Source organism: Isoptericola sp. S6320L, assembly GCF_023015685.1.
Taxonomy (GTDB): domain Bacteria; phylum Actinomycetota; class Actinomycetes; order Actinomycetales; family Cellulomonadaceae; genus Isoptericola; species Isoptericola halotolerans_A.
In genome coordinates this window covers 57,248-113,610 of the sequence record NZ_JALKAT010000005.1, presented here as the reverse complement: position 1 = coordinate 113,610, position 56,363 = coordinate 57,248, and the positions used below count along the sequence as shown (strand labels likewise).

Annotated in this window: 53 protein-coding genes and 1 tRNA gene (2 of these 54 running past the window's edge); 31 read left to right on the top strand and 23 right to left on the bottom strand. The window is 72.7% G+C overall.

Translation table 11 applies throughout. From position 1 onward, the window contains the following. Window positions 1–385: the end of an L-aspartate oxidase gene (locus MWU57_RS04890; protein WP_246907619.1), read on the top strand. 1,292 nt of this gene lie to the left of the window's left edge; the window shows 385 of its 1,677 coding nt (coding positions 1,293–1,677); its start codon lies beyond the left edge, outside the window; it ends in the stop codon at window positions 383–385. A gap of 63 nt (window positions 386–448) precedes the next feature. On the opposite strand, the gene nadC is transcribed toward MWU57_RS04890, so the two are convergent. Next, complete coding sequence (gene nadC / locus MWU57_RS04885) at window positions 449–1,384, bottom strand: carboxylating nicotinate-nucleotide diphosphorylase (RefSeq protein ID WP_246907617.1); 936 nt, start codon at window positions 1,382–1,384, stop codon at window positions 449–451. 140 nt (window positions 1,385–1,524) lie between these two features. Between nadC and lysS the strand changes: the two genes are divergently transcribed. From lysS to MWU57_RS04845, 8 genes are all read left to right on the top strand, one after another. After that, a complete protein-coding gene (gene lysS / locus MWU57_RS04880; protein WP_106266126.1) occupies window positions 1,525–3,051 on the top strand; it encodes a lysine--tRNA ligase in 1,527 nt (508 codons plus the stop codon). 11 nt (window positions 3,052–3,062) lie between these two features. Further along, a complete protein-coding gene (locus MWU57_RS04875; RefSeq protein ID WP_165799953.1) occupies window positions 3,063–3,233 on the top strand; it encodes a hypothetical protein in 171 nt (56 codons plus the stop codon). A 112-nt stretch (window positions 3,234–3,345) separates the two neighbouring features. Continuing rightward, window positions 3,346–3,681, top strand: coding sequence for an Lsr2 family protein (locus MWU57_RS04870; RefSeq protein WP_106266125.1), 336 nt, complete (start codon window positions 3,346–3,348; stop codon window positions 3,679–3,681). 131 nt (window positions 3,682–3,812) lie between these two features. Then, window positions 3,813–4,880 carry a beta-propeller fold lactonase family protein gene (locus MWU57_RS04865; protein WP_246907615.1) on the top strand — a complete coding sequence of 356 codons (1,068 nt, stop codon included), beginning with the start codon at window positions 3,813–3,815 and terminating at the stop codon, window positions 4,878–4,880. Next, window positions 4,877–6,181 carry a D-inositol-3-phosphate glycosyltransferase gene (gene mshA / locus MWU57_RS04860; protein ID WP_246907613.1) on the top strand — a complete coding sequence of 435 codons (1,305 nt, stop codon included), beginning with the start codon at window positions 4,877–4,879 and terminating at the stop codon, window positions 6,179–6,181. The genes MWU57_RS04865 and mshA overlap by 4 nt, the downstream gene beginning before the upstream one ends. A 163-nt stretch (window positions 6,182–6,344) precedes the next feature. Further along, entirely contained in the window at window positions 6,345–6,737 is a 393-nt protein-coding gene (locus tag MWU57_RS04855; RefSeq protein WP_246907612.1) for a hypothetical protein, read from the top strand. Window positions 6,738–6,790: 53 nt separating this feature from the next. Further along, complete coding sequence (locus tag MWU57_RS04850; RefSeq protein WP_246907610.1) at window positions 6,791–7,231, top strand: nitroreductase family deazaflavin-dependent oxidoreductase; 441 nt, start codon at window positions 6,791–6,793, stop codon at window positions 7,229–7,231. A 94-nt stretch (window positions 7,232–7,325) separates the two neighbouring features. After that, window positions 7,326–8,066, top strand: coding sequence for a phosphoglyceromutase (locus tag MWU57_RS04845; protein ID WP_106266122.1), 741 nt, complete (start codon window positions 7,326–7,328; stop codon window positions 8,064–8,066). Window positions 8,067–8,259: 193 nt separating this feature from the next. Here MWU57_RS04845 and phoU read toward each other — a convergent pair whose 3' ends face one another. Continuing rightward, window positions 8,260–8,928, bottom strand: a complete 669-nt coding sequence (gene phoU, locus MWU57_RS04840; protein ID WP_106266120.1) for a phosphate signaling complex protein PhoU — start codon at window positions 8,926–8,928, stop codon at window positions 8,260–8,262. A gap of 156 nt (window positions 8,929–9,084) precedes the next feature. Here phoU and MWU57_RS04835 point away from each other — a divergent pair, with 156 nt between their 5' ends. The 6 genes from MWU57_RS04835 to pstB all read left to right on the top strand — a co-directional run bounded on the left by MWU57_RS04835 (window position 9,085) and on the right by pstB (window position 15,265). Continuing rightward, on the top strand, window positions 9,085–10,368 hold the full coding sequence (locus tag MWU57_RS04835) for a cell wall metabolism sensor histidine kinase WalK (protein ID WP_246907608.1): 1,284 nt from the start codon (window positions 9,085–9,087) through the stop codon (window positions 10,366–10,368). After that, the gene (locus MWU57_RS04830; RefSeq protein ID WP_246907606.1) at window positions 10,365–11,081 is read left to right on the top strand and encodes a response regulator transcription factor; all 717 of its coding nucleotides are present in this window, start codon (window positions 10,365–10,367) and stop codon (window positions 11,079–11,081) included. Before MWU57_RS04835 ends, MWU57_RS04830 begins: the two co-directional genes overlap by 4 nt. A gap of 141 nt (window positions 11,082–11,222) precedes the next feature. After that, complete coding sequence (gene pstS, locus MWU57_RS04825; protein ID WP_207767678.1) at window positions 11,223–12,356, top strand: phosphate ABC transporter substrate-binding protein PstS; 1,134 nt, start codon at window positions 11,223–11,225, stop codon at window positions 12,354–12,356. A 142-nt stretch (window positions 12,357–12,498) separates the two neighbouring features. Continuing rightward, window positions 12,499–13,476 carry a phosphate ABC transporter permease subunit PstC gene (pstC, locus tag MWU57_RS04820; RefSeq protein ID WP_106266114.1) on the top strand — a complete coding sequence of 326 codons (978 nt, stop codon included), beginning with the start codon at window positions 12,499–12,501 and terminating at the stop codon, window positions 13,474–13,476. After that, window positions 13,476–14,438, top strand: coding sequence for a phosphate ABC transporter permease PstA (gene pstA, locus MWU57_RS04815; protein ID WP_106266112.1), 963 nt, complete (start codon window positions 13,476–13,478; stop codon window positions 14,436–14,438). The genes pstC and pstA overlap by 1 nt, the downstream gene beginning before the upstream one ends. A gap of 47 nt (window positions 14,439–14,485) precedes the next feature. Then, window positions 14,486–15,265 (top strand): phosphate ABC transporter ATP-binding protein PstB, encoded by a 780-nt coding sequence (gene pstB / locus MWU57_RS04810; protein WP_106266111.1) that lies wholly within the window; start codon window positions 14,486–14,488, stop codon window positions 15,263–15,265. Window positions 15,266–15,600: 335 nt separating this feature from the next. On the opposite strand, the gene MWU57_RS04805 is transcribed toward pstB, so the two are convergent. Further along, complete coding sequence (locus MWU57_RS04805; protein ID WP_106266109.1) at window positions 15,601–16,068, bottom strand: hypothetical protein; 468 nt, start codon at window positions 16,066–16,068, stop codon at window positions 15,601–15,603. Window positions 16,069–16,317: 249 nt separating this feature from the next. Between MWU57_RS04805 and MWU57_RS04800 the strand changes: the two genes are divergently transcribed. The 3 genes from MWU57_RS04800 to ispF are packed head-to-tail and all read left to right on the top strand — an operon-like array spanning window position 16,318 to window position 18,022. Continuing rightward, a complete protein-coding gene (locus MWU57_RS04800) occupies window positions 16,318–16,800 on the top strand; it encodes a CarD family transcriptional regulator (RefSeq protein WP_098464588.1) in 483 nt (160 codons plus the stop codon). After that, window positions 16,797–17,534, top strand: coding sequence for a 2-C-methyl-D-erythritol 4-phosphate cytidylyltransferase (gene ispD, locus MWU57_RS04795; RefSeq protein ID WP_246907695.1), 738 nt, complete (start codon window positions 16,797–16,799; stop codon window positions 17,532–17,534). Before MWU57_RS04800 ends, ispD begins: the two co-directional genes overlap by 4 nt. Continuing rightward, entirely contained in the window at window positions 17,531–18,022 is a 492-nt protein-coding gene (gene ispF / locus MWU57_RS04790) for a 2-C-methyl-D-erythritol 2,4-cyclodiphosphate synthase (protein WP_106266106.1), read from the top strand. Before ispD ends, ispF begins: the two co-directional genes overlap by 4 nt. A 37-nt stretch (window positions 18,023–18,059) precedes the next feature. Here ispF and MWU57_RS04785 read toward each other — a convergent pair whose 3' ends face one another. Further along, the gene (locus tag MWU57_RS04785; RefSeq protein ID WP_246907604.1) at window positions 18,060–19,424 is read right to left on the bottom strand and encodes a D-arabinono-1,4-lactone oxidase; all 1,365 of its coding nucleotides are present in this window, start codon (window positions 19,422–19,424) and stop codon (window positions 18,060–18,062) included. A gap of 44 nt (window positions 19,425–19,468) precedes the next feature. Here MWU57_RS04785 and MWU57_RS04780 point away from each other — a divergent pair, with 44 nt between their 5' ends. The 4 genes from MWU57_RS04780 to rlmB are packed head-to-tail and all read left to right on the top strand — an operon-like array spanning window position 19,469 to window position 24,417. Then, entirely contained in the window at window positions 19,469–20,662 is a 1,194-nt protein-coding gene (locus tag MWU57_RS04780; protein WP_246907603.1) for an alanine racemase, read from the top strand. A gap of 19 nt (window positions 20,663–20,681) precedes the next feature. Continuing rightward, window positions 20,682–21,995 (top strand): low temperature requirement protein A, encoded by a 1,314-nt coding sequence (locus MWU57_RS04775; RefSeq protein ID WP_246907602.1) that lies wholly within the window; start codon window positions 20,682–20,684, stop codon window positions 21,993–21,995. Further along, entirely contained in the window at window positions 21,992–23,425 is a 1,434-nt protein-coding gene (gene cysS, locus MWU57_RS04770) for a cysteine--tRNA ligase (RefSeq protein ID WP_246907600.1), read from the top strand. The genes MWU57_RS04775 and cysS overlap by 4 nt, the downstream gene beginning before the upstream one ends. Continuing rightward, window positions 23,425–24,417: a 23S rRNA (guanosine(2251)-2'-O)-methyltransferase RlmB gene (gene rlmB / locus MWU57_RS04765; protein WP_246907598.1), complete on the top strand. Its 993-nt coding sequence runs from the start codon at window positions 23,425–23,427 to the stop codon at window positions 24,415–24,417. The genes cysS and rlmB overlap by 1 nt, the downstream gene beginning before the upstream one ends. A 324-nt stretch (window positions 24,418–24,741) precedes the next feature. On the opposite strand, the gene MWU57_RS04760 is transcribed toward rlmB, so the two are convergent. The 4 genes from MWU57_RS04760 to MWU57_RS04745 all read right to left on the bottom strand — a co-directional run bounded on the left by MWU57_RS04760 (window position 24,742) and on the right by MWU57_RS04745 (window position 29,709). Beyond that, entirely contained in the window at window positions 24,742–26,019 is a 1,278-nt protein-coding gene (locus MWU57_RS04760; RefSeq protein ID WP_106266097.1) for a DUF4032 domain-containing protein, read from the bottom strand. 72 nt (window positions 26,020–26,091) lie between these two features. Further along, the gene (locus tag MWU57_RS04755; RefSeq protein ID WP_246907597.1) at window positions 26,092–27,207 is read right to left on the bottom strand and encodes an ABC transporter ATP-binding protein; all 1,116 of its coding nucleotides are present in this window, start codon (window positions 27,205–27,207) and stop codon (window positions 26,092–26,094) included. A 206-nt stretch (window positions 27,208–27,413) separates the two neighbouring features. Then, window positions 27,414–28,259, bottom strand: coding sequence for a trehalose-phosphatase (gene otsB / locus MWU57_RS04750; RefSeq protein WP_246907595.1), 846 nt, complete (start codon window positions 28,257–28,259; stop codon window positions 27,414–27,416). Continuing rightward, on the bottom strand, window positions 28,252–29,709 hold the full coding sequence (locus MWU57_RS04745) for a trehalose-6-phosphate synthase (RefSeq protein WP_106266092.1): 1,458 nt from the start codon (window positions 29,707–29,709) through the stop codon (window positions 28,252–28,254). The genes otsB and MWU57_RS04745 overlap by 8 nt, the downstream gene beginning before the upstream one ends. 174 nt (window positions 29,710–29,883) lie before the next feature. Between MWU57_RS04745 and MWU57_RS04740 the strand changes: the two genes are divergently transcribed. From MWU57_RS04740 to MWU57_RS04730, 3 genes are all read left to right on the top strand, one after another. Beyond that, complete coding sequence (locus MWU57_RS04740) at window positions 29,884–31,830, top strand: serine/threonine-protein kinase (protein WP_246907593.1); 1,947 nt, start codon at window positions 29,884–29,886, stop codon at window positions 31,828–31,830. Window positions 31,831–31,950: 120 nt separating this feature from the next. Then, window positions 31,951–32,820 (top strand): thioredoxin domain-containing protein, encoded by an 870-nt coding sequence (locus MWU57_RS04735; protein WP_246907591.1) that lies wholly within the window; start codon window positions 31,951–31,953, stop codon window positions 32,818–32,820. Between the two features lie 51 nt (window positions 32,821–32,871). Next, a tRNA-Thr gene (locus tag MWU57_RS04730) sits at window positions 32,872–32,947 on the top strand. Window positions 32,948–33,069: 122 nt separating this feature from the next. Here MWU57_RS04730 and MWU57_RS04725 read toward each other — a convergent pair. Beyond that, complete coding sequence (locus tag MWU57_RS04725; RefSeq protein WP_246907589.1) at window positions 33,070–33,906, bottom strand: SGNH/GDSL hydrolase family protein; 837 nt, start codon at window positions 33,904–33,906, stop codon at window positions 33,070–33,072. 22 nt (window positions 33,907–33,928) lie between these two features. Continuing rightward, on the bottom strand, window positions 33,929–34,579 hold the full coding sequence (locus MWU57_RS04720; protein WP_246907692.1) for a uracil-DNA glycosylase: 651 nt from the start codon (window positions 34,577–34,579) through the stop codon (window positions 33,929–33,931). Window positions 34,580–34,708: 129 nt separating this feature from the next. Here MWU57_RS04720 and MWU57_RS04715 point away from each other — a divergent pair, with 129 nt between their 5' ends. The 4 genes from MWU57_RS04715 to groL all read left to right on the top strand — a co-directional run bounded on the left by MWU57_RS04715 (window position 34,709) and on the right by groL (window position 38,126). Further along, window positions 34,709–35,020 (top strand): DUF3263 domain-containing protein, encoded by a 312-nt coding sequence (locus MWU57_RS04715; RefSeq protein ID WP_374108524.1) that lies wholly within the window; start codon window positions 34,709–34,711, stop codon window positions 35,018–35,020. A 67-nt stretch (window positions 35,021–35,087) separates the two neighbouring features. Continuing rightward, window positions 35,088–35,810 carry a LytR C-terminal domain-containing protein gene (locus tag MWU57_RS18330; RefSeq protein WP_246907587.1) on the top strand — a complete coding sequence of 241 codons (723 nt, stop codon included), beginning with the start codon at window positions 35,088–35,090 and terminating at the stop codon, window positions 35,808–35,810. A gap of 127 nt (window positions 35,811–35,937) precedes the next feature. Next, on the top strand, window positions 35,938–36,141 hold the full coding sequence (locus MWU57_RS04705; protein WP_106266085.1) for a cold-shock protein: 204 nt from the start codon (window positions 35,938–35,940) through the stop codon (window positions 36,139–36,141). Between the two features lie 350 nt (window positions 36,142–36,491). Then, window positions 36,492–38,126, top strand: a complete 1,635-nt coding sequence (gene groL / locus MWU57_RS04700; RefSeq protein ID WP_106266083.1) for a chaperonin GroEL — start codon at window positions 36,492–36,494, stop codon at window positions 38,124–38,126. Window positions 38,127–38,311: 185 nt separating this feature from the next. Here the strand turns inward: groL and MWU57_RS04695 are convergent, their stop codons facing one another. From MWU57_RS04695 to MWU57_RS04680, 4 genes are all read right to left on the bottom strand, one after another. Further along, window positions 38,312–38,599, bottom strand: a complete 288-nt coding sequence (locus MWU57_RS04695) for a WXG100 family type VII secretion target (protein ID WP_106266452.1) — start codon at window positions 38,597–38,599, stop codon at window positions 38,312–38,314. Window positions 38,600–38,842: 243 nt separating this feature from the next. Next, window positions 38,843–39,571, bottom strand: a complete 729-nt coding sequence (locus MWU57_RS04690; RefSeq protein ID WP_246907585.1) for a hypothetical protein — start codon at window positions 39,569–39,571, stop codon at window positions 38,843–38,845. Between the two features lie 104 nt (window positions 39,572–39,675). Then, entirely contained in the window at window positions 39,676–41,283 is a 1,608-nt protein-coding gene (locus MWU57_RS04685; RefSeq protein WP_246907582.1) for a cell wall metabolism sensor histidine kinase WalK, read from the bottom strand. Then, a complete protein-coding gene (locus tag MWU57_RS04680) occupies window positions 41,280–42,023 on the bottom strand; it encodes a response regulator transcription factor (protein ID WP_246907580.1) in 744 nt (247 codons plus the stop codon). Before MWU57_RS04680 ends, MWU57_RS04685 begins: the two co-directional genes overlap by 4 nt. A gap of 89 nt (window positions 42,024–42,112) precedes the next feature. On the opposite strand from MWU57_RS04680, the gene MWU57_RS04675 reads away from it, so the two are divergent. Next, window positions 42,113–43,489, top strand: a complete 1,377-nt coding sequence (locus MWU57_RS04675; protein WP_246907577.1) for a hypothetical protein — start codon at window positions 42,113–42,115, stop codon at window positions 43,487–43,489. Window positions 43,490–43,492: 3 nt separating this feature from the next. On the opposite strand, the gene MWU57_RS04670 is transcribed toward MWU57_RS04675, so the two are convergent. Next, window positions 43,493–44,122, bottom strand: a complete 630-nt coding sequence (locus tag MWU57_RS04670) for an NYN domain-containing protein (protein WP_106266074.1) — start codon at window positions 44,120–44,122, stop codon at window positions 43,493–43,495. 80 nt (window positions 44,123–44,202) lie between these two features. Between MWU57_RS04670 and MWU57_RS04665 the strand changes: the two genes are divergently transcribed. After that, entirely contained in the window at window positions 44,203–44,994 is a 792-nt protein-coding gene (locus MWU57_RS04665; protein ID WP_246907574.1) for a type 1 glutamine amidotransferase, read from the top strand. Between the two features lie 174 nt (window positions 44,995–45,168). Here MWU57_RS04665 and MWU57_RS04660 read toward each other — a convergent pair whose 3' ends face one another. The 8 genes from MWU57_RS04660 to MWU57_RS04625 all read right to left on the bottom strand — a co-directional run. Continuing rightward, complete coding sequence (locus tag MWU57_RS04660; protein ID WP_246907571.1) at window positions 45,169–45,906, bottom strand: PspA/IM30 family protein; 738 nt, start codon at window positions 45,904–45,906, stop codon at window positions 45,169–45,171. An 88-nt stretch (window positions 45,907–45,994) separates the two neighbouring features. Further along, complete coding sequence (locus MWU57_RS04655) at window positions 45,995–48,145, bottom strand: YgcG family protein (RefSeq protein WP_374108523.1); 2,151 nt, start codon at window positions 48,143–48,145, stop codon at window positions 45,995–45,997. A gap of 71 nt (window positions 48,146–48,216) precedes the next feature. Next, window positions 48,217–49,458: an AI-2E family transporter gene (locus tag MWU57_RS04650; protein WP_246907564.1), complete on the bottom strand. Its 1,242-nt coding sequence runs from the start codon at window positions 49,456–49,458 to the stop codon at window positions 48,217–48,219. Window positions 49,459–49,540: 82 nt separating this feature from the next. Further along, a complete protein-coding gene (locus tag MWU57_RS04645) occupies window positions 49,541–50,533 on the bottom strand; it encodes a TIGR03557 family F420-dependent LLM class oxidoreductase (protein WP_246907563.1) in 993 nt (330 codons plus the stop codon). 75 nt (window positions 50,534–50,608) lie between these two features. Further along, window positions 50,609–52,021: a glutamate decarboxylase gene (locus MWU57_RS04640; protein ID WP_106266063.1), complete on the bottom strand. Its 1,413-nt coding sequence runs from the start codon at window positions 52,019–52,021 to the stop codon at window positions 50,609–50,611. Between the two features lie 19 nt (window positions 52,022–52,040). Next, window positions 52,041–52,847 carry a DUF4239 domain-containing protein gene (locus tag MWU57_RS04635; protein ID WP_246907561.1) on the bottom strand — a complete coding sequence of 269 codons (807 nt, stop codon included), beginning with the start codon at window positions 52,845–52,847 and terminating at the stop codon, window positions 52,041–52,043. Between the two features lie 255 nt (window positions 52,848–53,102). Continuing rightward, window positions 53,103–54,782, bottom strand: coding sequence for a DNA repair helicase XPB (locus tag MWU57_RS04630; RefSeq protein WP_106266060.1), 1,680 nt, complete (start codon window positions 54,780–54,782; stop codon window positions 53,103–53,105). 75 nt (window positions 54,783–54,857) lie between these two features. Then, window positions 54,858–56,363, bottom strand: partial view of a helicase-associated domain-containing protein gene (locus MWU57_RS04625; protein WP_246907560.1) — the 3' portion only. It continues 834 nt past the right edge of the window; 1,506 of the gene's 2,340 nt are visible here — the last part of the coding sequence; its start codon lies off the right edge, out of view — the gene reads right to left on this strand; the stop codon is at window positions 54,858–54,860.

Sequence of the window (56,363 nt, the reverse complement as noted above, 5' to 3'; positions counted from 1 at the left end):
TGAGCTGCGCGACGCGCCGGAGGTGGTCGACCGCCCGGGTGACGCGGCGCTCGTCGCGGCGGCGGCCCGCTCGCGGGTGCAGCGGGCGGCGTCCGACGGCGCGGGCCCGGTCCGTTCTGCCGCGTCGCTGGAACGCGCGGACGCCGCCCTGGCCGGTGTGACGACGTCGGCCCACCGGGAGGCGGACGTGGTGGCGGCGCCGCAGACCGCGGAGTGGGAGACCACGAACGTCCACCAGGTCGCGCGGGCGCTGGTGCGCGCGGCGTGGCTGCGGGCCGAGAGCCGTGGCGGGCACTTCCGCACGGACTTCCCGGACCGCGACCCGGCGTGGGAGCGTCGGGTCACGGTCTCGCTCGGAGCCGACGGCACCCTCCTCGCGAGGTAGTGCCCCGCGCGCCGAGGTAGTGCCCCGCCCGCCGAGGTAGTACGGCTCGCGCCGAGGTAGTGGCTAGGCCCGCAGGTCGAGCGCGAGGTCGAGGATCGGCGCGGAGTGCGTGAGCGCCCCGACCGACAGGTAGTCCACTCCCGTCGACGCCACCTCCCGCGCCCGGTCGAGGGTGAGGTTGCCCGTCGCCTCCAGCTCGACGTGCTCCGCCACGCCGTCGCGCCCCTGGCGCTCGCGGACGGCGGCGACGGTCGCGGCGAGCACCGGCATGGGCATGTTGTCCAGGAGCAGGAAGTCGGCGCCCGCGTCGAGAGCCTCCATGGCCTGGGCGGTCGTGTCGGCCTCCACCTGGACGAGAACGTCGGGGAACGTGGAGCGCACGGCCCGGATCGCGGCGCCCACCCCGCCGGCGGCGACCACGTGGTTGTCCTTGACCATCGCGACGTCGTACAGACCCATGCGCTTGTTGGTCCCGCCGCCCGCGCGCACCGCGTACTTGTCCAGCGCGCGCAGCCCCGGCGTGGTCTTGCGGGTGTCGAGCACCTGGGCGCCGGTGCCGGCGAGCTCGCGGCTGAACGCGGCGGCCGCGCTGGCCACGCCGGAGGCCCGGGAGGCCAGGTTGAGCAGGGTGCGCTCCGCGACGAGCAGCACCTGTGTGCTGCCGGTCAGGGTGGCCAGCACCTGCCCGGGCACGACGGCGGAGCCGTCCTGGGCGTGGAAGGTCACCTCGGGTTCGGGCAGGCCGAGCCGGCGGGCCGTCTGGCGGAGCGTCTCGGTCACCGTCACCAGCCCGGCGACGGTGCCTTCCTCGCGGGCGACCAGATCGGCGGTCCCGGTGGCCGACGGCGGCACGGTGGCCTGGGTGGTGACGTCCCGGCCGGGCGCGGGGCCGAGGTCCTCGTCGAGCGCCGTCTCGACCGTGCGCGCGATCCATCCGGCGTCGAGGCCGGGCGTGACGGCGGCGGGGGCGTGGTCCGGGGTGCTGTCGGGCGTGGTCACACCCGAACGGTACCGCCGCCGTCGCCCCGCCCCCCACCCCGCTGTGGGTGCACGACACGCCGCTCGACTGATCCTGCCGACGGCGTGTCGTGCACCCGCAACGTGGGGGGAGAGGTTCCGCCGGGCCGTAGAATCGAACGGTGACGACCCCCGCGAATCCCGGCTCACCTGTGCCCGACGACCTGCCCGACGACCTCCCCGAGCAGCTGCGAGTGCGCCTCGAGAAGCGCGACCGCATCATCGCCGAGGGCGGCGAGGCGTATCCCGTCAGCCTGCCGATCACCACCACGATCGCCGCGGTCCGCGACGGGTACGGCCACCTCGAGCCCGGTGTCGAGACGGACGACCTCGTCGGGGTCGCGGGTCGCGTCGTGTTCCTGCGCAACACGGGCAAGCTCTGCTTCGTGTCGCTGCAGGACGGCGAGGGGAACCGGCTCCAGGCGATGCTCAGCCAGAAGGTCGTCGGCGAGGAGTCGCTGGCGGCGTTCAAGGCCGACGTCGACCTCGGTGACCACCTGTTCGTCCACGGGCGTGTCGGGGCGTCCCGCCGGGGCGAGCTGAGCATCTTCGCGGACGAGTGGAAGATGGCGGCGAAGGCGCTGCGCCCGCTGCCGGTGCTGCACAAGGAGCTGTCGGAGGAGGCGCGCGTCCGCCAGCGGTACGTGGACCTCATCGCGCGCCCCGCGGCGCGTGACATGGTGCGCGTCCGGGCGGGCGTCGTGCGCTCGCTGCGCGAGAACTTCCACCGGCGCGACTTCCTCGAGGTCGAGACGCCGATGCTGCAGACGGTCGCCTCGGGCGCCACCGCGCGGCCGTTCGAGACGCACATGAACGCCTACGACATGGAGCTGTTCCTGCGGATCGCGCCGGAGCTGTTCCTCAAGAAGGCCGTGGTCGGCGGCGTCGAGCGCGTCTTCGAGATCAATCGCAACTTCCGCAACGAGGGTGCGGACTCCTCGCACTCGCCCGAGTTCGCGATGGTCGAGGCGTACGAGTCCTACGGTGACTACGACACCATGGCCGCGCTCACCAAGAATCTCGTGCAACAGGCTGCCGAGGACGTCCTCGGTACCACGCTGGTCACGCTGGCCGACGGCGAGGAGTACGACCTCGGTGGCGAGTGGGCGGACATCAAGATGTACGACTCCCTCTCGGCCGCCGTGGGTGAGGAGATCACGCCCGAGACGTCGGTGGAGCACCTCACGGCTCTCGCCGACAAGGTCGAGATCGCGGTCGACCCGAAGAAGGCCAATCACGGAAAGCTCGTCGAAGAGCTGTGGGAGCACCACGTCGGTGATCATCTCCACGCACCGACCTTCGTGCGGGACTTTCCTGTCGAGACGTCTCCGCTCACCCGCGACCACCGCAGCGTGCCGGGTCAGGTCGAGAAGTGGGACCTCTACGTGCGCGGGTTCGAGCTCGCCACGGCCTATTCCGAGCTCGTCGACCCGGTGATCCAGCGGCAGCGCTTCGAGGCGCAGGCGCGGCTGGCGGCGGCCGGCGACGACGAGGCCATGCGTCTCGACGACGACTTCCTGATGGCGATGGAGTTTGCGATGCCCCCGGCCGGAGGAATGGGGATGGGTATCGATCGGTTGCTCATGGCACTCACCGGTGCGGGAATCCGCGAGACCATTCTGTTCCCGCTCGTCAAGCCGACGCACTGAGAAGGCAGGTCATGGATACGTTCTGGGCGGTGCTCGCAGGACTCGTCCCCTCCGTGGGGGTGGGCCTGCTCTTCTGGTTGGTGATGCGAAAGATCGTGCGGGCCGACCGGAACGAGCGCGCGGCACTCGAGCTCCATGATGCCGAGGCGCGGGCGGCGGCGGAGAAGCAATTCCGGGAATGACTCGGCCGCGGCAATGAAGAAGTCGGGACTCGTCGTGTTGAGTTGACTTTTCATTCCCTGCTCGTGCATGCTCGAATCGCTCAATCAATTCGAGGCACCGGAGGGTGACAGCGTGGTTCAGAAGACACAGGTCGTGCTGATCGACGACATCGACGGCAGCGAGGGTGACGAGACGGTCACCTTTGCGCTGGACGGCGTGTCGTACGAGATCGACCTCTCTGCAGCGCACGCTGCCGAGCTCCGTGAGTCCCTGTCCCAGTGGATCGGGCACGGACGCAAGACGGCGGCGAAGACCGCCCCCCGCGCCGCGACGTCCTCGCGCCGCGGTCGCACCGACCGCGAGCAGCTGCAGAAGATCCGCGAGTGGGCTCGCGACAACGGCCACACGGTCAACGACCGTGGCCGCATCCCGGGTCGCGTCCTGGAGGCCTACGAGGCCGCGCACTGACCCGCACCACAACCAGCCTGCGCCCCGGTCGGATCAGCCCCGCCGGGGCGCGGTGCTGTCCGGGCCCCGCCGCCGTCGGCCGGCGTCGTCCCCGGCCCGCCGGCGCTGCCGCCGGAGCCTACGCTTGACCCATGATCTCCTCGAGCTCCCGGAACCTGTGGATCGGCACCTATCCCGCCGGCAGCACGCCGGGCACCGGCGAGGGCGTGTGGCGGATCGAGGTCGACCCGGGCACCGGAGCCTTCGGCACCCCGACGCTCGTCGCCGAGGTGGCAGCACCGTCCTTCCTCGCGCTGCACCCGCAGGTGCCGGCGCTCTACGCCGTCTCGGAGACGGCGCCCGGCCGCCTGACGGCCCTGCAGGTGTCCGACGACGACGGCCTCGCACCGCTCGGGGGTCTGGCCTCGGGCGGTGACGACCCGTGCCACGTCGTGGCGACGCCCCACACCGTGTGGGTCGCGAACTACGGCGACGGCGCCGCGGCAGCGGTCGCGGTGGCCGACGACGGCGCCCCGGCGGCGGACCACCGTGCGGTCCACGTCGGCGAGGGCACCGGCCCGGTCGCGGACCGGCAGGCGGGGCCGCACGCCCACCAGGTCACGGCCGTGGGCGACCACGTGCTGGTCACCGATCTCGGCGCCGACCTGATCCGGCGCTACCCGGTCGATGCCGACCCGGGCCGCACCCCGGCGGAGGACGACGTGGCCGCCCGACTCCCCGCCGGCACCGGTCCTCGCCACCTCGTCGTCCTGCCGAGCGGTGCGCTGGTGGTGGTCGGTGAGCTCGACGCGCGGCTCCACGTGCTGGTCCCGTCGGGTGACGGCTGGGAGCACGCGGGTGCCGTGCCGGTCCGGCCGGGCGCCGTCGCCGGCGAGGAGTTCGGCGGGCACCTGACGCTCAGCGCGGACGGGACGCGGCTGCACCTGGGGTTGCGGGGGCCTGACGTCCTCGCGGTCCACGCGGTGGCCGACGGCGCCGCACCGGAGCTCACGCACCTCGCGGACACCCCGCTCGGGGACGGCGGCTGGCCCCGGCACCACGAGGTCCTGGCCGAGGACGGCACCGAGCTGGTGGTCGTGGCGCTGCAGGGGTCCAGCGAGCTGGCGGCGGTGCGGCTGGACGCCGGCTCCGGCGCGGGCGAGGTCGTCTCCCGCGTGCCGTGGGCGACGCCGCCGGCATGCGTCGTGGTGGCACGATGACCACCCCGGCCCGGCCCGGTCCGCGCGTCGCGATGCTCTCGGTCCACACCTCGCCGCTGGACCAGCCGGGTGCGGGGGACGCGGGCGGGATGAACGTCTACGTCCTGGAGCTGTCGCGGGCGCTGGCCCGACGCGGGGCCGAGGTGGAGATCTACACCCGCGCGACGACGTCGGCCCAGCCGAAGGTGGTCGAGGTGGGGCCGGGCATCCGGGTGGTGCACGTCGCGGCGGGGCCGTACGAGGGGCTCGACAAGAACGACCTGCCCGGGCAGCTCTGCGCGTTCACGGCCGGGGTGCTGCGGGCCGAGGCGCACCGCCCGGCCGACTGGTACGACGTCGTGCACTCGCACTACTGGCTCTCGGGGCAGGTCGGGTGGCTGGCCGCCGAGCGGTGGGACGTCCCGCTGGTGCACACCATGCACACGATGGCGCACGTGAAGAATGCGGCGCTCGCGCCGGGCGACGTCCCGGAGCCGCAGGGGCGGGTCATCGGTGAGGAGCAGGTGGTCGAGGCCTCGGACGCGCTCGTCGCGTCGACGCGGGAGGAGGCCGACGACCTGGTCCGCTACTGCGGTGCGGACCCGGACCGGGTGCACGTGGTGGCCCCGGGCGTCGACCTGGAGGAGTTCGCGCCGTCGGCGCCCGCCGCGGGGACGACGGCGCAGGCCCGGCGTGCGCTGCGCGAGCGGCTCGGCCTGCCCACGGACCGGCCGGTGGTGCTCTTCGCCGGGCGGGTACAGCTGCTCAAGGGCCCGGACGTCCTGGTGCGCGCGCTCGGGGTCATGGCGGACCATGCGGACCCGGCGGGCTCACGGGACGACGGCGCGCTGCCGTGCCTCGTGGTGCTGGGCGGTGCGAGCGGGCGCCCGACGGCGGTGCGCGAGCTCGAGGCCCTGGCCCACCAGGTAGGGGTCACCGAGCACGTGGACGTGCGCCCGCCGGTGCCGCGCGACGAGCTCGCCGACTGGTACCGGGCGGCTGACGTCGTCGCGGTGCCGTCGCACAACGAGTCCTTCGGCCTGGTGGCGGCGGAGGCGCAGGCCTGCGGGACACCCGTGGTGGCCGCGGCGGTGGGCGGGCTCCAGACCGTGGTGGTCGACGACGTCTCGGGGGTGCTGGTGGGCGACCACAGCCCGTGGACGTGGGCGCGGGAGCTGACCGCGCTGCTCGCGGACGAGCCACGGCTCACCCGGCTCGCGGCCGGTGCACGCCGGGCGAGCGAGCGGTTCTCCTGGGACCGTGCCGCCGCGGCGATGCTCGACGTGTACGAGCAGGCCGGCAAGGTCCGCCGCGCGAGGTAGTGCCGCCCCCGCCGAGGTAGGGCGCGAACCGCCGAGGTAGTGCCGCCCGCGCCGAGGTAGGGCGCGAACCGCCGAGGTAGTGCCGCCCGCGCCGAGGTAGGAGGGCGATGCTCCCTGATACGCCCGCGCCACGGCCGGTACGGGTAGGGAAGGATGCGGTGTCGTGACGACCGATGCTGCTCCGGCCCGCCGTGACCGTCCCGACGTGCGACGCCACCGTCGCCGGCTCGTCGCCGTCGCGGCCGCCATCCTGCTGGCGTTCTGGCTGGGCCGGACCGGTACGGAGACCGCGAGCTGGACCGAGGGCCGGGCGGAACTTGTTCCCACCGGGAGCGAGGAGCCCCGGTTCGTGACGTTCGGCGACCTCGAGACGGGGCACTCGGTCGCGGGCTTCTCACCCGACGGGATCACGTGGATCGACGCCGGTGGGACATGGCACCACGACGGCTTGCCCGAGTGCGTCGAGCAGGGCAGCACGGTCCGGTACGCCTCGGTCCGGATCCGGTTGGAGGGCAGCTCCTGGCGTCATGCCGTCGCCGTCGACTGCCGCCCCTGACCGGAGCGACCGATTCGGGAATGCCCGACCCGCACGACGGCGTTGCCGCGGACATGCCTATCACCGGAGAGTACGTTCCCAGCCCGTCCACCTGGGCCGCCGACCAGGTCGACAAGTACGAGTCCTCGGGCGGCACCGAGGCCACCACGCTGCGGGGCAAGCCGGTCGTCATCCTGACGACGATCGGCGCCAAGAGCGGCAAGGTGCGCAAGACCCCGCTGATGCGCGTGGAGCACGACGGCGCCTACGCCGTCGTCGCCTCGCTCGGCGGTGCGCCGAAGCACCCCGTCTGGTACTTCAACATCGTGGCGAACCCGCAGGTCGAGCTGCAGGACGGCACCGAGAAGCACGACTACGTCGCCCGTGAGGTCACCGGCGAGGAGAAGTCGGCGTGGTGGGAGCGCGCGGTCGAGGCCTGGCCCGACTACGCCGAGTACCAGCAGAAGACGGACCGCGAGATCCCCGTCTTCGTCCTGGAGCGCACGGACGCCTGACGGCGGGTGGCCCGACGGCGGGACGACGGACGGTCGGCGTCCGCGATCCGGCCGGATGGTGCGTCCGGCCCGGGGGGCAGGGCAGGATGGAGGCATGACCTACACCCTCGTGCTGCTCCGCCACGGCGAGAGCGAGTGGAACGCCAAGAACCTCTTCACCGGCTGGGTCGACGTCCCGCTGTCGGACAAGGGCATCGGGGAGGCGAAGCGCGGCGGCACCCTCCTGAAGGAGGCGGGCGTCACGCCCGACGTGCTGCACACCTCCCTGCTGCGCCGCGCCATCATGACGGCGAACTACGCCCTCGACGCCGCGGACCGCCACTGGATCCCGGTCAAGCGCAGCTGGCGCCTCAACGAGCGCCACTACGGTGACCTCCAGGGCAAGGACAAGAAGCAGGTCCGCGACCAGTACGGCGAGGAGCAGTTCATGCTCTGGCGTCGCTCGTACGACGTGCCGCCGCCCGAGATCGAGCTCGGCTCGGAGTTCTCGCAGGACTCCGACGTCCGCTACGCGGGCGAGCCGATCCCGCGCAGCGAGGCGCTCAAGCAGGTGCTGGAGCGGGCCCTGCCCTACTGGGACGGCGAGATCGTCCCCGACCTGCAGGCCGGCAAGACGGTCCTGGTGGCCGCGCACGGCAACTCGCTGCGCGCGATCATCAAGCACCTCGACGGCGTCGACGACGAGACCATCGCCGGGCTCAACGTCCCGACGGGCATCCCGCTGCTCTACGAGCTCGACGAGGAGACGCTCGAGCCGACCAACCCGGGCGGCACCTACCTCGACCCGGAGGCCGCGAAGGACGCCATCGCGGCCGTGGCCAACCAGGGCAAGTAGGCCGGCACACCGGCACCACCCGGACGACCCGGACGACGGCGACGCACCCCACGGCGGGCGCGTCGCCGTCGTCGTCGGTCCTGTCCCCGATGTCGACGTCCTCACGGACCCGCAGCGCCGCGTGCGCGCCTCGAACGCACTGCGGCCCGCAGGTTCGGCGTGAACCTGCGGGCCGGCAGCGGTGCTGCGCTGCTCAGGCCTCGGTGACGGCGGGGCGCTCCGCGTCGAAGTCGCCCGTCACGAGGAACGTGATGCGCCGTGCCACGGAGACGCCGTGGTCGCCGAACCGCTCGTAGTAGCGACCCAGCAGCGTGACGTCCACGGTCTCCTGCGCGGTGCCCGTCCAGCCCGGGGACAGGGTGGCGGCGAACGTGTCCTGGTGCAGCTGGTCGAGGGCGTCGTCACCCTGCTCGATCTCCACGGCCAGCGCGATGTCGCGGGTCGCCAGGAGCTCGGTGGTGCGGCGGGCCACGAGCGTCGCGGCCTCGTTCATGCCCACGAACGTCTCTCGCGCCAGGTCCGGCACGGCGGGCGCCGGGTACCGCCCGCGGGCCACCTCGGCGACGTGCTGGGCGAGGTCGCCCATCCGCTCCAGCGTGGCGCTGATGCGCAGGGCGCTGATGACGATCCGCAGGTCCGTCGCCACGGGGGCCTGCTGCGCGAGCAGGTGGACGCAGCGTTCGTCCAGGTCCTTCTCGAGCCGGTCGATCTCGTGATCGGCGGCGATGACGTCCTGTGCGAGCTGGTGCTCGCCGTCGAGCAGCGCGGCGCCGGCCCGCGTGATCGCGGACTCGACCAGCCGGCTCATCTCGACCAGTCCCTCACCGATCTGCTGCAGCTCGGCGTCGAAGATCTCTCGCATGGGTGTCCTCTCGATTCTGGTGCTGAGCAACTCTCGCAGCCGGCCCAGACTCCCAGGTGAACGTCACGAGGTCCACAGGTGAACAGTGGACGACACGTCAGGAAGCAGACGGCGCACCGGCACGGCGAGGGCGTCGGCGCGACCTAGGCTGAGGGCGTGGAGGGAATCATCCAGGGTGCGACCGCCGTCGTCGCCGGCGTGCTCGGCGTCGTCGTCGGGCTGGTCGCTGCCCTCGCCTTCCGCTTCTCGGACCGCAACCAGCGCCGTGACGCGGACGCCGGGACGTCGGAGCTCGACGGCGGTCTGGTGCGCGTGCTGTCGGTGCTGCGCTCCGCAGCGGTCGTGATCGGGGACGACGACGAGGTCATCCGCGCGTCCCCGCCCGCCTATGCCCTGGGCATCGTGCGCAACGACGCGCTGGTGCACCCGGCGATCGTGGACATGGTGCACGGTGTGCGTCGTGACGGCGTGATCCGCGAGGAGGAGCTGGAGCTGCCGCGCGGCCCGATCGGCTCCGGCACGGTGCTGCTGCAGGTGCGCGTCGCCGCGCTGGGGCTCGACAACCTCCTCGTGCTGGCCGAGGACCGCACCGAGGCGCGGCGGGTCGAGGCCATCCGCCGCGACTTCGTCGTCAACGTCTCGCACGAGCTGAAGACGCCGGTCGGCGCGCTCGCCCTCCTCGCGGAGACCGTCCAGGACGCCGCGGACGACCCGGTGGCCGTGCGCCGGTTCACCGAACGGATGCAGTCCGAGGCGCACCGGTTGTCCGCCCTGGTGCACGAGATCATCGAGCTCTCCCGCCTCCAGGTGGCGGGCGCGCTGCAGAAGGTCCGTCCGGTCCCGGTCCGGGACGTCGTCGACGAGGCCGTCGACCGCGCCCGGACGACGGCGCAGGGCAAGAACATCACGATCACGGTGGGCGGCTCGGCGGACTGCGTCGTCTTCGGTGACCACAACCTGCTCGTCACGGCGGTGCGCAACCTGCTGGACAACGCCGTGTCCTACTCGGGGGAGAACACCCGGGTGGGCGTCGGCGTGCACGAGCGCGGCGGGCTGGTCGAGATCGACGTCGTCGACCAGGGCATCGGCATCTCCGCGGAGGTGCAGGAGCGGGTGTTCGAGCGCTTCTACCGGGTGGATCCCGCGCGATCGCGCGACACCGGCGGCACCGGCCTGGGACTGAGCATCGTCAAGCACGTCGCCGCCGACCACGGCGGGGACGTGCGGGTGTGGTCCGAGCCGGGCAAGGGCTCGACGTTCACCCTGCGGATACCTGCCGCGGACCTGCCGGCCGGCGAGCTGACGACCGGGCCGTCGGGCAGCCCCGACGACGAGACCGACGGCGTGACCCACGACTCGCACGTGTCCCCGAGGGCGGGACGCGGCGGTGACCATGAGCACGGGCCGGAAGGCCCGACGAACGAGGAGGTAGGCGCGTGACGCGCATCCTGGTGGTCGAGGACGAGGAGTCCTACCGCGACCCGCTGACGTACCAGCTGACCCGCGAGGGTTACGAGGTCGTGGCGACGTCGAACGGCAACGACGCGCTGGACAGGTACGACGACGGCGGTGCGGACCTCGTGCTGCTCGACCTCATGCTCCCGGGCCTCAGCGGCACGGAGGTGTGCCGGGAGCTGCGGCAGCGGGGGGACGTGCCCATCATCATGCTCACCGCCAAGGACTCGGAGATCGACAAGGTGGTGGGGCTGGAGCTCGGCGCCGACGACTACGTCACCAAGCCGTACTCCTTCCGCGAGCTGCTGGCGCGCATGCGTGCGGTGATGCGCCGGCGCGGCGCGGCCGGCGTCGACAGCGGCGCCAACGGGCACGACGACGACGGCGAGTCCGTGCTCGAGGTCGGTCCGGTGCGCATGGACGTGGAGCGGCACACGGTGGCCGTGGGCGGCGAGACGGTCTCGCTGCCCCTCAAGGAGTTCGACCTGCTCGAGCTGCTGCTGCGCAACGCCGGACGCGTGCTCACCCGCGGGCAGCTGATCGACCGCGTGTGGGGCGCGGACTACGTCGGTGACACCAAGACGCTGGACGTCCACGTGAAGCGCATCCGCTCCAAGATCGAGGCCGATCCCGGGTCGCCGGCCCTCCTCCTGACGGTGCGCGGACTGGGGTACAAGCTGGCCGACGACGAGTCCTGAGAGGCCGGCGCGCCAACAGGCCGTCGGTTGTTCATGCGTCGTTCACCTGCTCCTGGCTGCCGGGCCACCTGGCCTCCCTAGCGTTCCAGTCGAACGCCGGCGGCCGCCGGTGCCACCACATGCGTGAAGGATGGACGACTCGTGAACCTCAGCCGATTCACTCGTGCAGGATCTGCCGTCGCCGTCGGCGTGCTCGCTCTGAGCCTCGCCGCGTGCGGCTCGGACCCGGAGCCCGCGGACACCGCGGCGGGTGACGACACCGCGGACTCGACGGAGACCGGCTCCGCCGAGGACATGGAGTCGCTCTCCGGGCAGCTCTCCGGCGGCGGCGCCTCCTCGCAGGAGGCGGCGATGAACGCCTGGCGCGCCGGGTTCCAGCAGATGAACCCGGACGCGACCGTGAACTACGACCCCGTCGGCTCGGGTGGCGGTCGGACCGGCTTCGGCGACGGCTCGTACGCCTTCGCGGGCTCCGACGCCGCCCTGGACGAGGAGGAGCTCGCCGCGGCCGAGGCCCAGTGCGGCCCGGGTGGCGTCATCGAGTTCCCCGGCTACGTCAGCCCGGTCGCGGTGGCCTTCAACCTCGAGGGCGTCGACTCGCTGAACCTCCAGCCGGAGACCATCGCCAGCATCTTCCTCGGCGAGATCACCCAGTGGAACGACGAGGCGATCGCGGCGGACAACCCCGACGCCGAGCTCCCCGACACCGCGATCACCGTGGTGCACCGTTCCGACGAGTCGGGCACCACGGAGAACTTCGAGGAGTACCTCTACTCGGTGGCCCCCGACATCTGGACGGAGGAGCCGTCCGGCGTGTGGCCGGTCGAGGGCCAGGAGTCCGCGCAGGGCACCTCCGGCGTCGTCGGGGCCGCGCAGGCCGGTGAGGGCACCATCACGTACGCCGACGCCTCCCAGATCGCCGACCTGGGCACCGTCGCCGTCGGCGTCGGTGACGAGTTCGTGCCGTACTCGGCCGAGGCCGCCGCCGAGGTCGTGGCCCAGTCCCCGCGCACCGAGGGCACCAGCGAGTACGTCTACACGATCGACCTGGAGCGCGACATCGCGGGCACCTACCCGATCGTCCTGGTCTCCTACTCCCTCGCCTGCACGACCTACGCCGACGAGGAGACCGCCGGTCTCGTCAAGGGCTTCCTGACCTACCTCGCCAGCGAGGAGGGTCAGCAGGCTGCGGCCGACGCCGCCGGTTCCGCCCCGCTCTCCGACACGATCCGCCAGGCCGTCATGCCGGGCATCGAGTCGATCTCCGCGGGCTGACCGACTCACCCGCAGGTCGACGTCGGCCCGGTGGCCGGGTGCAGCGCCCCGAGGGGGTGCACCCGGCCACCGGGCCCGGCGTCGACCTCTTGAAGCAGAGGCGGCCGCAGTGCCCAAGCACGAACGAGGAATCGAAGTGAGCATGACCGACAGTCCGCCCCGGGCCAGAGCCCGAGCGACCCGCCGTCGCGGGTCCGACCGCGGTTTCAACCGCGTCTTCCGCTGGATCGCCGTGGGCTCGGGCGTCCTGATCCTGGCGGTCCTGGCCGCCGTCGCGCTGTTCCTCCTGTGGCAGGCGTGGCCGGCGCTCACCGCAGGGAGCGACGAGCTCGCCACCGCCGTGCCGCGCTACCCGGAGGACACGTCGTTCGTCGCGTACGTCGGCCCGCTGGTCTTCGGCACGCTGCTCGCCGCGATCCTGGCGCTGGCGATCGCCACGCCGCTCGCGATCGGCATCGCGCTGTTCATCTCGCACTACGCGCCCCGCCGGCTGTCCCAGGTGCTCGGCTACCTGGTGGACCTGCTCGCCGCGGTGCCGTCGGTGATCTACGGCCTGTGGGGCTTCTTCGTCCTCGCCCCGTTCGTCGTGCCGATCTGGTCGTGGCTCAACGAGTACCTCGGCTGGTTCCCGCTGTTCGCCGGCGAGGCCTCGCCGACGGGCCGCGTGCTCGCGACCGTCGCCATCGTGCTCGCGGTGATGATCCTGCCGATCATCACCGCCGTCTCGCGCGAGGTCTTCCTCCAGACGCCGAAGCTGCACGAGGAGGCCGCGCTCGCCCTCGGCGCCACGCGCTGGGAGCTGGTGCGGACCGCCGTGCTGCCGTTCGGTCGCTCGGGCATCATCTCCGCGGCGATGCTGGGGCTGGGCCGCGCGCTCGGCGAGACCATGGCGGTGCTGATGATCCTCTCGCCCGGGTTCCTCTACTCGTTCCACATCCTCGACAGCGCCCAGCACCAGACCATCGCCGCCTACATCGCCCTCGACTTCCCGGAAGCCAGCGGGCTGGCGGTCAACACGTTGATCGCCACCGGCCTCGTGCTGTTCGTCATCACGCTGGCCGTCAACATGGGAGCGCGCGCGATCGTGGCGCGGCGCAAGGAATTCTCGGGGGCCAACTGATGAGCGCGACCACCGCACACCCGCCGACGGCCGAGAGCACCGAACGCGTGCGCAGCATGCTGACGGCGGCCCACCCGGGCCGCAAGCGCGTCGACCGCACGATGACGGTGCTGGTCTGGGGAGCCTTCGCGCTCGCCATGGTGCCGCTGATCTCCCTGCTGTGGACCGTCACGTCCAACGGCATCGGGCGGATCAGCATGGACTTCCTGACGCTGTCGATGCGCAACATCTTCGGCGGCGACCCGACCGGTGGCATCTACCACGCCATCATGGGCACGCTCATCATCACCGGCCTGGCCACGCTGATCTCGGTGCCGATCGGCGTGCTGACCGCGATCTACCTCGTCGAGTACGGCCGCGGCGCACTGGCCCGGTCCGTGACGTTCTTCGTCGACGTCATGACGGGCATCCCCTCGATCGTGGCCGGTCTGTTCGCCGTGGCGCTGTTCACGCTCATCCTCGGGCCGGCCGCACGGTTCGGCCTGATCGGCGCGGTCGCGCTGTCGGTGCTGATGATCCCCGTGGTCGTGCGCTCCTGCGAGGAGATGCTCAAGCTGGTGCCGAACGAGCTGCGCGAGGCGGCCTACGCGCTCGGCGTCCCGAAGTGGCTGACGATCGTCAAGGTCGTGCTGCGCACCTCCGTGGCGGGCCTCACGACGGGCGTGCTGCTGGCGATCGCCCGCGTCATCGGCGAGACCGCCCCGCTGCTGGTCGCCGTGGGTGTCACGGACTCGATCAACACGAACCCGTTCGAGGGGCGCATGATGACACTGCCGGTGTTCGCCTACCGGCAGTACAGCCAGGGCCTGGCCACGTGCCCGGGCGGCGAGTCGGCGACGTGCATCCCGGACATCGCGCTCCAGAACGCGTGGGGTGCGGCGCTCGTGCTCATCGTGCTGGTGCTCTTGCTCAACATCATCGGTCGGCTGGTGAACCGCTGGTTCTCCCCGAAGCTGCGCTGACGCGCAGAACCGCTTCTGCACACGCAGCTCATACGAAGGAGACAACGATGGCTCAGCGCATCGATGTGAAGGATCTCAACATCTACTACGGCGACTTCCTCGCCGTGCAGGACATCACGATGACGATCGAGCCGAAGTCGGTGACCGCCCTCATCGGGCCGTCCGGCTGCGGCAAGTCGACGTTCCTGCGCACCTTGAACCGGATGCACGAGGTCATCCCGAACGCCCGTGTCGAGGGCACCGTCGAGATGGAGGGCGTCGACCTCTACGGCTCGGACGTCGACCCGGTCGCCGTGCGCCGCAACGTGGGCATGGTGTTCCAGCGGCCGAACCCGTTCCCGACGATGTCGATCCGTGACAACGTGCTGGCGGGCGTCAAGCTCAACAACAAGCGGATCTCCAAGGCCGACGCGGACGACATGGTCGAGTCCTCGCTGCACGGCGCCAATCTCTGGAACGAGGTGAAGGACCGCCTGGAGAAGCCGGGGTCGGGCCTGTCGGGCGGTCAGCAGCAGCGGCTCTGCATCGCCCGCGCCATCGCGGTGAAGCCGCAGGTCCTGCTCATGGACGAGCCGTGCTCGGCCCTCGACCCGATCTCGACGATCGCGATCGAGGACCTGATCGGTGAGCTCAAGAGCGAGTACACGATCGTGATCGTCACGCACAACATGCAGCAGGCAGCGCGCGTGAGCGACCGCACCGCGTTCTTCAACATCGCGGGCACCGGCAAGCCGGGCAAGCTGATCGAGATGGACGAGACCTCGACGATCTTCTCGTCGCCGTCGGAGAAGTCCACCGAGGACTACGTCTCGGGCCGCTTCGGCTGATCCCCCGCGACGTCGCCGAGGTAGTGCCGCCTGCGCTGAGGTAGTGGCTCACCCGCCGAGGTAGTGCCCCACCCACCGAGGTAGTAGCGCACCCGGCGAGGTAGTAGCGCCCACCGCGACGAAAGGCCCCTCCCGCTCGAGCGGGAGGGGCCTTTCGCTGCTACCTCGGCCGGACCAGCGCTACCTCGGCCGGTGAGCCACTACCTCGGCGGGGCCGGCGCTACCTCGGCGGGTGAGCCACTACCTCGGCGGGGCCGGCGCTACCTCGGCGGGTGAGCCACTACCTCGACGAGTGAGCCACTACCTCGGCGGGGCCGGCGCTAACCCGGCGTGGGTCAGGGCAGGTAGTCGGCGTACTCCGGCAGCGTGCCGTCGAGCACGGGCAGGAAGAACTCCTCGGTCTCGCCGGCCGCGGAGAGCGTCGCCTCGAGGTTGGCGCCGGGGATGGCGGCGACGTTGTCGATGAGCGTCTCCGTGCCGTCGGCGCCCAGGTAGGCCGTCTCGCCGGCGGCCACGGGCACCGACACCGGGGCCGCCCCCGGCGTCTCGAGCTCGAAGACGACGTCCTCGTCCGAGTTGTTCGCCAGCGCGCCGAGCAGGTTCCCCGGCGCGTTCTCCTCGGCCGCGATGACCACCAGGTTGAGCCCGCGCACCTGGGCGTCGGCGAAGTCCACGCGCGTGCCGTCCGAGGGGGCGTAGGGCAGCTGTGTGGTGACCGGCGCGCACGCGCCCAGCAGCAGCGCTCCGACGGCGGCGCCCGCGACGGCGAGGGTGGTTCGGGCAGGACGGGCGGAGCGGGCCACGTGCTCTCCTTCGGCTGGAGCGTGCGTGCCGACGGCAGGTCTTGTGCACGCGTTGTGTCACTGGATGGGAGGACGCAGTGCGCCCGGCGCCATCCTAGTGGGGTCCGGCGACCTACATCCACCGAGGCTTCGCGCAGGCCTCTGACCTGCGGCGATGCACTGTCGAGGCCTGCTGGGAAGCCGTGCGGGCACGGGGAGGAAGCCCTTGCCCGTGATAGACTCGGCCACTGGGAAAGGGGACATCTACAGATGACGTTCACAGTAGGCGAGACGGTTGTCTACCCGCATCACGGGGCCGCGCTGATCGAAGAGGTCAAGACGCGCAAGATCCGTGGTGAAGAGAAGATGTACCTCAAGCTCAAGGTCGCCCAGGGCGACCTGACGATCGAGGTCCCGGCCGAGAACGTCGACCTCGTCGGCGTGCGAGACGTGGTCGACCAGGAAGGCCTGGACAGGGTCTTCGACGTGTTGCGCGCCCCGTACACCGAGGAGCCGACCAACTGGTCGCGGCGTTACAAGGCGAACCTCGAGAAGCTCGCGTCCGGCGACGTGATCAAGGTCGGCGAGGTCGTGCGCGATCTCTCCCGCCGTGACGCGGACCGTGGCTTGAGCGCCGGCGAGAAGCGCATGCTGGCCAAGGCCCGTCAGATCCTCGAGTCCGAGGTCGCCCTCGCCGAGGGTGTCGACGAGGAGAAGGCCGGCGCCATCATCGACGAGGTGCTCGCCTCCTGACGACGCTCGCGATCCTCACCGCGGCCGGTTCCGGCACGCGGCTCGGGCGGGATGTCCCCAAGGCGTTGGTCGACGTCGGCGGCCTGCCGATGATCGCCCATGCCGCACGGGCACTGGCGGACTCCGGCGTGGTGGACCTCCTCGTCATCACCGCGCCGCCAGGTCGCAGCGCGCAGATGCGTGCCGCCGTCGGCCCCCTGGACCTCGAGCTGCAGGTCGTCGACGGCGGCGTCACGCGCCAGGCGTCTGTCGCGGCCGGGCTCGCCCGCGCCGAGCCCGGCACCGACGTCGTCCTCGTGCACGACGCCGCCCGGCCGCTCACCCCGCCCGCGCTGGTCCGGCGTGTCGTGGCGGCCGTGCGCAGCGGGCACCCCGCCGTCGTCCCCGGGCTGCCGGTCACCGACACCATCAAACGGGTGGCGCCCGACGACGGCGCCCCGGTCGAGCGGTCCGCCGCCGGCGCGCCCGTGGTCGAGCGCGTGGTCGAGACCCCTGACCGCAGCACCCTGCGAGCCGTGCAGACCCCGCAGGGCTTCGAGCGCGAGCTGCTGGTCCGGGCGCACGCCGAGGGTGCGTCCCGGGCGGCCGCCGAGCACCTGGCCGCCACCGACGACGCGGGCCTGGTCGAGGCGCTCGGCGAGCCGGTGCACGTGGTCGCGGGCGACGTCGCGGCCCTGAAGATCACCACCGAGCGCGACCTCGCCATCGCCACCCTGCTGCTGGAGGAACGATGAGCGCCCTGCCGCGGACCGGCGTCGGCGTGGACGTCCACGCGTTCGCTCCCGAGGGGTCGGACCGCGAGCTGTGGCTCGGTGGCCTGCGCTGGCCGGGGGAGCGCGGTCTGGCCGGCCACTCGGACGCGGACGTCGCGGCGCACGCCGCGGCCGACGCGCTGTTCTCGGCGGCGGGCATCGGCGACCTCGGGTCGCACTTCGGCACCGGACAGCCCGAGTGGGCCGGAGCGAGCGGCGTCACCCTGCTCGCCGAGGCGGCGCGCCGCGTGCGCTCGGCGGGCTTCGAGATCGGCAACGTCGCGGTCCAGGTGATCGGGAACCGGCCCAAGGTCGGGCCGCGCCGGGCGGAGGCCGAGGCGGCGCTGTCGGAGGCGGCCGGCGCCCCGGTCTCGCTGAGCGCGACGACGTCCGACGGCCTGGGGCTCACGGGTCGCGGCGAGGGCGTCGCGGCGATCGCCACGGCCCTGGTCGCCCCGACCGCCCGGTAGCTCCGGCCTCGACCCGCTCCCCGAACCGCCCCGACGTCTACGGGGTGCCGAGGACCCGGTCCGTGTAGGCGTTCCGGAAGGTGCCACCGGGGTCGACGACGGCACGCACGCTCGCGACGTCGTCGAGCGGGTAGTGCTCGGCCAGGTCGTCGGCCGTGCGGGTGTGCAGCTTGCCCCAGTGCGGCCGTCCACCCGCCGCGACGAAGATCTCCTCCGCCGCGGCGAAGTACCGCTCGCGGGGCATCCGGTGGTACTGGTGCACGGCCACGTACGCCGTGTCCCGGTCGCGTGCCGTGGACAGCCACACGTCGTCCGCCGCCGCGCAGCGCACCTCGACGGGGAACGGCACCGGCTCGCCGGACGTCCGCAGCCACGCTGCCAGGTCGGTCAGCACCTCGCGCAGGGCGTCGCGGGGCACCGCGTACTCCATCTCCGCGAAGCGCACCCGCCGCCGTGTCACCAGGACCTGGTCCGACGGCGCCACGTACGTGCGGTCACCGAGCGCGGCCGCGCTCATCCGGTTGATCTGCGGCACCCAGCGGGGGGTCGCGGCCGCCACGTGCATGGCGGCGCCGAGGACGCCGTTGGCGAGGACCTCCTCGTCGAGGAGGGTGCGGGCGCCGGCGCCGAGGCGACGCAGGGCGCCGGGCAGGCCCTCCTGCCGCTCGGCGTGCGCCGCCGCCTCGTCGCGGTCGAGGGGGTCGTTGCACCACGTGAGCATGCGGTCCGTGCCGGGGAACCAGTAGGCGTCGACCCGCTCGTGCCGGTCGACCAGCGCGTCGTAGCCGTCCACGACCTCACGCCACGGCCGCACGGTCTCCGTCGAGCGGAGCAGGTAGGCCGGCACGACCTCGAGGGTCACCGCGGCGAGCACGCCCACGGTGCCCAGGCCGAGGCGTGCCACCTCGAACAGCACCCGCTCCGGCGAGCCGGGCGGGTCGTCGTCGGTGACCGTCCGCACCGAGCCGTCGGCCAGCACCAGCCGCACCCCGCGTACCTGCGTCGCCAGCCCGCCGAGCCGCGCACCGGTGCCGTGCGTACCGGTGGAGATCGCCCCGGCGACCGACTGCCGGTCGATGTCGCCGAGGTTGCGCATCGCCAGGCCGTGCGACGCCAGGGTCCGGTTCAGCTCGTGCAGCCGGGTGCCGGCCCCGACCGTGACCAGGGCGCCGCCGGAGGGCAGCCGCTGCACGGACTCCAGCCCGCGCAGGTGGTCCAGGCTGAGGAGCAGCCCGTCGGTCACGGCGGCGTCGGTGAACGAGTGCCCCGCACCGACGGCACGCACCCGCAGCCCGTCGCTCGCGGCGCGGGCGACCAGCGCCCGGAGCGCCGCCTCGTCGCGGGGTGTCGCCTGCTGTGCGGGCTCGGCGGTGAAGGTCCGCCCCCAGGTGGTGAACGTCACGGCGGACACTCTGCCACGCCGGGGCGCCGGTGTACCGTGCCTGCATGGGCGTGACCGAGCGGCTGACCAGGGCGACGACCGGTCTGCCCGCGCCGCTCGCCGTCGTCGACCTCGACGTGTTCGACGCCAACGCCGCGAGCCTGCTCCGTCGGGCCGGCGGCACCCCGGTCCGGGTCGCCGCGAAGTCCGTGCGGGTGCGCTCCCTCGTCGAGCGTGCCCTGGACGCCGGGTTCGCGGGGGTCATGGCGTACTCCCTCGAAGAGGCCCTGTGGCTGGTCGGGACGGGAGTGCGCGACGTGCTCGTCGGGTACCCCACGGTCGACGCGGGGGCGCTCGACCGCCTCGCCGGCGACGCGGTCGCCCGGCGCGAGATCACCCTCATGGTCGACGACGCCGCCCAGCTCGCGCTCGTGCGGTCCGCCCTCGCCGGGCACGCCGCGCCGGGGGAGGAGGCCGCGCTCCCGGAGGTCGCGGTGTGCCTCGACGTGGACTCCTCGCTCCGGGTGGGCGTAGGTCCGCTCCGTCTGCACCTCGGCACGCGCCGGTCGCCGCTGCGCAGCCCCGAGCAGGTGGCCGCGCTGGCTGCCGAGGTCGACCGTGCCGACGGCCTGCGGCTGCGCGGGCTGATGTTCTACGAGGCGCAGGTCGCGGGCCTGCCCGACACCCCGGCGGTCCGGGTGGTCAAGGCGCTGTCCGTGCCGGACGTCGACCGGCGCCGCCGCGGCATCCTCGCGGCCGTCCGTGCCGCCGTCGGGCACGAGGTCGAGCTGGTCAACGCCGGTGGCACCGGGTCGCTGGAGACGTCCGCGGCCGGGTCCGGCGTGACCGAGGTGACCTCGGGCTCCGGGCTGTTCGTCCCCGGCACCTTCGACGGGATGCGCACCGTGACGCAGCGTCCGTCGGCGTTCTTCGGGCTCGACGTGGTGCGGAACCCCGGCCCCGGCTGGGCGACGGCGTTCGGCGGCGGGTACGTCGCGTCCGGGCCCGCCGGCGCGTCCCGGCTGCCGCGGCTGGTCACGCCCGGCTGGTCGCTCACCCGGCAGGAGGCCGCGGGCGAGGTGCAGACCCCGCTCCGGCTGCGCGGCGGGCGACCCCTGCACGTGGGGGACAGGGTGTGGTTCCGCCACGCCAAGGCGGGCGAGCTGATGGAGCGGTTCGCCGCCGTGCACCTCGTGCGCGGCGACGAGGTGGTCGGCACGGTGCCCACCTACCGCGGGGAGGGTCGCACTTTCGGCTGACGTCTGGTTCGCTGGCCGCATGAGCCACGACCGACTGCGCCGGATGTTCGGTCGCGACCCCGCCCAGACGCACCGCGCCGCGACACCGCTGGAGCTGCTCTTCGACCTGGTGTTCGTGGTGGCGTTCGCCGTCGCGGGTGAGCAGGCGGCGCACCTGATCGCCGAGGGTCACGTGCCCGCCGGCGTGATCGGCTTCGCCTTCGCGGTCTTCGCGATCGTGTGGGCGTGGATCAACTTCACCTGGTTCGCCTCCGCGTTCGACACCGACGACTGGCTCTACCGCCTGACCACGATGGTCCAGATGATCGGCGTCGTCGTCCTGGCCCTCGGCCTGCCGGAGATGTTCCGCTCGATCGACGGCGGCCAGCAGGTGGACAACGAGGTCATGGTCGCCGGGTACGTGGTGATGCGCCTCGCGATGCTGGCCCAGTGGCTGCGGGTCGCCCGGCAGTCGCCGACCTACCGGCCCGTCGCGCTCGTCTACGCCACCGCGCTGGTGGTCGCGCAGCTCGGCTGGGTGCTCCTGGCGGTGCTGCCCGTGTCCGTGGGCCAGTTCTTCCTCCTCGGGGCCGGCATGGTGCTCGTCGAGACCGCCGGGCCGGTGCTCGGGGAGCGCAGGCCGGTCGCCGACGCGTCCGGGCGGCGCGGCACCCCCTGGCACCCGCACCACGTGGCCGAGCGGTACGGGCTGCTCATCATCATCACCCTCGGCGAGGGTGTGATCGGCACGGTGGCCTCGTTGTCCGCCGTCGTCGAGCACTCCGGTTGGAGCGTGGACGCCGTCCTCGTGTGCGTCGCCGGCGTCGCCCTCACGTTCGGCCTGTGGTGGACGTACTTCCTCACCCCGGCCGGCGATCTCCTGGCCCGGCACCGGGGCCGCTCGTTCGGGTGGGGCTACGGCCACCTGGTCGTGTTCGGGTCCCTCGCCGCGGTGGGTGCCGGGCTGCACGTGGTGGCCTACTGGTTGGAAGGAGAGGCCCACCTGTCCGACGTCGGTGCGCTGCTCGCCGTCGCCGTGCCCGTGCTGGTCTTCCTGGTGACCGACGTCGTCCTGCACGTCTACCTCGTGGGGCGTGCCGATCCGGTGCGCCTGCTGCTGCTCGGAGCCGCGGTGGCCCTCCTGGCGGCAGCGGTCGCGGTCGTCGCCGCGGGCGGCACGACGCCGGTGGCGCTGCTGCTCGTGATGCTCGCCCCGGCCGTGACCGTGGTCGTCCACGAGACGGGCGGCCACCGGCGCCTGACGACGCTGCTCGACGCCGACGCGGCAGCCACGGGCGAGGATGCGCCGGCCGCGCCGACCGGCGGCGACCAGGCCGGTACCCTGGACCGGTGACCTTGCACCTGTATGACACCGCCACGCGCACCGTGCGCGAGCTCGTCCCACGCACCCCGGGCAAGGTCGGCATCTACCTCTGTGGCGCCACCGTGCAGTCCTCGCCGCACGTCGGCCACCTGCGCCCTGCCGTCGCGTTCGACGTGCTGCGCCGCTGGCTGCGGCGCAAGGGGCTGGACGTGACGCTGATCCGCAACGTCACGGACATCGACGACAAGATCCTCACCAAGGCCGCCGCGGCCGGGGTCGAGTGGTGGGCGCACGCCGCCGTGCACGAGCGGGAGTTCACCGCCGCGTACGACGCGCTGGGCGTCCTGCCGCCCACCTACGAGCCGCGTGCCACCGGCCACGTGCCGCAGATGATCGATCTGATGGAACGTCTCGTCGAGTCGGGGCACGCCTACACCACCGGCCCCGGCAACGTCTGGTTCGACGTCCGGTCCTGGCCCGCCTACGGCGAGCTGACCACGCAGCGGCTCGAGGACCTCAACCCCGAGTCGACGGACGACGCCGCTACGACCGAGAAGCGCGACCCGCACGACTTCGCGCTGTGGAAGGCGTCGCGACCCGGTGAGCCGGAGACCGCCGCGTGGGACACCCCGTTCGGCCGCGGCCGGCCCGGCTGGCACCTCGAGTGCTCGGCGATGGCGCACCGGTACCTGGGCGAGTCGTTCGACATCCACGGCGGCGGCCTCGACCTGCGGTTCCCGCACCACGAGAACGAGCAGGCCCAGTCCCGTGCCGCGGGCTACGGGTTCGCCGACCGGTGGATGCACTCCGCCTGGGTGACCCAGCAGGGCGTGAAGATGAGCAAGTCGCTCGGCAACGGGCTGCTCATGAGCGAGGTCCTCGCCAAGGCGCCAGCGCCGGTCGTGCGCTACGCCCTGGCAGCGGTCCAGTACCGCTCGATGCTCGAGTGGGGCCCGGACACGCTCGACGAGGCCCGCAACACCTGGGAGCGCCTCGTCGGGTTCGTGGCACGCGCCACCGAGCGCGTCGGCGACGTCTCCCGGGCGGAGATCGCCACCTCGGCGCTGCCGCCGGCCTTCGAGGCGGCGATGGACGACGACCTCAACGTCCCGGCCGCCCTCGCCGTCGTGCACGAGACCTTGCGGTCCGGGAACACGGCGCTCGCCGCGGCGGACGACGACGGCGCCCGCCGGGCGCTGGTCGCGCTGCGGGGCATGCTCGACGTGCTCGGCCTCGACCCCGCCGACCCGCTCTGGGCCGCGGAAGCAGACACCAAGGTGGCCGACGCGCTGGACGCCGTCGTGCGCGCGGAGCTCGAGGCGCGGGCCGCTGCCCGTGCCGCGAAGGACTGGGCCACCAGCGACGCGATCCGGGACCGCCTCGCCGCGGCCGGCGTCGTCGTGCAGGACTCACCGGACGGCGCCCGCTGGGCGTTGTCCACCACGGAGGAGAACAGCTGATGGCGGGCAACTCGCAGCGACCCGGCGCGAAGCGCAAGGGAAGCACCAAGAAGGGCGCACAGGTCGGCACCGGCGGCCACAGCCGCAAGGCGCTGCAGGGCAAGGGGCCGACGCCGCGCGCGGAGGACCGCACCTACCACCCGGCGCACAAGAAGAAGGTGGCCGCCGAGAAGCGCCAGGAGTCGCAGAGCGCGCAGGGAGCGCGCAAGGGCGTCTCCCGCGGCACGCGCAAGGCGACCGGCGGTGCCGAGGTGGTGGCCGGCCGCAACGCGGTGCTGGAGGCGCTGCGCACGAAGGCCCCGGTCACGGCCGTGCACATCGCCGAGCGCATCGACCACGACGACCGCACCCGCGAGATCCTCGAGCTCGCCTCGATGCGCGGGGCGCGCCTGCTCGAGTCGTCGCGCGGCGCGCTGGACCAGCTCACCGAGGGTTCCGTGCACCAGGGCGTGGCCCTCGAGGTGCCGCCCTACGAGTACAAGGACGTCGAGGACCTGCTCGACGCCGCGGCGGACGCCGGGGAGCCGCCCCTCATCGTCGCGCTCGACTCGGTCACCGACCCCCGCAACCTGGGCGCCGTGCTCCGGTCGGCCGGCGCGTTCGGCGCGCACGGCGTGCTCGTGCCCTCCCGGCGCTCGGCCTCCGTGACGGCGTCGGCGTGGAAGGTCTCGGCCGGTGCCGCGGCGCGGGTGCCGGTCGCCAAGGAGACCAACCTGGCGCGCACGCTGACCGAGCTGAAGAAGTCGGGCGTGTTCGTCGTCGGGCTCGACGCCGGCGGGGACACCGCGATCCGGGACCTGCCGTTCGCGACCGACCCGCTCGTCATCGTGGTCGGCTCCGAGGGCAAGGGGCTCTCGCGGCTGGTCCGCGAGACCTGCGACGCGGTGGCGTCGATCCCCATCGCCTCGTCGGTGGAGTCGCTCAACGCCGGTGTCGCCGCGGGCATCTCGCTGTACGAGGTGGCGCAGGCCCGAGCCGCCGCCACCGCCTGACCGCGAGGTAGGCACATCTCCGCCGAGGTAGTAGCGGCTCGGCCGAGGTAGTGGCACATGCGCCGAGGTAGTAGTGGTTCGGCCGAGGTAGTGGCACATACGCCGAGGTAGGGGGCGTCCGGCGGGTCGCCGTCCGGAGTGACGCGCGTCCACGGGCCTCCGCCACCCGGCTCCGACGCTCGCCGCCCCGGCGTCTCCTCGCGGCGTCGGGCTACCTCGGCGAGAACTGTGCTACCTCGGCGCGAGCGTTGCTACCTCGCGGCAATCGCTACTACCTCGGCGGGACCGCTACTACCTCGGCGGGGGGCGGGCGGACGGTGGGGCTCAGCCGTCCGCCGACGCGTAGTGGAAGTAGTCCGACTCGGGGCCCTCTTCAGGCGCCTCCCCGGGGGCGAGGCCGAGGATGGCCTTCTCGTCGGGACGGTGCTGGAGCACGTTCTCCACGTAGGACGCCACGGTCTCGGGCATCGGCACGTCGCGCTGCGCCTGCTCGGAGATGAACCACCGGTGGTCGAGGATCTCGTGGTAGAGCTGCGCGGGTTCGAGCTTGCGCCGGAGCTCGCGGGGCACGGCGCGGATCGTCGGCCGGAAGACGTTCTGCAGCCAGTCGTGCGCCACGAGCTGCTCGTCCTCCTCCTGGCGCTCCGTCGCCGCCTGGTAGGAGTCGAGGTCGTTGAGCAGCCGGCGGGCCTGGTTGTCCTGGACGTCCAGGCCGGTGAGCTTGAGCAGCCGCCGCGAGTGGTGCCCCGCGTCCACCACCTGGGGCTGGATCTGCACGGTGGTGCCGTCGATGTCGGTGGTGATGGACAGCTCGCCGACGTCGAAGCCGAGCTCGTTGAGGCGTTCGATGCGCGCGGCGACACGCCAGCGCTCGTCGGCGTGGAAGGCCTCGACGCCGGTGAGCGCCTGCCAGAGCTCCGTGTAGCGCTCGACGAGCGAGTCGCCGATCGCGATCTCGTCGATCTCCTCGTCGAGGAGCTCGCCGGCGGTGAGGTCCATCAGCTCACCGATGATGTTGGTGCGCGCCAGGTCGACGTCGTACTCCCGCTGTCCGCGGGTGAGCTCGCGGTGCAGGGCGCCGGTCTCCGCGTCGACGAGGTACGCGGCGAACTGCTCGGCGTCGCGGCGGAACAGCGTGTTGGACAGCGACACGTCGCCCCAGAAGAACCCGGTCAGGTGCAGGCGGACCAGGAGCACGGTGAGGGCGTCGATGAGCCGGTTCACCGTCTCGTCGCGCAGCGCCTGGCTGAACACGGAGCGGTACGGCAGCGAGAACGCGAGGTGCTCGGTGACGAGCGCGGCCTCGAGCGGCTCGCCCGCGTCGGACCGGCGGCCCGTGACGACGCCGACCGGCTTCACGGCGGGCACCTCGAGCTTGCGCAGCTGGCGCAGCATCTCGTACTCGCGGAACGCGATCGACTCGCTGATCTCCTTGATCGCGAGCACGCGGCCGTCGAGGCGCACGAACCGCACCACGTGCCGGGAGATACCGCGGGGCAGGGCGGCCAGCACGTCGGCCGGCCACTCGGCGAGCGGTTGCCGCCAGGGCAGGTCGAGCAGCGCCGAGTTCGGCGTCGCCGAGGTGATCTGCAGCTGTTCCATCGGGTGCCAGCGTAGACGACGACGGGCGGGCCCGGCCGAAGCCGGACCCGCCCGTCAGACGCTAGGCGTGGTTCAGAGACGCGCGCCGGTGGAGGGAGCGAACACGTGCGACTTGCCCGGCTCGATGGTGACGTGGATGGTGTCACCCTTCATCGGGACGTCGCGCGGGTCGATGCGCACGATGACCTGGTCCGACGAACCGGAGTGCAGCTCGCCCGCCACGCCCTCGCTCTTGAGCGAGCCGTAGACGAACGCGTCCGAGCCGAGCTCCTCGACGAGGTTGACCTCGACCTGCAGGGCGTCGGGGCTGCCGGCGGAGACGATCTCCAGCGCCTCGGGACGGAACCCGACGGTGATCTTGCCGCCGTCGGCGTCCGTGAGCTGGCCGAGGGCGTCGCGGTCGATCGGCACGGCCGCGTGGCCGACGACGGCCTTGCCGTCCTTGACGTCGAACGTCCCGACGTTCATGGCGGGGGAGCCGATGAAGCCCGCGACGAACACGTTCGCCGGGGTGTCGTACATCTCGCGCGGGGTGCCGACCTGCTGCAGCAGACCGTCCTTGAGGACCGCGATGCGGTCACCCATCGTGAGGGCCTCGGTCTGGTCGTGCGTGACGTAGACCGTCGTGACGCCGAGGCGGCGCTGCAGGGACGCGATCTGCGTACGCGTCTGGACACGCAGCTTGGCGTCGAGGTTCGACAGCGGCTCGTCCATGAGGAACACCTGCGGCTGACGCACGATGGCGCGGCCCATGGCGACACGCTGACGCTGACCACCGGAGAGCGCCTTCGGCTTGCGGTCGAGGTACTCGGTGAGGTCGAGGATCTTCGCGGCCTCCTCGACGCGCTGGCGGATCTCCGCCTTCGGCGTGCCGGAGATCTTCAGCGCGAAGCCCATGTTGTCCGCGACGGACATGTGGGGGTAGAGCGCGTAGTTCTGGAAGACCATCGCGATGTCGCGGTCCTTGGGCTGCACGTCGGTGACGTCGCGGTCACCGATGTAGATGTGCCCGCCGTTGACGTCCTCGAGGCCTGCCAGCATGCGCAGCGACGTGGACTTTCCGCAGCCCGAGGGGCCGACGAGGACGAGGAACTCGCCGTCCTCCACCTCGAGGTTGAGCTGGTCCACGGCCGGGCGCTCGCTGCCCGGGTAGATCCGCGTCGCGTGGTCGTAGGTGACCGAAGCCATGGTGATTCCCTCCACCGGCAGGTACGTGCCGGACGATCCGTTGTGGTCGGGTGTCTTGCGTTCACGACTGGCGTGTCAGCGGTGACACATTCTGTTGTTCGACGCGCCCGGCCCCGGTCCGTCCCGGGGATTGGCGCTGCTCGATAGTACATGGCCGTGACCGGGATCACGCCATGTCCCTGGTCACGTTCGTGCAGCGGTCCGCCTCACACGGCGAGGAGGTCCGTGATCCGGTCGAGGACGGCGGCCACGGCGTCGCTGTCCGCGACGCGGTGCGCGGCCAGGGTCTCGCCGGGCCCCACCTTGATGGTCACGTCGCCCGCGCCGAGCACGGCGAAGGCCTTCTCGTCGGTGGTGTCGTCGCCCGCGTACAGCACGCGCGTGGCCGGGGCGCCGGCATCCTGCGCGACGACGGTGCGCAGCCGTTCGAGCGCCTCGCCCTTGGTCGTGTGCAGCACGGCGATCTCGACCACGTCCTTGCCGTGCATCGCGTCCAGCCCGAGCCGTGCCGCCGCGGCGTCGGCCGCCTCGACGGCGGCGGCCGTGTCCGCGGGCCCGGCCGTGCGCGTGTGCAGGACGGCGGCGCTCGGCTTGCGCTGCACCCACGCCCCGTCCCGGCCCACGACGGCGGCGTCGAGCGCCGCCGTGAGCTCGGCCAGGACGTCGGCCTGCTCGGCGGTGAGCTCGAACGGCACCGCGTCGAGCCCCGCGGTGGTCGCGTGGCCGGTCTGCGCGCCGTGGCTGCCCACCAGGTACGCGCCGACCGGCGGGACGGAGCGCTGGGCCAGGTCCTCGAGGTCACGGCCGGAGACGAAGGCGAGCCGGGCACGCCCGGCCGCGGCCCCGGCGTCCGCGGGCCCGTCGCCGCGCACGTGCGCCGCCAGCCGGTCCACGGCCGCGCGGGTGGCCGCCGTCATGCGGGACGCGGTCGGGTCGTCCACGAGCGGGGCGAGCACCCCGTCGAAGTCGAGCGCGACGAGCACCGCGGCGCCGTCGTCGGCCACGAGCTGCTCCAGGGCGGTGGCGAGGGAGGGGTCGATCGCCTCAGACATGGGTGTCCCGGGAGGGCATGGCGGTCAGGACGCCGAGGAACGTCTTGGACCACTTCGCGACGTCGTCGCCCATGACCTTGCGGCGCAGGCGGCGCATGCGGCGGCGCTTCTCCTTGGGGTCCATGTGGGCTGCGGTGACGATGATGTCCTTCATCCCGTCGATGTCGTGCGGGTTGACGAGCAGCGGCCCGGGGGCGAGCTCGTCGGCCGCGCCGGTGAACTCGGACAGCACCAGCACGCCGCCCAGGTCCGAGCGGGCCGCGATGTACTCCTTGGCCACCAGGTTCATGCCGTCGCGCAGGGACGTCACGAGCATGACGTCCGCCGCGAGGTAGAGGGCCGCCATCTCCTCCGGCGGGTAGGAGTGGTGCAGGTAGTGGATCGCGGAGTGCCCGATCTCGCCGAACTCGCCGTTGAGGCGCCCCACCAGGCCCTCGACGTGCTCGCGGAGCTCCTGGTAGGCGCCGACGTTCTCCCGCGACGGGCTGGCGACCTGCACGAGCGTGGTGTGCTCGGCGTCGATGCGGCCGTCCTGCAGGATCTCGCCGTACGCCTTGATCCGGTGCCGGATGCCCTTGGTGTAGTCGAGGCGGTCGACGCCGAGCATGACGACGTCCGGGTCGCCCAGGTCGGCACGGATCTCCTTGGCCCGGGCCTGGACCTCGGTGCTGCGCGCCAGCCGGTCGAACTTGCTGGTGTCGATGGAGATGGGGAACGCTGCCGCCCGCACGCGCCGGCCCGGCGTGCCGTCGTCGGCCTCCATGGAGACGACGGAACCGCGGGTCGGGTGGTCGGTGAGACGCCGTACGGCCCGCACGAAGTTCGAGGCGTCACCGCCGCGCTGGAAGCCGACGAGGTCGGCACCGAGCAGCCCCTCGAGGATGCTGCGTCGCCAGGGGAGCTGCTGGAACAGCTCGACCGGCGGGAAGGGGATGTGGTCGAAGAAACCGATGCGCAGGTCCGGGCGCAGGTCGCGGAGCATCTTGGGCACGAGCTGGAGCTGGTAGTCGTGCACCCACACGACGCCGCCGCGGGCGGCCTGCGCCGCCGCCGCCTCCGCGAACCGCTGGTTGACCCGCCGGTAGGCCTCCCACCACTGCCGGTGGTAGGTGGGCGGGGCGATCACGTCGTGGTACAGCGGCCACAGCGTGTCGTTGGAGAAGCCCTCGTAGTACTTGCTGATCTCGCTCGCGGACAGCGTGACCGGAACCAGCATCATGCCGTCGGCCTCGAAGGGCTCGTGCGCCAGGTCCGGTGCGCCGGACCAGCCGACCCAGGCCCCGTCGTTCTCCTGCATGACGGGCTCCAGCGCCGAGACCAGGCCTCCGGGCGACCGCTGCCAGTCCACCTCGCCGTCGTCGTCGACGGAGAAGTCGACCGGGAGCCGGTTCGCCACGACGACGAGGTCGTACCCGCCGGTGCCCTCGGAGCTGCTTGCCGATCCGTTCAAAGGTTGTTCTCTCCCCAGGTTGGTGGCCCCCCGCACTGACTTGACAGGGTAGCCAGACGCCCACGGCGAACCTTACCGAGCGGGGCCCCTGGCTGCTCGGCCGCCGGTGTCGCGGGACGCGTGCCCGCGCGGTGCGAGCGCGCGGACCCCCGCCCCGGCGCTACGGTGTGGCCCATGGGAGAGGGCGACGAGGCACAGGTGATGACGGCGGGTGCCCCGGCGTCCGGAGCCGACGGGACGTTGCCCGCGGGGTCCGACATCGGGGGCTACTCCGTCGTGTCCCTGCTCGGCCGCGGCGCGATGGGCGCCGTCTACGAGGCGGTCGACGGCGGTGGGCAGCGCGTCGCGCTCAAGGTGCTGCACGCGCACGTGGACGCGAACCCTGCCGGCCGGCAGCGGCTGCGCCGCGAGGTCGCGGCCCTGCAGCGCCTGCGCCACCCCGCCGTCGCGCAGGTGCTCGACGCGGAGTTCGAGGGTCCCCAGGCGTTCGTCGTCACCGAGCTGATCGAGGGACTCACGCTCGAGGAGGAGGTCGACGCGCGCGGCCCCCTCGACGTCGCCGACCTCTTCTCGCTGGCCGACCAGCTCGCCGACGCCCTGGAGTCCGTGCACGCCGCCGGGGTGGTGCACCGGGACCTCAAGCCCTCCAACGTCATGGTCACCGGCGCCGGGCCCTCGCTGATCGACTTCGGGATCGCGCAGAGCACCGAGGACGCCCGCACCACCATGACCGGGTTCGTGATGGGCACCCCCGGGTACATCGCGCCCGAGCTGCTGGACGGCGGCGACCCGGTGCCCGAGACCGACTGGTGGAGCTGGGCCGCGCTGCTGGCCTTCGCCGCGACCGGGCGGTCGCCGTTCGGCGTGCGCCCGACCGACCTCGTGCTCCGCCGGTCGCGGGAGGGCCGGGCCGACCTGGTCGGCGTCCCGGCCCGCACCGGGCGGGCGCTCGCGGGCGCGCTGCACGCCGACCCCGCCCGGCGCTGGGGCCCCACCGACGTGGTGCGCGCCGTCCGCCGCGACCTCGAGGCGGGGGCGAGCGACGTCGTCGGCGTCCCGGAGGACCCGCAGGCCACCCAGCGCATCGTGGTCGCCGCGGGTGCGGCGACGGCGGCGCTCGCGGGAGCGTCCGCCGCGGGCCGGGCCGGGGCCGACACCGCGGTCTCCGGGGAGTCGGCGGACGACGACGGCACGGCACCCGGCGCGGAGACGGGTGGTGACGGCACGGCCCCGGGCGGGGTGACCCAGGAGGTGGCCGCGGCGCGCGCCGGGGACGAGACCGCCGTCGTCGGGCCGCCCGTACCCCCGCCGCCCCCGCAGGACGCCCGGCGTGCGATGCCCGCCGACGAGCGCGAGCGGGCGATGGCGCAGGACGGCGGCACCCAGATCCTGCCAGTCGGGGACGTCCGGTACCGCAGCTACGAGGAGCTGGCGGACGCGACGCCCGACCCGGACCCGGAACCTGAGCAGCCCGCGGGCCCGTACGTGGCACCCGTGCACCCGCGCCGGTGGGGGAGCGTGCTGGCGCTGGGCCTGCCGGTCGTCGTGCTGGCCGCGTTCTACCCGCTGATCGCGTTCGGCGTGCTCTGCGGCCTCACCGTGCTGTGCCGCATCGTCGGGACCTCGGGTCAGCGCTTCCACGAGCGGCGCGAGCGCAAGGGCGTGAACCGGTCCGACGGGCTGGTGGCGACCCTCCTCTTCCCGTACCACGCCGTCGTCGGTGCGCTCGGGATCGTGCCGGCCGCGCTGGTCGGCGGGTGCGTGGGACTTCTCGCGGTTATGGGCGGCTACTGGCTGTTCGGCGACGGCAACCTCATCGTCATGCCGCTGGAGGACGTCGCCTCCCGGTCGGTCGGCGGCCGCAACGCGCCGGTCGTCTTCGGGCTCGTGCTGGCCGGGGCGATGGTCGCGGTGGTGCTGGCGACCTGGTTCGGGCCGGCGGGCCGCACGGCGCGCGACGGTGCGCGGACGATCCTCGCGAACCTCGCGCCAGGCCTGCTCGGCGCGGTGATCGTGGTGGCGGTGTGCCTCGTCGGGTCGTGGATCCTGTACACGCAGCTCAGCGGCGACCCGCACCCGATCGAGTGGTGGCCCATGGGTGGGCCGCCGTCGTTCTTCTGAGCGCTCACAGGTAGCGCTCAGGCTTCGTCGATAGGTTCACGCGGGCGGACGTGTCCGCGCCGGTAGGCTGGCGCGCGGATCTGCCGCCCGGAACCCACGACCCGAAGGACCTCTACCGAGATGTCGAACAAGAACAAGGCCCAGCTCCGCGAGGAGGCGCGCCAGGAGGCGCTCGCGCGGCAGAAGAAGCAGGCGCAGCGCGACAAGCGCAACCGCATCCTCGTCTTCGGGGGGCTCGGCGTCGCGATCGCCGCGCTGGTCGCCGTCGCCGCGTTCATCCTCGTCAACGAGGGCGCCAAGAAGAACGTCGAGGACATCCCGCTGGCCGAGGTCACCGACGTGCCCTCGACGGCGACGGAGGGTGGCGGCATCCCCGTGGGCGCCGACCTGGTCGCCGGCACCGAGAACGAGGGTGCGCCCGTGGTCGACGAGTACCTCGACTACATGTGCCCCGTGTGCGGTCAGTTCGAGCAGATCAACGGCGCCGACGTCGAGACGATGCTCACGTCCGGTGACGCCACCGTCGTCTTCCACCCGGTGTCGATCCTGGACCGCGCCTCGAACGGTGAGGAGTACTCGACCCGTGCGGCCTCGGCGGCCTACTGGGTGGCCGACCGTGCTCCCGAGGCGTTCTTCGACTTCAACGAGGCGCTGTTCGCGAACCAGCCGGAGGAGGGGACGGAGGGTCTCGACAACGAGGCGATCGCCGACCTCGCAGAGGGTGCCGGAGCGCCGGCGGACGTCGCGGCCGGCATCGCGGACGGTACCGCTCGGGAGACCTTCGGTCAGTACGTGTACTCCCTGACCAACGAGGCCACGGCGAACGAGGCGCTCGTGAACGCCGACGGCGGCTTCGGCACGCCGACGATCGTCGTCGACGGCGAGCGCTTCGAGGGCTGGAACCAGCCCGGTGCGCTGCTCGCGGCCGTGCAGGGCGGCGCCCCCGCGGCCGAGGAGGACTCGGCCGAGGAGGAGTCCTCGGAGGGCTGACGCCCCGGCGGGGGCCGGCTGCCGCTGCGCGGTAGGCTGGTCCCCGCTCCCGCCGCCTTAGCTCAGCTGGTAGAGCTCCCGTCTTGTAAACGGAAGGTCGTCGGTTCGAATCCGACAGGCGGCTCCACCCGTCGCCGGTTGTGGGCGCGATTTCTGGCCCGATTCGTCCCCTTCGGGACGATATCGAGCCCAGAAATCGCGCCCACAACGGTTCGCGCCGCGGCCGGGTCGGGTCGGCGTCCTTCTCGGTCAGCGCTCCGACGGCGGCCAGACCGTCGGCTCGGCCCACTTCGCCAGCCGGCCGTCACCGCTGGACGTGCCGGTGATGCGCCGTCGGACCCAGGGGGCCACGTGCACCCGCGCCCACTGCGCGTCCGCCTGCAGCCGTTGCCGCAACCGCGGCGACGGTGCGGCGTCCAGCGGCGCGTCGAACGCCGGGTCGTCCGGCTCGAGCCCCAGGCCGACCAGTGCGGCGTTCGCGACCCGGCGGTGCCCCTCGTCGGTCAGGTGGATGCGGTCGTCGGACCACATCCGCCAGTCCTGCAGCCCCTGCAGACCCCAGGTGTCCAGCACGAACGCGCCGTGCCGCCGTGCGATCGACCAGATGTTCGCGTTGTAGATGCCGACCCGGCCCTGCGTCCAGTTCAGGGGGCCCGCCGTGCGGAACCCGGTGGCCAGCAGGACGTCCGCCCCGGTGGAGCGGATCTGCACCACCGCGCGCTCGAGCACAGCCGAGAGCCCGTGCGGGTCCACCTGAGGGCGCAGGATGTCGTTGCCGCCACCCACCAGCGACACCAGGTCCGGTTCCATGGCGAGGGCCTCGGGCACCTGGGCGGCGATGATCTGGCGCAGCTTGCGCCCCCGGATCGCCAGGTTCGCGTACTCGAACGGCGCGTCCCCGCGGCGCTCGGCGAGGTGGTCGGCGAGCCGGTCGGTCCAGCCGCGCTGCACGCCGTCGGACGCGGTGCCGGCCGCCACGGGGGTGCCGTCGGTGTGCGGGTACGGGTCCCACAGGCCTTCGGAGAACGAGTCGCCGATCGCGACGTAGCGGGACCAGCGCGGGGTGGGTGTCGAGGGCGATGTCACGCCCCCATCTTGCACCCGTCGCTCAGGGCAAGCGCCAGTCCACGGGTGCGGCCCCCTGGGCCTCCAGCAGCGTGTTGACGCGCGAGAACGGCTTGGAGCCGAAGAACCCCCGGTAGGCGGCCAGCGGGCTGGGGTGCGCGGACTCCACCGTGGGGGTCTCGCCCAGCCACGGTTTCAGCGAGGCGGCGTCACGCCCCCACAGGATCGCGACGAGCGGTCCGCCGCGGGCCACGAGCGTCTTGATCGCGGCCTCCGTCACCTGCTCCCAGCCCTTGCCGCGGTGCGACGCCGGTTCCCCCGGCCGCACCGTGAGCACCCGGTTGAGCATCATCACGCCCTGGTCCGCCCACGGGCTCAGGTCGCCCGACGACGGCGGAGGAGCGCCGACGTCGTCGGCCAGCTCCGTGTAGATGTTCGCCAGGGACTTGGGGACCGGGCGGACGTCCGGCTGGACGGAGAAGGACAGGCCCATCGGGTGACCCGGCGTCGGGTACGGGTCCTGGCCGACCACCAGGACGCGCACGTCGGCCAGCGGACGGCGGAACGCGGCGAAGACGTCGCCCGGTGCCGGCAGGTACGTGCGCCCGGCCGCCACCTCGGCGCGCAGGAAGTCGCCCATCGCGTGGATCTGGGGCTCGACGTCGGCGAGCGCCGCCGCCCAGTCCGGTGCCATCACGGTGTCCAGGGCGGGGCGCGTCGTCGTCGGGGAGTCCACGCACGCGACGCTAGCGCACTCGCGACGCGCGGCCCAGGATGCCCGGGACAGCGCCCGAGGTGCCCCATACTGGCCGCTATGAGCGAGATGCTGGTCCAGGACATCGACACCACGACGGAGGCGCCGTCGTCGGCCACCGGAGCCGGTGCGCTGACCGACCGGGAGCGCGAGATCCTCGCCTTCGAGAAGCAGTGGTGGAAGTACGCCGGCTCGAAGGAGCAGGCCGTGCGCGAGCTCTTCGACATGTCGGCCACCCGGTACTACCAGGTGCTCAACGCGCTGCTCGACACGCCCGCGGCGCTCGAGCACGACCCGATGCTGGTCAAGCGCCTCCGCCGGATGCGGGCCACCCGGCAGCGGGCGCGCACGGCTCGCCGACTCGACGGCACGACCGGCTGACCTGCGGTGGCGCGATACTGAACAAGGGCTGTAGGTCTCGGCGCGGGGAACCGCTACCCTGTCCGGCGTGACCAAGAGCCAGTACCCGTTCCCGCCCGACGAGTTCGACGTCCGCGGTCCGGAGGGCGCGCCGGTGGGTGTCCACCGCGAGCCCCGGAGCGGGTGGAGCTCGGTCTGGCCGTTCCTGCTCGTCGCCGTGGTCTTCGCCGGCCTGGGCGTCGGGATCATCTCCTTCCTGTCCGACGGCGGCGACACGCCCACGGACAACCCGCCCGTGGCGTCCGAGCAGTCCGCCTCCGCAGAGGGTTCTGGCGAGGGCGAGGGCTCCGAGGGCGAAGGGTCCGGCGAGGAGCCCACCGACGGCTCGGGCGACGAGGGTGACGAGGGCGAGGGCGCCGAGGGCGACGAGTCCGAGGAGCCGTCCGAGGAGCCGAGCGACGAGGCCGCCGAGATGCCGGGCGACCCGGCGGCGGCTGACCTGTCGGCGCGCGTCGTGGTCTGGAACGACATCTCGGGGGCGGAGGCCGCGGGGCAGGCCGGTGCGACGGCCGATCTCGTCACGGGTGCCGGATTCGCCGACGTCGGCGCTCTCGATGCACCGGCGGCGCCGGTTACGCTCGCGGGCGTCTACGACGAGACCACGGTCCTGTTCGCCGACGGGCGAGCGGACACGGCGACCGCGGTCGCGGAGGCGGTGGGCGCCGCCCCGGCGAACGTGCAGCTGTCCGACGACCTCACGAACAGCCCGACCGACGCCGTCTGGGTGATCATCAAGGAGCCCGTCGGCTGAACCGGCGCGGTCCGCGGGGATCGCGACACCCTGGATTCGGATGCTTCCCTTCGAGTGACCTCCGCCACTAGTCTCCTGTCCACTGCGGGGCGCCGGCCCCGTGTGCCAGAACGATGAGGAGAAGTAGATGGCCCAGGGCACCGTCAAGTGGTTCAACGCCGAGAAGGGGTACGGCTTCGTCACGCCGGCCGACGGCGGACAGGACCTGTTCGTCCACTTCAGCTCGATCCAGGCAGACGGGTACCGCACCCTCGACGAGGGGCAGCAGGTGGAGTTCGAGGTCGGCCAGGGCCAGAAGGGCCCGCAGGCGGAGCAGGTCCGCCCGCTCTGATCGTGCTGACCTAGACGTGCAGCGTCGGCGAGGGCCGGCGTCCGACGGCGCATCGATGCGTCGGGGGCGCCGGCCTTCGTCGTGTCCGGGTCCCGCCGTCGGGCGCTGACCTGGCCGGACCGGGCGCCACTGGAGCGCCACGGTGCGCTGGCGGCGGAACGTCTTGCACTCTCGGGGGGAGAGTGCCAATAATGGGTTAGCACTCTCGGCCGTCGAGTGACAGCCGGGGTGAACAACCTTGGTCGAAAGGTGAGGCACGCCCACGCCCGTGATGTGAACGGTGCGGGGGCGCGTCGTCCGTCGCGGGCACCGGCCGACCATCCACCAGCCACAGCGGAGGATCAGTCCCCATGGCCAAGATCATCGCGTTCGACGAGGAAGCTCGTCGGAGCATGGAGCGCGGGCTCAACCAGCTCGCCGACACCGTCAAGGTCACGCTCGGCCCCAAGGGCCGCAACGTCGTCCTGGACAAGAAGTGGGGCGCCCCCACGATCACCAACGACGGTGTCTCCATCGCCAAGGAGATCGAGCTCGAGGACGCGTTCGAGAAGATCGGCGCCGAGCTCGTCAAGGAGGTCGCCAAGAAGACCGACGACGTCGCGGGTGACGGCACCACCACCGCGACCGTGCTCGCCCAGGCGCTCGTGCGCGAGGGCCTGCGCGTCGTCGCCGCCGGCGCCAACCCGATCGCCGTCAAGCGCGGCATCGAGAAGGCCGTCGAGGCCGTGACCGAGCAGCTGCTCAACGCCGCGGTCGACGTCGAGACCAAGGAGCAGATCGCTGCCACGGCCGCGATCTCCGCCGGCGACCTCGCCATCGGCGAGCTCATCGCCGAGGCCCTCGACAAGGTGGGCAAGGAAGGCGTCATCACCGTCGAGGAGTCGAACACGTTCGGCCTCGAGCTCGAGCTCACCGAGGGTATGCGCTTCGACAAGGGCTTCCTCGCCCGCTACTTCGAGACGGACCCGGAGCGCCAGGAGGCCGTCCTCGAGGACCCGTACGTCCTGATCGTCGAGTCGAAGATCTCGAACGTCAAGGACATGCTGCCGCTGCTCGACCAGGTCATGAAGTCGGGTCGTTCGCTGCTGATCATCGCCGAGGACGTCGAGGGCGAGGCCCTGGCGACCCTGGTGCTGAACAAGATCCGCGGCACCTTCAAGTCCGTCGCCGTCAAGGCTCCGGGCTTCGGCGACCGCCGCAAGGCCATGCTGCAGGACATCGCGGTGCTCACCGGCGGCCAGGTCATCACCGAGACGGTGGGCCTCAAGCTGGAGAACGCCACGCTCGAGGAGCTCGGCCAGGCCCGCAAGGTCGTCGTCACCAAGGACGAGACCACGATCGTCGAGGGCACCGGCGACGCCGACCTCATCGCCGGTCGCGTGCAGCAGATCCGCTCCGAGATCGAGAAGTCCGACTCGGACTACGACCGCGAGAAGCTGCAGGAGCGCCTCGCCAAGCTGGCCGGCGGCGTCGCCGTCATCAAGGCCGGCGCGGCCACCGAGGTGGAGCTCAAGGAGCGCAAGCACCGCATCGAGGACGCCGTGCGCAACGCCAAGGCTGCCGTCGAGGAGGGCATCGTCGCCGGTGGTGGCGTCGCGCTCATCCAGGCCGGTGCCGCTGCGTTCGCCAAGCTCGAGCTCGAGGGCGACGAGGCGACCGGTGCGCAGATCGTCAACGCGGCGATCTCGGCCCCGCTGAAGCAGATCGCCATCAACGCCGGCCTCGAGGGCGGCGTCGTGGCGGAGAAGGTCCGCGGTCTCACCCCGGGTCACGGCCTCAACGCCGCGACCGGTGTGTACGAGGACCTGCTGGCCGCGGGCGTCAACGACCCGGTCAAGGTCACGCGCTCCGCGCTGCAGAACGCTGCGTCGATCGCCGCGCTGTTCCTCACCACCGAGGCTGTCGTCGCGGACAAGCCGGAGCCCGCCGGGGCCTCGGCCGGCGACGGTGGCGGCATGGGTGACATGGGCGGCATGGGCTTCTGATCCACGCCCGCTCGGCGCGGTAGCCCGCGCCACGCACGACGGCGGCCGGTCGTCCTGGGAAGTCTCCCGGGGCGACCGGCCGCCGTTTTGCGCTGCACTCGTGGTTGTGGGCGCGATTTCTGGCCCGTATTGCCCGGTATGGGCATCAATCGAGCCCAGAAATCGCGCCCACAACGCCTACCGGGTCAGCGGGCGAAGAGGCGGGCGGCCTGGCTCTCCGCGTCCGCATAGGTGGTCGAGGCGGACTGCAGCGCCGCCGTCACGGAGTCGAGGGCGGCCTCGACCTGGGTCTGCGCGGACTGCCACTGGGTCATGACCCCCGCGAACGACGTCGCGGCGCTGCCGTGCCAGCTCGACTGCAGATCGTGGAGATGGCGCATCATCGCGCCGACCTCGGCCCGGATGGCTCCCACGGAACCGTTCACGGCGGCGCTCGCCTGCGCCACCCGCTCGCTGTCGACCTCGTACCGCATGCTGTCTCCTCCGTCGTCGTCCCGGTGGACCGGGCTGAGCACGACGGTAGGGCGCAGCGAGAGGCGCGCGCCGCCGTCGTCCACAACCTGTGGACGACGGACTACCTCGCCGGGTGGGCCACTACCTCGGCGGGCGAGGCCCTACCTCGCCGGGTGGGCCACTACCTCGGCTCGGGCGCTACTACCTCGGCGGGCGGGGCACTACCTCGGCGGGTGGGCCACTACCTCGGCGGGGGGGGTGGGCTACTGGCGGGCCGGGCCCGCCGTCGCCTCCAGGCCGAGCTTGCGGCGCTCCTTGACGAGCCGGTGGAGCTCGGCGTCGAGGTTCTGCCGGGCGGGCTCCTCCCACGTGGCGCCGAGCGGGCTCACGTAGAGCCTCGAGCGGCCCAGCAGCTTGGTCAGGACCTTGATCCGCGCGTCGAGGTAGTCGGACAACGGGATGTGGGCGTACTCGGCCCGGATCTCCGCGACGTACTCCTTGTAGCGCTGCGGCTCCGCGGCGAGCATGCCCAGGTCCGCGTCGTTGAGCACCGCGGAGTCGAAGTCGCCGGACGCCGCCTTGTGCCGGGCGAGCGTGTCGACGAGCTCGCCGACCCGGTCCGCCGAATCGACGGGCACGCCGAGCTCGACGAGCTGCGTACGCGCGAGCTCGGCGCTGAGCGTGGTCTGCTCCCCGCCGCGGGTCGCGTAGGCGACCTTGCGGTCCGCGTCGAAGACCGCTCCGTGGTACCAGGCGGCGAGCCGGACGAGATCGGGTTCGTGGGTCTCGTGAGCGAGCTCGTCGACCCGGTGCAGGACGGCGGCCAGGTGACGCAGGTTGTGGAAGTGGCGGCCCGGCCCGGACCAGCGCTCGATAAGCTCTTCACCCACCGAGCGGATCGAGTCCTCGGGCTTCGTGGCGCCCGCCCCTCGACAGGTGCGGACGAACGCCGAGAGGAACCACTGCGGCGCGCTGGCGCTCAGGACGCCCATCGCTATCAAGACCTTCGCTCGGAGATCGTTCTCTGTCTCCCTGCCAGCCTACGACCGCCGACCGACAATCGTGATCGGTGCGGCCGTCTGCGCCGACGGGGCCGTCACGCAGCGTAGCGGCCCGCGGGCGGGAGGAGAACCCGCACGGTCAGTCCACCGCCGGGCGTCTGCGCCACGGCCGCGGAGCCGCCGTGCGCCCCCAGGATCGCCGCGACGATCGCCAGGCCCAGGCCGGATCCGCCGGACTCCCGGTTGCGCGAGGAGTCGGCGCGGTAGAAACGCTCGAAGATCCGCCCGGCCTGCTCGTCCGAGACGCCGGGTCCGTGGTCGCGCACCTCGACGACGACGCCGTCGGCCACCGTCCCGAGGGCGAGCTCGGCGGGCGACCCCGCCGGCGTGTGCCGGGCCACGTTCCCCACGAGGTTGGTCAGGACCTGCCGCAGCCGGTCAGCGTCACCGACGGTGTGCAGGGCCGCCGGCGGCGCCTCGCCGGGCCGCAGCCCCGTGACCGCGACGGCGCGCGTCGGGTCGAGGGCGTGCAGGTCCTGAGCGGTGTCGTGGGCGAGCGCCGCGAGGTCGACGACCTCGTGCCGCATGGGGCGGCCCTCGTCGAGGCGGGCGAGGACGAGCAGGTCGTTGACGAGCGTGCCCATCCGGCGGGCCGAGTCCTCGATGCGGACCATCGTGTCGTCGACCTTCTCGTCCGTGTCCAGCGCGCCCATCCGGTACAGCTCGCCGTACCCGCGCACCGTGGCGAGCGGCGTGCGCAGCTCGTGGCTCGCGTCGGAGACGAACCGGCGCATGCGCTGCTCGGAGGCCTCCTGGACGGCGAACGCCGACTCGATCTGCGTGAGCATCACGTTGAGCGAGCGCGACAGCGAGCCGACCTCCGTCGAGGAGGGCTGCTCGGGCACGCGCTGGGACAGGTCGCCCTCCGCGATGGCGGCAGCGGTGGCCTCGATGCGGCGCAGCGGTCGCAGGGAGTGCTGCACCAGCCAGAACGCGAGCGCGCCGCCGAGCAGGACGATCCCGATGCCCGACCACAGGAGGGAGCTCGACAGGTAGGCGGTCGTCTTGTCGACGGCGGCCAGGGGTAGTGCGACGTACGCGGCGCCCTCCACGGGGCTGTCCTGCGTCTGGCTGCAGGGGATGGACACGACCCGCCACTGCGTCGGGTCGGCACCGCCCTCGGAGTCGACGGTAAAGGGCTCGAGGCCACGCTCCACCACAGCGGTCAACGACTCGTCGGGAATCTGCGGCTCTCCGAACCGCTCGAGGGTCTCCGTCCAGCCGGCGGGTCCGCCGTCGAGGCCGTTGCAGTTGTGCAGGGTCACGGCATAGTCGCTGGGGATGCGTTGGCTGCCCTCGGCGGGGTTCAGCGCAGTCATGCGTGCCACGCCCTGGGCGGACTGCTTGAGCTGCGAGTCGAGCTGGTCGATCAGATAGTTCGACACGACGGTCCGCGTCGCCAGACCGGCGATGATCATGCCCGCCCCCAGCAGCAGCACGATGATCGCGACCAGGCGCACGCGCAGCGGCACCCGGCTGAGCCAGCTCCAGCGCCGCTCGCCCGGCGTGCTCGGGGCGGGTTCCGCCGTCGGCCCGGGTGCGTCCGTGCCCGACGGCGGTACCTCGGCCGCGCTCGCCGCTCCGGGAGCCTCCGGTGCGGCGAAGGTCGGCTCGATGCCGTCGGGGCGGTCGCGGGGGGTCATCGCTGCGGTGCCCGCAGGAGGTAGCCGACCCCGCGCTTGGTGTGGATGAGCGGCGGGAGCTCGACGTCCGCGCCGTCCGGCCCGGCGACCGTCACGTGGTCGATCTTGCGGCGCAGGTAGGAGATGTAGGACTCCACGATGTTCGCGTCGCCGCCCCAGTCGTACTGCCACACGTGGTCGAGGATCTGCGCCTTGGACAGCACGCGACCGGCGTTGAGCATGAGGTAGCGCAGCAGCTTGAACTCGGTGGGGGAGAGCTCGATCTCGACGCCGGCGCGGTGCACCTCGTGGCTGTCCTCGTCCAGGGCGAGGTCGCCGACACGCACCACGGCGTCGTCGTCGGGCTCGCCGCCCGCGGTGCGGCGCAGCACGGCGCGGATCCGAGCCACGACCTCCTCGAGGCTGAACGGCTTGGTGACGTAGTCGTCGCCGCCCACCGTGAGGCCCTGGATCTTGTCCTGGGTGTCGTCACGGGCGGTCAGGAAGAGCACCGGCGTGTGCCGGCCGGTGGCACGCATCCGGCGCGTCACGGTGAAGCCGTCCATGTCGGGCAGCATCACGTCGAGCACCACGAGGTCCGGCTCCGTGTCGCGCACGAGCTGCAGCGCGCTCGTGCCGTCGGCGGCGGCGTGCACCTCGAACCCGGCGAAGCGGAGGGACGTGGACAGCAGCTCGCGGATGTTCGGCTCGTCGTCGACGACGACGAGCCGTGCTTCGGGGGCGTCGGTGGATGCGGCCATGGGTCCAGTGTGCGCCGCATCCCTGAAGGTTTCCTGAACGTGCGGCGTACGAGTCGCGCGGACTCCTCCCAGCACCCAGGATGCGGTGTGTGACCTCCGCCGAGACCGTCCCCCTCCGCTCTCGTGGTGACGCCGTGCGCCGGTGGGTCGCCGCCGTCCTGGTGGTCGTGACCACCCTGCTCGTGGTCGCGTCGTCGGTGGCGGTGTGGGCGCACCGCACGGTGTTCGACACCGACGACTTCATGGACACCGTCGGGCCGGTGCTGGACGACCCGGTGTTCTACGACGCCCTCGCGGACAACGTGACCGAGCAGACGCTGCTGGCCCTGGACCTCGACACCCGCGTCTCCGCCCGGCTCACCGAGCTCGACGAGGTGCTGGCGCTCGCCCTCGTCGAGCGGCTCGAGGTCGAGCCGGGGCCGTTGCTGGAGGCGCTCGGCACCCGCGTGGATCGGCCGACGCTCGCCGCGCTGACGCCCGTGGTGGTCGACCGACTCGAGGAGCGGGTGGAGAAGGTCGTGGACCGGCTCGTGACGTCCGAGGCGTTCCGGGAGCGGCTGCCCCGGCTGGTCGAACGAGCGCACACCGGGGCGATCGCGCTCGCACGCGCCGACGTCGACGAGCACCCGAACGTCTACCTGACCGACGACGCCGTCATGCTCGACACGACGCCGCTGATCGCCGAGGCGCTGCGCGAGGCGCTCGGGAGCGTCGGTGACATGCTGCCCGGTGTGACGCTGCCCGACGCCGTCACGGAGAACGCGCCGCAGGCGCGTGCCCAGCTCGGCGAGGCGCTCGGTGCGCGGCTGCCGGACGACTTCGGGCAGGTGGCCCTCCTCGACCGCGAGACGTTCGAGATGGTGCAAGGGACCGTCAGGACCGTGGACCGCGTCGTGTGGGCGCTGGTGGTGGTCACCGTGCTGCTCATCGTCGCGACCGTCCTCGTGGCGCCCGACCGCCGGCGTGGTGCGATCCAGCTCGCCATCGGCGTGGCTGCCGGCCTGGTGATCGCGGCCGCCCTCGTCGCGCAGCTGCGCGGCCTCGTCGTGGAGGCCGCCCGCACCCCGGACGGCGAGCGGGTCGCCGGCGTGCTGTTCGACGCGGTGTCCGGAGGGCTGCACGAGATCCTGTGGCTGATCGGGATCATCGCCGTCGTGGCCGCCGTCGTCGCGCTGCTGCTGGGACGTCCGGCCTGGCTCGGACGCGCCGCGGAGCGGTGGCCCTGGGTCGGCACGGTGAGCGGCCAGGACGGCAGGTTGCCACGGCGGGTCGCCGAGCACGCCGACGCCCTGCGGTTCGTGGCGGTCGGCCTGTCCGTGCTGGTCGTCGTGGTCACCGGGTTCAGCTGGGTCGCGCTCGTGCTCGTGGCGCTGGCGCTGGTGGGCAGCCTGGTGGGCATCTCGGTGGCGCAGCGCATCGCCGACGTGCCGGGTGGGCGCCGCTCGACGCCCACCCCTACCCCCTGAGCGTCAGAGGTAGCGCAGCGGGTCGAACTCGTCGATCGGGATGATCCGCACGCGCGGCAGCGGGCTGGTGAAGGCGTCGACGTCGCCCTCCAGGTCGAAGATCTCCAGCCCTTCCTCGGTCAGCGAGGTGAGCTGGCCGTTGACGAACTCACGGAAGGCCAGCAGCCCGACCCGCCGCCCGTCGTCGGCCAGGAGGCGCTCGATCTGGGGCAGGAAGTCGCCGTCGTGGCTCGCGAGCAGGACGTCGCCCTCGCGCCCGGCGATGGCCTCCAGGGTGCGCTGGATACCGAGGTCGACGACCTTCTCGTCACCGTTCGCCGCCAGCGGGATGGGCCGGTAGCCCATCGCGAGCAGCGCCTGCACGAACGACATCGGCATCTGGCCGCTGGTCGCGTTGAGGAAGAACAGCGGGACGACGTCGGAGCCCCACACCTTGCTCGCGAACTTGGTGATCCGGTCCCAGCGCGGCCGCTCCTCGGGGTTGGGGCGGCGGTTCAGCACGTTCATGCCGAGCGTGGCGTCGATGTTCTCGCCGTCGACCAGGAGGTACGTGGTGCGGGTCGGCTCGTTCGGCGACGCCGGGCTCGGCGACGGCGCAGGCGAGGTGATCGGCGCGGAGAAGGGGGAGACCATGCGCCCAGGGTACGCGGGCCGTCGCGGCTCCGGCGGTCGAGCATGGACCGCGGCGGCAGGTCGGAGTAATCTCAGCGGCCGTGCCCGACTTCACACGCTCCGACCACCCGCAGGTGACCGTCCTGCAGCACGGCTCCGACGTGCCGCTCGACCGGTACGCCCGGACGTTCCCGGGAGCCCGCGTCGTCCGACCCTTCGCCGGGGACCCGGTGCCGTCGCTCGAGGAGTGCGGTGACGGCCTGATCGTCCTCGGCGGGCAGATGCACGCCTACGCGGACGACGACGCCCCCTGGCTCCCCGCGGTGCGTTCGCTCCTGGCGCGCGCCGCCGTCGACGGGCTGCCCACGCTCGGCATCTGTCTCGGTGCCCAGCTGCTCGCCGTCGCCGGCGGGGGAGCGGTGCAGGTGGCCGCCCCGCCCGGGCGGGAGGCCGGCGTCGTCGACGTGCACTGGCGTGCCGAGGCGCTGGAGGACCCGGTCCTCGCACCGCTCGTCCGGGCCGCCGGCGCGACGTGTTCCGACGACGCCGAGACGCCCGGCTGCGTGACCCCGGTGGTCTCGATGCACTCCGACGCGATCATCGAGCTGCCCGCGGGCGCCCAGTGGCTCGGCTGGTCCGACATGTACCCGTACCAGGCGTTCCGCTGGGGCTCCGCGCTGGGTGTGCAGTTCCACCCGGAGGCGAGCCCGTCCCTGGCGGTGCGCTGGGCGCTCGGGGAGGTCGACGTCGACACGGCCGCCGTCCATGCCCAGGTGACCGCGCACGACGACGGTCTGGCGCGGACGGGCGACCTGCTCGCCCAGGCGTTCCTCGAGCAGGTGCGCGGCGCCGTCGACGGCCCGGACGAGGTCGCGCTCGCCGCAGCCGGCTAGCACCCCGAGGTAGTGCGGGCCTCGCCGAGGTAGTGCCGCGCCCGCCGAGGTAGTAGCGCGCCGGCCGAGGTAGCGCGACGCCGCTACTACCTCGGCGACGCCGCTACTACCTCGGCGACGCCGCTACTACCTCGGCGACGCCGCTCCTACCTCGGCCTCGGCGCAACTACCTCGTCAGGACTCGATCTGGTTCTGCGGGGTGCCCGCCTTGAGCGCGGCGAGGCGGGCCTCCAGCTCGAGGTCCTCCATCGACCCCTCGAGCTCGGAGAACTGCGACTCCAGGGAGGACGCCGCGATCTCCGCCTGACCCATGGCCTGCGCCTCCTCGCGGCGCACCGCCTCCTCGAACCGCGAGAGCTCGCTGGTCGGGTCCATGATGTTGATGGAGCTGATCGCGCCCTGCACGGTCTGCTGCGCCTCGGCGGCCTTCTGCCGGGCGACGAGCTGGTCGCGCTTCGACTTCAGCTCGACGAGCCGGTCCTTCATCTGGGCCAGGCCGGTCTTCAGCTTCTCGACCGTGACCTGCTGCTGCTCGATCATCGGCCGGGACGTCGTGACCTCGTTCTCGGCGTCGAGCTGCTTGCGCAGCGCCACCTTGGCGAGCTGGTCGAACTTGTCGGCGTTGACGGCGTCGCCCGCGCTGCGTCGCTCGTCGGCCTTGCGGGAGGCGGCCAGCGCCTTGGCGCCCCACTCCTGCACGGACTGCACGTCCTCGTGGTAGTCCTGCTCGGCCAGCCGCAGGTTGCCGATCGTCTGGGCGATCGCCTGCTCGGCCTCCGCGATGTTGTTCGTGTAGTCACGGATCAGCTGGTCGATCATCTTGGCCGGGTCCTCGGCACGGTCCAGCATCGCGTTGATGTTGGCCTTCGCGAGCTGGCTGATGCGCCCGAGGATGCTCTGCTTCTGCGTCATGACGTGCCTTCCTGGTCCGTGGTTCCCGCTGGTTGGTGTTGATGACTAGGACGACGGCGGAGGCTCCGTGGTTCCCGGCGCGTCGACGTCAGAAGCGGCCACCGGCGCCGCCCCGGCCGCCTCCCCCGCCGAAACCACCCCCGAAACCGCCGCGGGAACCGCCGCCGAACCCGCCACCGAAGCCCCCGCCGAATCCGCCGCCGTAGCCGCGGCCCCGCCGTCGGCCGCGCCCGGAGCCGCGCAGGACCGAGTCGAGGACGATCCCTCCGAGGATCATGCCGCCCACGTCGGAGGAGCGGCGACCGGGACCGGCGAACCCTCCCTGCCGCATGTCCCAGCCGGAGGTGTCGGTCTGCGCCATCTGGGTCGCCTGCTGGACGTAGCGCTCGGCCTGCTGCGCCGTCGCGAGCGCCGCGTGCGGGTCGGTGGCCTGCAGCGACCGGGCCTCGGCGGCGAGGCGCTCGGCCTCGGCCAGCCGGGTGCGCGCGTCGGGGCCGACGGCGCCGCGACGGGTGGTGACGAAGCTCTGCGTCGCGCGGAGCTGGGACTCGACACGACCGAGGACGTCGCGCAGCAGCGCCTTGGCGCGGGCGTCGGACTCGGCCTGCTGCCGGGCGGGTGCGAGGGCGGCGTCGAGGGCGGCCTCCGCGGAGGTCAGGCGGGCGAGCGCGGCCAGCGGGTCGCCGCCGTCGCGGGCGCTGCGGGCCTGCTCGGCAGCGGACCGCGCCTCGGCGGCGGCGCCCTGCGCGGCCGGGTCGCCGGACGCGAGGCGCTCGGCGTCGACGATGTCCTGCGTGATCGACGCGATGCCCTTGTCGAGGTTGGTCGCGGCGGACGCGAGGTCGTCGCCGGCGCTCGCGACCTCGTCGAGCAGGGTGACGGCCTGCCCGAGCGCGTTCTGCGCCGCCCGGGCCTCGGCGACGGCGACCGCCTTCTTGCGCTTCTGGACGGCGGTCCGCCCGGCCGCGACCGCCTCGCGGGCGTTGGCGACGAGCGCTGCCACCTGGTCCGGGTTGTCGCGCACGGACGCCAGCGCCGACGCGGGGTAGGTGGCGGTCAGCCCGGCGAGGGTGCTGCGGGCGACCTCGATCCGCGCCTCGATCTCACCGGCGCGCTGCTCGGTCTCGTCGAGCACCTGCGGCGCCCGGGACTGCAGGCGGCGCAGGTCGTCGAAGGAGTCGGCCTGGGCGTCGAGGGTGGCCGCCGCGGCCTCGCAGCGCCGGATGACGTCGGCCAGCACGGCGCGCTGCCGGGCCGCGTCCGACGGCGGCGCGTCGCCGAGGGAACCACCCGGCGGGACGCTGTCCTCGAGCCCCTGGCGCAGACGGAAGGCCTCGGCGACGTCCGCGCGGGCCTCCTCCAGCGCCGCGGTGAACTCCCGGGTCGCCTCGAGCCCGAACTCCGCCTGCGCGAAGCCGAGCTCCTGCTCGGACGTCTTGATCGCGTCGTCGACGGCGACCAGGGCGCTGCCGGCACGCTGGGCGAGCTCGGTGGTGGTGATGTTGGCGAGCGGGTCGGGGTCCGGGCCGCCGGCCCCCGTGCGGGCGGCGGCCGCGGCGGCGCCGCGACGGGTCAGGTCCTTGTCCCGGCGCGAGCGGGACCACAGGAAGACGCCGCCGGCGGCGACGACGGCGATCCCGCCGACCAGCAGCGGCCCGGGCACCGGGAGCCGGCCGGAGGAGTCGCCGTCGTCCGCGACACCGGTGGTGGAGGCGTCGCCGGAGCCGGTGACCGCCAGCGTGGCGTCGACGGCGGCGACCGTGGCGCCGGCCCAGTCGTCGTCGCGCAGCTCGTCGACCGTGGCGTCGCGGACGGCGTCGAGCTGCTCGTCCGACAGGTCGATGTTGTTGTCCCAGCTCAGCCCGTACAGGCGGTCCTCGGTGGCGACGGCGAGCAGCAGGTCGTCGGGGCCGAGCTGGGCGTTGGTCGCGGTGGCGTCCGCCCAGCTGCGCCCGTCGGTGCCGTCGAAGCTCTCCACGTAGACGACGAAGAGCTGGTACGAGCTGTCCTCCGCGAGGGTGTCGAGGGCGTCCTGCACCTCGGCGACCTCGTCCTCGCTGAGCACCCCGGCGACGTCCGTCACGTCTCCGTCCAGCTCGCGCAGCGGGGGCTCGGCGTGCGCGGTGGTGGCCGTGAGGGCGAGCAGCACCGGCAGCGCGACCGTGAGCAGCAGCGTCCGAGGGGCGAGGAGGGCCACGCGTCGCCGCGTGGCCTGGGTAGACGGGATCACGGTCTGCATCGTTCCGCGCGTGCGGGCACCGCGCAATCCCGCGCCGGGTGACGTTGACCGCGTCGGTCAGTCCGGCGGGTTCACTCGAGACCGTCGGCGCGGCGCTGGTCCACGGTCCTCGCCGCCTCCCGGGCGGCCCGCGCGTTGCGCGCCCGGCGCGAGCCCTTGCGCGACGGCGCACGTTCCGGGTCGCGGAGCAGCTCGGAATCGATCAGCTCGTGCCGCTGCAGGTAGGTGTTCGCCACCGCCTGGATCGTGGCGGCGATCGGCAGGGCCAGGAACGCGCCGAGCGCCCCGAACACGGCACCGAACGCGAGCACCGCGACGAAGCTCATCGCCGGGTTCATCTCCAGCGCGCGGGCCGAGACCTTCGGCGAGAAGTAGAGGTTCTCGAGCTGCTGGTAGGCGATGATGAACGCCAGCACCGCGACGGCCTGCGGCACCCCCTGGGACGTCAGGGCGACCGCCACGGGCAGCGCACCGCCGATGTAGGTGCCGATCGTCGGGATGAACTGCGAGACGATGCCGGTGAACAGCGCCAGGGGCAGCGCGTACGGCGTGCCCACGATCACCAGGAACACCGCGGTGAAGGCGGCCGAGAGCGCGGCGAGCACGATGCGAGAGCTGATGAAGTCGGACACCTTGACCTGGGTGATCTCCCACAGGCGCAGCACCTCGGTCTGGCGGCCGGGGCTGAGCCACCGGCACACGGCCACCCGGAACTGGGGCCCGGCGGCCATGAGGTAGTAGGTGACCAGGCCGATCGTCAGCGCCGCGAAGACGAGCCCGACCACCGTGGTCCCCACGGCGATCGTCCCGGTGGCGACGTCGGTGCCGTACTCGGTGACGAGCTGGGCCAGCAGCTCGTCGGACGCGGGCAGCTCGACGTCGAAGGTCTCCTGGATCCTCCCGCTCGCCGCCACGTACAGCTCCGGCAGGACGCCGACGAGCTGCACGAGCTGCTGGATGAACAGGTTGCCGAACAGGGCCAGCACCACGAGGGCCACGATCACCGAGCCGAAGAACGCCGTGCCCGCGGCGAGCCCGCGCCGCCACCCGTGCCGCACCAGCCAGGTGACGACCGGCTCCAGCGCCAGCGTGAGAAAGAACGCGATCAGCAGGTAGACGAACAGCGTGGTGAGCTGGCCGAGCGCCGTCCACGTCCAGGCCGCGACGAACACGGCCACCGCACCCATCACGAGGACGCGGGGCACCCACCGCGGCGGACGGGCGGAGTCGTGCAGCACGGGGCGGGTGCCGCCGTCCGCGGCGACGTCGTCGGGCACGCTCGGGGGCGTGCCGCCGTCGGGCGCTGCACTCATGCTGCGAAGGTAGCCGCCCTGGCCGCGGACGGCGCGTCAGGCGCCGCCCGCGGCCAGGGAGATTCCTCCGGCCGTCGCGTCGTCAGGCCGTGTCGGGCGCGGCCGCCCGGAGCTTCTCCAGCAGCGGCCCCGCGGCCGTGCCGAGGAACTCCTCCTGCTTCGTGTCCCCGATCTGGTGCAGCGCCAGGTCGGTGTACCCGGCCTCCCAGAAGGCCGACGCCGCCTCGACGATCGCGTCGAGGTCCGGCCCGCAGGGGATCGACTCCGCGACGTCCTCCGGCCGCACGAACGCGCTGGCGTGGTCGAACGCCTCCGTGGTGGGCAGGTTGGCGTTCACGGGCCAGCCCAGGCCGAACCAGCGGAACTGCTCGTGGGCCCTCTGCACGGCCGCATCGGGGTCCGGGTCCCAGGAGATCGGCATCTGCGCGACCTTCCGCGAGGCCGGCAGGTCCGCGTCCGCGCGCGCGGAGTCCCACTGCTGCAGCAGGCCCTGCTTCGGCTCGGTGGAGATCAGGTGGTCCGCGAGGGTGGCGAAGGTCCCCACCGACTGCTCGCCGGAGATGGCGACACCGATCTCCACGGGGTCGTCCGGCAGGTCCCACAGCCGCGCCGAGTCCACCTGGAAGTGGTCGCCGCGGAAGCTGAGCAGGTTGCCCTCGAACAGCGCCGCGATGATCTGGACCGCCTCGGAGAGCATCTCGTGGCGTTCGTCGACGGCCGGCCAGCCGGCGCCCACGACGTGCTCGTTGAGGTTCTCGCCGGCGCCGAGCCCGAGGGTGAAACGCCCCTCGGACAGCAGGCCCACGGTGGCGGCCTTCTGGGCGACGACGGCGGGGTGGTAGCGCAGCGTCGGGCACGTCACGTACGACATGAGCCCGACCCGCTGCGTCGCCTGGGAGACGGCCCCCAGCACGCTCCACGCGTACGGCGAGTGGCCCTGGGTGTCGAGCCAGGGGAAGTAGTGGTCGCTCATCACCTCGAACTCGAAGCCGGCGTCCTCAGCCCGGACCGCGTAGTCGACGAGGCTCCGCGGACCGGACTGCTCGGTCATCAGGGTGTATCCGAATCTGGTCACCCGACCACCGTGCGGCGGATGTGCGGTGCCCGCACGCGGGGCCCCTCGCGGTGGTGCCGCACGACCCCGTGGACGTCAGGACCGGCGCCGCTGCCCGGTGCGCTCCTTCTGGTGCGCCGCCATGAGGGCGGGCGCCGTCCACACGTCGGGCGCCGGTCGCTTGCGTGCCCCGGGCTTCTCCTGCGCCAGGTGGGTGCAGGCGTCCTCCAGGTCGCGCAGCAGCATGTCGACCATCTGCCGGCTCAGGTCGATCCGCACCACGATGCGCAGCAGGTGCACGTCCTCGGCGTCGGGCGGGAGGCTGTACGCCGGGACGATCCACCCGTGCTCCCGCAGCCGCGCGGACAGGTGGTAGACGTCGAACCCGGGGTCGTCCCGGAGCCGGAACGTCACCACCGGCTCGCTCAGCCCCGGGTTGAGGATCTCGAACCAGGGCCCCGCGGCCAGCTCGTCGTTGAGGTGCCGTGCGTTGGCGAGCATCGTCGCCACGATCTCCTGGTACCCGGAGCGCCCGAGCCGCAGGAAGTTGTACAGCTGCGCCTGGATCATCGCCGATCCTCGCGAGAAGTTGAACGTGAACGTGGGCTGCGCGCCGCCGAGGTAGTTCACGCTGAACACGAGGTCCTGGGGAAGCTTGGTCCGGTCGCGGAACACCAGCCAGCCCACGCCCGGGTAGACCAGTCCGTACTTGTGCCCCGAAGCGTTGATCGACGCCACCTGCTCGAGCCGGAAGTCGAACTTCAGGTCGGGCTCAGCGAACGGCGCGACGAACGCGCCGCTGGCGCCGTCGACGTGGATCGGGACGTCCCACCCCTGCTGCTCCTTGATCTGCACCAGCCGGTCGTTGATCTCCTCGATCGGGTCCGACTCGCCGATGTGGGTGGTGCCGAGGACGACCCCGACGGCGATCGTGTTCTCGTCGACCTGCTCGGCCACCTCGTCGGCGCTGATGACGTACCGGTCCGGCTTCATCGGGATCTTGCGCATCTCGACGTCGAAGTAGTTGGCGAACTTGTCCCACACCACGTGGGTCTCGGCCCCGTAGACCACGTTCGGCCGGTCCGTCGGCAGACCCTCGGCACGACGACGGTCGCGCCAGCTGCGCTTGTGCGCCAGCAGCCCCAGCATGATCGCCTCAGAGGAGCCGATGGTGCCGACGCCCACGACCTCGGCCGGGTCCGGCGCGTTGAACAGGTCGCCGAGCATGTGCACGCAGGCCTCCTCCATCAGCGACGACGCCGGGTACTCCTCGTGGTCGATGTGGTTCTTGCGCAGGGAGCCCAGGATGAGGCGCTCCGCCTCGGGTTCCATCCACGTCGTCACGAACGAGGCCAGGTTCAGCGTCTCGCGGCCGTCGAGCATCAGGCCGGTGTGCAGCAGCTCGTAGGCCGTCCCTGCCGCCATGCCCGACGCCGGGAACTCGAACGGGTCGAGATGCTCGCGGAACGCTGCCGTGCCGTGGATCGGGCCGTGGGGGTCGTCGCTCATCGGAGTCTCCTCGGTTCGGTCAGCTGTCGGTCTCGGTACCGCAGGGCAGTGCCGCCAGGTCGGGGGCCGTGGCTTCCATGGAGTCCGTCGTCTGCTCGATCAAGGTGGGGGACAGCCGTCCCGCTCCGGGGCTGAACGGCGTGCTCAGCGCGATGACGATCAGCAGCATCACCAGCGTGAACACCGCCGAGACCGCGACCAGTACCGCCTGCGGGACCGAGCGCGCCGGGAGGGTCACGATGAACAGCAGCACGAGGATGAGCGCTCCGCCGAAGATGAGCAGCACCCACAGCAACGGAGGCGTCTGGATCTCGGCCGCGACGAGACGGGTCTCGCGGGCGGTGGAGATGTTGCCGAGCTGGGCCAGGAGGTTCGTCGCTGTCGCCGGCTGGAACGTCCCGCCGGTGGGTTCGGTCGACTCGCCCAGCGTCACGAACAGGTCGCTGTAGGCGGCGTCCACCACGGGCGACGAACCGCCGTCCTGCAGCGCGGGCCAGTCGTACTCGGGGACGGCCCGCGCGTAGCAGATCAAGGAGTGCTGGATGGCGGCCTGGCTGTCCGGGAACAACTGAGCCTCGTCGAAGGCGGTCCCGATGGACGTCGCCTCGTCCCCGATCGCGTTGCGAGCGGCGGAGAACTCACCGAAGAGGAAGACGATCGAGAAACCGAGGACGATGCCGTAGGCCGTCGCCACGTACGAGAGCGTCGCGGTCCACGGGCCGGTGTCGAACGCGACCCCACGCACCAGGCGCCGGGTCAGGAGGCTCAGCCCGAACGCGACGGCCGCCGTCGCAAGCAGGATCGCCGCCGTCGACCAGACCGTCATGATCCGCCGCCCGACGTCGCGGGGCGCAGCACGACGGCGTCGACCTCGACGTGACCGCTGCTCTGAGCGGGGCGCTGCTCCTGGATCGACATCGACGGCCTCCGTGCAGCGGCAACCCTGGACGCACCGCGCGCCACGGGCGCGACGACGCACGTGCCACGCTACGCGCCCGCACGGCGCGTGGCGCGAGGGGCGATGGTCTTCACCCGCTGCTGCACGTGCCGGGCGGGTGCCTCGTTCCTCGGCCCCCACCCTCTACTGCACGACGTCCAGGTCCTCGGCGTCGACGATGCGGTAGGCGTACCCCTGCTCCGCCAGGAACCGCTGGCGGTGCGCCGCGAAGTCCTGGTCCACGGTGTCGCGGGCGACGACGGCGTAGAAGTGTGCCGTGCGGCCGTCCTGCTTCGGCCGCATCACCCGTCCGAGCCGCTGCGCCTCCTCCTGACGGGACCCGAACGACCCCGAGACCTGGATCGCCACGGACGCCTCGGGCAGGTCGATGGAGAAGTTGGCGACCTTGGAGACCACCAGCCGGGAGATCTCGCCCGACCGGAACGCGCCGAACAGCTTCTGGCGCTCGCGGACCGTCGTCGCACCGGTGATCAGGGGTGCGTCGAGGTGCGCGGCGAGCTCCTCGAGCTGGTCGATGTACTGCCCGATGACGAGCACCTGGTCGTCCGGGTGCTGCGCGACGAGCTGCTCGACCACGCGGTTCTTGCCCGGGGCGCAGGCCGCGAGCCGGTACTTGTCCTCCGGCTCGGCGGTCGCGTAGACCATCCGTTCGTGCTGGGGCAGGGTGAGGCGGACCTCGACGCAGTCGGCCGGCGCGATGTAGCCCTGCGCCTCGATGTCCTTCCACGGGGCGTCGTACCGCTTGGGCCCGATGAGGGAGAACACCTCGTCCTCGCGGCCGTCCTCGCGCACGAGCGTGGCGGTGAGGCCCAGCCGGCGGCGGGCCTGCAGCTCGGCCGTCATGCGGAAGATCGGTGCGGGCAGCAGGTGCACCTCGTCGTACACGACGAGGCCCCAGTCACGGGCGTCGAGCAGCTCGAGGTGGGTGTACACGCCCTTCCGCTTGGTGGTGAGCACCTGGTAGGTCGCGATGGTGACGGGGCGGATCTCCTTGCGGGAGCCCGAGTACTCGCCGATCTCGTCCTCGGTGAGCGAGGTACGGCGGATCAGCTCGTCGCGCCACTGCCGTGCGCTGACGGTGTTGGTCACGAGGATCAGCGTGGTGGTCCCGGACTTCGCCATGGCGCCCGCGCCGACGATGGTCTTGCCGGCGCCGCACGGCAGCACCACGACGCCGGAGCCGCCGTGCCAGAACCCGTCGACGGCCTGCGCCTGGTACGGCCGCGGCTCCCACGCGGCGGCGTCCTCGCCCGGGTAGACGGGCTTGGTCGTGGGGGACAGCGTGATGGCGTGCTTCTCGCCGTCGACGTACCCGGCGAGGTCCTCGGCCGGCCAGCCGAGCTTGACCAGCGCCTGCTTGAGGTTGCCGCGCTGGGAGGGGTGCACCGCCACGGTGGTGTCGTCGATGCGCTCGCCCACGAGCCCGGCGCTGCGCTTGGACTTGAGCACCTCGGCGAGCACGGCGGCGTCGGTGGACTCCAGCACGAGCCCGTGCACGGGGTGGGAGGCCAGGGTGAGGCGCCCGTAGCGGCCCATCGTCTCGGCGACGTCCACCAGCAGCGCGTGGGGCACGGGGTAGCGCGAGTACGCCATGAGGGTGTCGACGACCTGCTCGGCGTCGTGCCCGGCGGCGCGCGCGTTCCACAGGCCGAGGTTGGTCAGCCGGTAGGTGTGCACGTGCTCCGGGGCGCGCTCCAGCTCGGCGAACGGCGCGATGGCGCGGCGTGCGTCGCCGGACTGCGGGTGGTCGACCTCCAGCAGGATCGACTTGTCGCTCTGGACGATGAGGGGGCCGTCGGGCATGCGGGTCCTTCCGGTAAGAGTGTCCAGGGTGGCAACGCCGCGGCGCCCGCGCCTGTTCCGCGGGCGGGCGCCGGGTCAGTCGAGCGGCTCCACGGAGGCGATGCGGTGCACGGCGACGGTGAGCTCGGCCTCGCGGACCGGGTCCAGCGCGCGCAGGCGCCCACCCTCGAGCCGCATCGGCTTGAGCTCGCGCCGCACGAGGGTGCCGGAGCCGCCCACCATCTCGACCAGGACGGTGCGTCCGTCGCGCAGCGCGTCGTGCAGCAGTGCCAGGGCGTCACCCGGCTCGCTGGTGCCGTGCCCGACGGCGGCACCCGCCAGGGGCGGCCCGTCGCGGTCCGCAGCGCTCGCCCGGTCGGCGGCGCTCGCCCGGTCCGGGGTGCCGCCGTCGGGCACGGTGCCCGGCTCTGCGGCCCCGAGGGGTGCGCCGGTGCCCGTGCCCGACCCGTCGCTGCCGGGCGTGGCCCGGCGCAGGTGGGCGATGACGGCGGCGCGGGCGTCCGCGGAGGTGTCGCGGACAGGTGTGGCGGGTCGGCGCGACCAGGCGGCGCGGTCGAGCCGCACGGTGCGACGGACGTGGCCGAGCGGCCGACCGTCGGGGCCCTCCAGACCCGAGAGGAGGCCGTGCCGGCGCAGGGTGTCGTGCAGCTCGGCCGCGGGGACGGAGGAGGCCAGCACGGTCGGCGCGAGCGGTAGCAGGCCGAGTCCGGCGAGCCGCGGGTCCTCGGCCAGCCCGGCCAGGGCCGTCGGGTCGGCGGCGCGCACGTAGGACGTGGCCGACCCGACCCGTACCGCCTCGTGCCGGCGGGCGGTGTCCTTGACCAGGTACTCCAGGGGCTGGGGGACCGGCACGGGGGAGCGGCCGGCGAGCTCGGCGAGCAGCTCCTCGCCGGTGCGGCCGTGGTCGAGGGCGCGCGTGACCGAGCCGGTGGAGAAGCGGACGGTGGTGGCGGCGCCGCGCGACTCGATGTCGGCCGACTGGTCCAGCAGGCGCGACAGCCCCGGGGAGGGCCGGCCGGGCACGATGCCGGTGAGGTCGCCCTGGAGGAGCACCTCGTCCACCTCGGCGGGGAGCACCTGCCGCAGCGCGGCCGCGATCGTCGCCCGGGTACCGTCGCCCGCGGCGACCAGGTGCCCCGGGGAGGACAGCGCGCCCGCACCGGTCACCCCGAGCAGGGCCGCCTCGCGCAGCAGCCCGACCAGCGCGGCCTCCGACGGCACGGCCCGCGGGGAGCGCCACCGCAGGACCGTCATCACCTCGTCCGGCCCGAGCGCCGTGCCCGGCTGGGCCGCCAGCACGTCGAGCACCGCCGCGCGCAGCCTGACCACCCACGGCCGGTGCAGGTCGGGTGACAGCGGCGCGCGCAGCGTCCCCTTCTCGTCGCGCGAGCCCACCTGCCACGGGGTGCGACGCGACGACGTCCAGGCCGCCACGAGCTCCGCCCACCGGTCGGCGTCGTCGGCCTCCTCCCAGACGTCCGCGCGGACGGTCGGCACGTACGACGCCGGCGCCTCGCCGTCGTCGGCGACGAGCCCGGCGCTCGCGGCGAGCTCCACGACGAACGCCGCCGTGGGCTCGTC

Coding starts and splice junctions, on each gene's coding strand:
- mshA (WP_246907613.1), top strand. CDS start 4,877: ATGACCACCCCGGCCCGGCCCGGTCCGCGCGTCGCGATGCTCTCGGTC.
- MWU57_RS04660 (WP_246907571.1), bottom strand. CDS start 45,906: ATGACGCAGAAGCAGAGCATCCTCGGGCGCATCAGCCAGCTCGCGAAG.
- ispF (WP_106266106.1), top strand. CDS start 17,531: ATGAGCGCCCTGCCGCGGACCGGCGTCGGCGTGGACGTCCACGCGTTC.
- MWU57_RS04775 (WP_246907602.1), top strand. CDS start 20,682: ATGAGCCACGACCGACTGCGCCGGATGTTCGGTCGCGACCCCGCCCAG.
- MWU57_RS04715 (WP_374108524.1), top strand. CDS start 34,709: ATGCTGGTCCAGGACATCGACACCACGACGGAGGCGCCGTCGTCGGCC.
- MWU57_RS04690 (WP_246907585.1), bottom strand. CDS start 39,571: ATGGGCGTCCTGAGCGCCAGCGCGCCGCAGTGGTTCCTCTCGGCGTTC.
- groL (WP_106266083.1), top strand. CDS start 36,492: ATGGCCAAGATCATCGCGTTCGACGAGGAAGCTCGTCGGAGCATGGAG.
- MWU57_RS04760 (WP_106266097.1), bottom strand. CDS start 26,019: ATGGAACAGCTGCAGATCACCTCGGCGACGCCGAACTCGGCGCTGCTC.
- MWU57_RS04735 (WP_246907591.1), top strand. CDS start 31,951: ATGTCGAACAAGAACAAGGCCCAGCTCCGCGAGGAGGCGCGCCAGGAG.
- MWU57_RS04780 (WP_246907603.1), top strand. CDS start 19,469: ATGGGCGTGACCGAGCGGCTGACCAGGGCGACGACCGGTCTGCCCGCG.
- rlmB (WP_246907598.1), top strand. CDS start 23,425: ATGGCGGGCAACTCGCAGCGACCCGGCGCGAAGCGCAAGGGAAGCACC.
- MWU57_RS04650 (WP_246907564.1), bottom strand. CDS start 49,458: ATGAGTGCAGCGCCCGACGGCGGCACGCCCCCGAGCGTGCCCGACGAC.
- MWU57_RS04875 (WP_165799953.1), top strand. CDS start 3,063: ATGGATACGTTCTGGGCGGTGCTCGCAGGACTCGTCCCCTCCGTGGGG.
- MWU57_RS04670 (WP_106266074.1), bottom strand. CDS start 44,122: ATGGTCTCCCCCTTCTCCGCGCCGATCACCTCGCCTGCGCCGTCGCCG.
- MWU57_RS04685 (WP_246907582.1), bottom strand. CDS start 41,283: ATGACCCCCCGCGACCGCCCCGACGGCATCGAGCCGACCTTCGCCGCA.
- MWU57_RS04740 (WP_246907593.1), top strand. CDS start 29,884: ATGGGAGAGGGCGACGAGGCACAGGTGATGACGGCGGGTGCCCCGGCG.
- MWU57_RS04635 (WP_246907561.1), bottom strand. CDS start 52,847: ATGACGGTCTGGTCGACGGCGGCGATCCTGCTTGCGACGGCGGCCGTC.
- MWU57_RS04755 (WP_246907597.1), bottom strand. CDS start 27,207: ATGGCTTCGGTCACCTACGACCACGCGACGCGGATCTACCCGGGCAGC.
- MWU57_RS04865 (WP_246907615.1), top strand. CDS start 3,813: ATGATCTCCTCGAGCTCCCGGAACCTGTGGATCGGCACCTATCCCGCC.
- phoU (WP_106266120.1), bottom strand. CDS start 8,928: ATGCGAGAGATCTTCGACGCCGAGCTGCAGCAGATCGGTGAGGGACTG.
- MWU57_RS04695 (WP_106266452.1), bottom strand. CDS start 38,599: ATGCGGTACGAGGTCGACAGCGAGCGGGTGGCGCAGGCGAGCGCCGCC.
- MWU57_RS04640 (WP_106266063.1), bottom strand. CDS start 52,021: ATGAGCGACGACCCCCACGGCCCGATCCACGGCACGGCAGCGTTCCGC.
- otsB (WP_246907595.1), bottom strand. CDS start 28,259: ATGTCTGAGGCGATCGACCCCTCCCTCGCCACCGCCCTGGAGCAGCTC.
- MWU57_RS04655 (WP_374108523.1), bottom strand. CDS start 48,145: ATGCAGACCGTGATCCCGTCTACCCAGGCCACGCGGCGACGCGTGGCC.
- MWU57_RS04720 (WP_246907692.1), bottom strand. CDS start 34,579: ATGGCACCGGACTGGGCGGCGGCGCTCGCCGACGTCGAGCCCCAGATC.
- MWU57_RS04850 (WP_246907610.1), top strand. CDS start 6,791: ATGCCTATCACCGGAGAGTACGTTCCCAGCCCGTCCACCTGGGCCGCC.
- pstA (WP_106266112.1), top strand. CDS start 13,476: ATGAGCGCGACCACCGCACACCCGCCGACGGCCGAGAGCACCGAACGC.
- pstC (WP_106266114.1), top strand. CDS start 12,499: ATGACCGACAGTCCGCCCCGGGCCAGAGCCCGAGCGACCCGCCGTCGC.
- MWU57_RS04845 (WP_106266122.1), top strand. CDS start 7,326: ATGACCTACACCCTCGTGCTGCTCCGCCACGGCGAGAGCGAGTGGAAC.
- MWU57_RS04680 (WP_246907580.1), bottom strand. CDS start 42,023: ATGGCCGCATCCACCGACGCCCCCGAAGCACGGCTCGTCGTCGTCGAC.
- pstB (WP_106266111.1), top strand. CDS start 14,486: ATGGCTCAGCGCATCGATGTGAAGGATCTCAACATCTACTACGGCGAC.
- MWU57_RS04800 (WP_098464588.1), top strand. CDS start 16,318: ATGACGTTCACAGTAGGCGAGACGGTTGTCTACCCGCATCACGGGGCC.
- MWU57_RS04630 (WP_106266060.1), bottom strand. CDS start 54,782: ATGCCCGACGGCCCCCTCATCGTCCAGAGCGACAAGTCGATCCTGCTG.
- MWU57_RS04705 (WP_106266085.1), top strand. CDS start 35,938: ATGGCCCAGGGCACCGTCAAGTGGTTCAACGCCGAGAAGGGGTACGGC.